Source organism: Algoriphagus sp. (assembly GCF_046296635.1).
GTDB lineage: Bacteria > Bacteroidota > Bacteroidia > Cytophagales > Cyclobacteriaceae > Algoriphagus.
Genome location: NZ_JBKBKZ010000013.1, coordinates 78,878 through 136,548 on the forward strand (window position 1 = coordinate 78,878; position 57,671 = coordinate 136,548).

46 protein-coding genes and 1 riboswitch (1 of these 47 cut by a window edge) are annotated in these 57,671 nt (G+C 40.4%); of the genes, 27 read left to right on the top strand and 19 right to left on the bottom strand.

The genetic code is table 11. The features are described from left to right. The first annotated feature begins 238 nt into the window (after positions 1 to 238). The 6 genes from ACK4HU_RS11455 to ACK4HU_RS11480 all read left to right on the top strand — a co-directional run bounded on the left by ACK4HU_RS11455 (position 239) and on the right by ACK4HU_RS11480 (position 6,323). A complete protein-coding gene (locus ACK4HU_RS11455; RefSeq protein ID WP_409806848.1) occupies positions 239 to 2,254 on the top strand; it encodes an alpha amylase C-terminal domain-containing protein in 2,016 nt (671 codons plus the stop codon). 20 nt (positions 2,255 to 2,274) lie between these two features. Continuing rightward, the gene (locus ACK4HU_RS11460; protein ID WP_409806850.1) at positions 2,275 to 3,228 is read left to right on the top strand and encodes a hypothetical protein; all 954 of its coding nucleotides are present in this window, start codon (positions 2,275 to 2,277) and stop codon (positions 3,226 to 3,228) included. Further along, entirely contained in the window at positions 3,225 to 4,007 is a 783-nt protein-coding gene (locus ACK4HU_RS11465) for a hypothetical protein (protein ID WP_409806852.1), read from the top strand. The genes ACK4HU_RS11460 and ACK4HU_RS11465 overlap by 4 nt, the downstream gene beginning before the upstream one ends. Positions 4,008 to 4,330: 323 nt before the next feature. Beyond that, entirely contained in the window at positions 4,331 to 4,504 is a 174-nt protein-coding gene (locus ACK4HU_RS11470) for a hypothetical protein (RefSeq protein ID WP_409806854.1), read from the top strand. 489 nt (positions 4,505 to 4,993) lie between these two features. Further along, on the top strand, positions 4,994 to 5,485 hold the full coding sequence (locus ACK4HU_RS11475) for a CIA30 family protein (protein ID WP_409806855.1): 492 nt from the start codon (positions 4,994 to 4,996) through the stop codon (positions 5,483 to 5,485). Between the two features lie 397 nt (positions 5,486 to 5,882). Continuing rightward, positions 5,883 to 6,323 carry a hypothetical protein gene (locus ACK4HU_RS11480; RefSeq protein WP_409806857.1) on the top strand — a complete coding sequence of 147 codons (441 nt, stop codon included), beginning with the start codon at positions 5,883 to 5,885 and terminating at the stop codon, positions 6,321 to 6,323. Between the two features lie 151 nt (positions 6,324 to 6,474). Here the strand turns inward: ACK4HU_RS11480 and ACK4HU_RS11485 are convergent, their stop codons facing one another. Then, positions 6,475 to 6,729: a hypothetical protein gene (locus tag ACK4HU_RS11485; RefSeq protein WP_409806858.1), complete on the bottom strand. Its 255-nt coding sequence runs from the start codon at positions 6,727 to 6,729 to the stop codon at positions 6,475 to 6,477. A 505-nt stretch (positions 6,730 to 7,234) separates the two neighbouring features. Here ACK4HU_RS11485 and ACK4HU_RS11490 point away from each other — a divergent pair. Beyond that, complete coding sequence (locus ACK4HU_RS11490) at positions 7,235 to 7,972, top strand: spheroidene monooxygenase (protein WP_409806859.1); 738 nt, start codon at positions 7,235 to 7,237, stop codon at positions 7,970 to 7,972. Between the two features lie 750 nt (positions 7,973 to 8,722). Further along, on the top strand, positions 8,723 to 11,998 hold the full coding sequence (locus tag ACK4HU_RS11495; protein WP_409806861.1) for a two-component regulator propeller domain-containing protein: 3,276 nt from the start codon (positions 8,723 to 8,725) through the stop codon (positions 11,996 to 11,998). 106 nt (positions 11,999 to 12,104) lie between these two features. Here ACK4HU_RS11495 and ACK4HU_RS11500 read toward each other — a convergent pair whose 3' ends face one another. Then, complete coding sequence (locus ACK4HU_RS11500) at positions 12,105 to 12,494, bottom strand: STAS/SEC14 domain-containing protein (RefSeq protein WP_409806862.1); 390 nt, start codon at positions 12,492 to 12,494, stop codon at positions 12,105 to 12,107. Positions 12,495 to 13,011: 517 nt separating this feature from the next. Between ACK4HU_RS11500 and ACK4HU_RS11505 the strand changes: the two genes are divergently transcribed. Both ACK4HU_RS11505 and ACK4HU_RS11510 read left to right on the top strand, forming a co-directional pair. After that, positions 13,012 to 14,484 carry an alpha-amylase gene (locus tag ACK4HU_RS11505; protein WP_409806864.1) on the top strand — a complete coding sequence of 491 codons (1,473 nt, stop codon included), beginning with the start codon at positions 13,012 to 13,014 and terminating at the stop codon, positions 14,482 to 14,484. A gap of 164 nt (positions 14,485 to 14,648) precedes the next feature. Continuing rightward, positions 14,649 to 15,533 carry a pirin family protein gene (locus tag ACK4HU_RS11510; RefSeq protein ID WP_409806865.1) on the top strand — a complete coding sequence of 295 codons (885 nt, stop codon included), beginning with the start codon at positions 14,649 to 14,651 and terminating at the stop codon, positions 15,531 to 15,533. A 152-nt stretch (positions 15,534 to 15,685) separates the two neighbouring features. Here ACK4HU_RS11510 and katG read toward each other — a convergent pair whose 3' ends face one another. The 3 genes from katG to ACK4HU_RS11525 form a co-directional block, all read right to left on the bottom strand. Further along, the gene (gene katG, locus ACK4HU_RS11515; protein ID WP_409806867.1) at positions 15,686 to 17,956 is read right to left on the bottom strand and encodes a catalase/peroxidase HPI; all 2,271 of its coding nucleotides are present in this window, start codon (positions 17,954 to 17,956) and stop codon (positions 15,686 to 15,688) included. Between the two features lie 152 nt (positions 17,957 to 18,108). After that, entirely contained in the window at positions 18,109 to 19,419 is a 1,311-nt protein-coding gene (locus ACK4HU_RS11520) for a prolyl oligopeptidase family serine peptidase (RefSeq protein WP_409806869.1), read from the bottom strand. A gap of 173 nt (positions 19,420 to 19,592) precedes the next feature. Continuing rightward, positions 19,593 to 20,666 carry an acyl-CoA dehydrogenase gene (locus ACK4HU_RS11525; RefSeq protein ID WP_409806870.1) on the bottom strand — a complete coding sequence of 358 codons (1,074 nt, stop codon included), beginning with the start codon at positions 20,664 to 20,666 and terminating at the stop codon, positions 19,593 to 19,595. A 5-nt stretch (positions 20,667 to 20,671) separates the two neighbouring features. Further along, positions 20,672 to 20,777: riboswitch (TPP riboswitch) on the bottom strand. Between the two features lie 276 nt (positions 20,778 to 21,053). On the opposite strand from ACK4HU_RS11525, the gene ACK4HU_RS11530 reads away from it, so the two are divergent. Further along, the gene (locus ACK4HU_RS11530) at positions 21,054 to 24,203 is read left to right on the top strand and encodes an AsmA-like C-terminal region-containing protein (RefSeq protein ID WP_409806872.1); all 3,150 of its coding nucleotides are present in this window, start codon (positions 21,054 to 21,056) and stop codon (positions 24,201 to 24,203) included. A gap of 53 nt (positions 24,204 to 24,256) precedes the next feature. Here the strand turns inward: ACK4HU_RS11530 and ACK4HU_RS11535 are convergent, their stop codons facing one another. The 5 genes from ACK4HU_RS11535 to lpxK form a co-directional block, all read right to left on the bottom strand. After that, the gene (locus ACK4HU_RS11535; protein WP_409806874.1) at positions 24,257 to 25,948 is read right to left on the bottom strand and encodes a GMC oxidoreductase; all 1,692 of its coding nucleotides are present in this window, start codon (positions 25,946 to 25,948) and stop codon (positions 24,257 to 24,259) included. Positions 25,949 to 26,302: 354 nt separating this feature from the next. Next, positions 26,303 to 27,547: an ABC transporter permease gene (locus tag ACK4HU_RS11540; RefSeq protein ID WP_409806876.1), complete on the bottom strand. Its 1,245-nt coding sequence runs from the start codon at positions 27,545 to 27,547 to the stop codon at positions 26,303 to 26,305. 163 nt (positions 27,548 to 27,710) lie between these two features. Then, a complete protein-coding gene (locus ACK4HU_RS11545) occupies positions 27,711 to 28,322 on the bottom strand; it encodes a tRNA-(ms[2]io[6]A)-hydroxylase (RefSeq protein ID WP_409806877.1) in 612 nt (203 codons plus the stop codon). Positions 28,323 to 28,464: 142 nt separating this feature from the next. Then, positions 28,465 to 30,423, bottom strand: a complete 1,959-nt coding sequence (locus ACK4HU_RS11550) for a putative porin (RefSeq protein ID WP_409806879.1) — start codon at positions 30,421 to 30,423, stop codon at positions 28,465 to 28,467. Continuing rightward, positions 30,420 to 31,466, bottom strand: a complete 1,047-nt coding sequence (gene lpxK, locus ACK4HU_RS11555) for a tetraacyldisaccharide 4'-kinase (RefSeq protein WP_409806881.1) — start codon at positions 31,464 to 31,466, stop codon at positions 30,420 to 30,422. Before lpxK ends, ACK4HU_RS11550 begins: the two co-directional genes overlap by 4 nt. 40 nt (positions 31,467 to 31,506) lie before the next feature. Here lpxK and ACK4HU_RS11560 point away from each other — a divergent pair, with 40 nt between their 5' ends. The 3 genes from ACK4HU_RS11560 (at position 31,507) to ACK4HU_RS11570 (ending at position 33,908) form a co-directional block, all read left to right on the top strand. After that, complete coding sequence (locus tag ACK4HU_RS11560) at positions 31,507 to 32,607, top strand: Nif3-like dinuclear metal center hexameric protein (protein WP_409806883.1); 1,101 nt, start codon at positions 31,507 to 31,509, stop codon at positions 32,605 to 32,607. A gap of 3 nt (positions 32,608 to 32,610) precedes the next feature. Then, positions 32,611 to 33,381: a zinc ribbon domain-containing protein gene (locus ACK4HU_RS11565; RefSeq protein ID WP_409806885.1), complete on the top strand. Its 771-nt coding sequence runs from the start codon at positions 32,611 to 32,613 to the stop codon at positions 33,379 to 33,381. A 104-nt stretch (positions 33,382 to 33,485) separates the two neighbouring features. Further along, entirely contained in the window at positions 33,486 to 33,908 is a 423-nt protein-coding gene (locus ACK4HU_RS11570) for a hypothetical protein (protein ID WP_409806886.1), read from the top strand. On the opposite strand, the gene ACK4HU_RS11575 is transcribed toward ACK4HU_RS11570, so the two are convergent. Beyond that, a complete protein-coding gene (locus ACK4HU_RS11575; RefSeq protein WP_409806888.1) occupies positions 33,886 to 34,515 on the bottom strand; it encodes a histidine phosphatase family protein in 630 nt (209 codons plus the stop codon). The two genes, ACK4HU_RS11570 and ACK4HU_RS11575, sit on opposite strands and share 23 nt — an antisense overlap. Before the next feature lie 53 nt (positions 34,516 to 34,568). Here ACK4HU_RS11575 and ACK4HU_RS11580 point away from each other — a divergent pair, with 53 nt between their 5' ends. Genes ACK4HU_RS11580 through menD form a run of 3 tightly spaced genes read left to right on the top strand, consistent with a single transcriptional unit; the run spans position 34,569 to position 37,890 of the window. Further along, positions 34,569 to 34,991 (top strand): hotdog fold thioesterase, encoded by a 423-nt coding sequence (locus ACK4HU_RS11580; protein ID WP_409806890.1) that lies wholly within the window; start codon positions 34,569 to 34,571, stop codon positions 34,989 to 34,991. Further along, complete coding sequence (locus tag ACK4HU_RS11585) at positions 34,988 to 36,205, top strand: chorismate-binding protein (protein WP_409806893.1); 1,218 nt, start codon at positions 34,988 to 34,990, stop codon at positions 36,203 to 36,205. Before ACK4HU_RS11580 ends, ACK4HU_RS11585 begins: the two co-directional genes overlap by 4 nt. Next, on the top strand, positions 36,202 to 37,890 hold the full coding sequence (gene menD, locus ACK4HU_RS11590; protein WP_409806895.1) for a 2-succinyl-5-enolpyruvyl-6-hydroxy-3-cyclohexene-1-carboxylic-acid synthase: 1,689 nt from the start codon (positions 36,202 to 36,204) through the stop codon (positions 37,888 to 37,890). Before ACK4HU_RS11585 ends, menD begins: the two co-directional genes overlap by 4 nt. A gap of 5 nt (positions 37,891 to 37,895) precedes the next feature. On the opposite strand, the gene ACK4HU_RS11595 is transcribed toward menD, so the two are convergent. From ACK4HU_RS11595 to ACK4HU_RS11605, 3 genes are all read right to left on the bottom strand, one after another. Next, positions 37,896 to 39,011 (bottom strand): family 16 glycosylhydrolase, encoded by a 1,116-nt coding sequence (locus tag ACK4HU_RS11595; RefSeq protein ID WP_409806897.1) that lies wholly within the window; start codon positions 39,009 to 39,011, stop codon positions 37,896 to 37,898. A gap of 185 nt (positions 39,012 to 39,196) precedes the next feature. Beyond that, positions 39,197 to 39,997, bottom strand: coding sequence for a helix-turn-helix domain-containing protein (locus ACK4HU_RS11600; RefSeq protein ID WP_409806899.1), 801 nt, complete (start codon positions 39,995 to 39,997; stop codon positions 39,197 to 39,199). Positions 39,998 to 40,234: 237 nt separating this feature from the next. Further along, on the bottom strand, positions 40,235 to 41,101 hold the full coding sequence (locus ACK4HU_RS11605) for a LysR family transcriptional regulator (protein WP_409806900.1): 867 nt from the start codon (positions 41,099 to 41,101) through the stop codon (positions 40,235 to 40,237). A 134-nt stretch (positions 41,102 to 41,235) separates the two neighbouring features. On the opposite strand from ACK4HU_RS11605, the gene hutH reads away from it, so the two are divergent. The 3 genes from hutH (at position 41,236) to ACK4HU_RS11620 (ending at position 46,191) form a co-directional block, all read left to right on the top strand. After that, positions 41,236 to 42,801, top strand: a complete 1,566-nt coding sequence (hutH, locus tag ACK4HU_RS11610; RefSeq protein ID WP_409806902.1) for a histidine ammonia-lyase — start codon at positions 41,236 to 41,238, stop codon at positions 42,799 to 42,801. A gap of 83 nt (positions 42,802 to 42,884) precedes the next feature. Next, positions 42,885 to 44,126, top strand: coding sequence for an imidazolonepropionase (hutI, locus tag ACK4HU_RS11615; protein ID WP_409806904.1), 1,242 nt, complete (start codon positions 42,885 to 42,887; stop codon positions 44,124 to 44,126). 64 nt (positions 44,127 to 44,190) lie between these two features. After that, complete coding sequence (locus ACK4HU_RS11620; RefSeq protein ID WP_409806905.1) at positions 44,191 to 46,191, top strand: urocanate hydratase; 2,001 nt, start codon at positions 44,191 to 44,193, stop codon at positions 46,189 to 46,191. A gap of 58 nt (positions 46,192 to 46,249) precedes the next feature. Here ACK4HU_RS11620 and ACK4HU_RS11625 read toward each other — a convergent pair whose 3' ends face one another. Further along, complete coding sequence (locus tag ACK4HU_RS11625) at positions 46,250 to 46,870, bottom strand: Uma2 family endonuclease (protein WP_409806907.1); 621 nt, start codon at positions 46,868 to 46,870, stop codon at positions 46,250 to 46,252. A gap of 114 nt (positions 46,871 to 46,984) precedes the next feature. On the opposite strand from ACK4HU_RS11625, the gene hutG reads away from it, so the two are divergent. Continuing rightward, on the top strand, positions 46,985 to 47,941 hold the full coding sequence (hutG, locus tag ACK4HU_RS11630; RefSeq protein ID WP_409806908.1) for a formimidoylglutamase: 957 nt from the start codon (positions 46,985 to 46,987) through the stop codon (positions 47,939 to 47,941). Positions 47,942 to 48,170: 229 nt separating this feature from the next. Here hutG and ACK4HU_RS11635 read toward each other — a convergent pair whose 3' ends face one another. Then, entirely contained in the window at positions 48,171 to 49,004 is an 834-nt protein-coding gene (locus ACK4HU_RS11635) for a 1,4-dihydroxy-2-naphthoyl-CoA synthase (RefSeq protein WP_409806910.1), read from the bottom strand. Between the two features lie 281 nt (positions 49,005 to 49,285). On the opposite strand from ACK4HU_RS11635, the gene ACK4HU_RS11640 reads away from it, so the two are divergent. Both ACK4HU_RS11640 and ACK4HU_RS11645 read left to right on the top strand, forming a co-directional pair. Further along, a complete protein-coding gene (locus ACK4HU_RS11640; protein ID WP_409806911.1) occupies positions 49,286 to 50,365 on the top strand; it encodes an AMP-binding protein in 1,080 nt (359 codons plus the stop codon). Between the two features lie 35 nt (positions 50,366 to 50,400). Then, positions 50,401 to 50,781 carry a DUF2141 domain-containing protein gene (locus ACK4HU_RS11645; RefSeq protein ID WP_409806913.1) on the top strand — a complete coding sequence of 127 codons (381 nt, stop codon included), beginning with the start codon at positions 50,401 to 50,403 and terminating at the stop codon, positions 50,779 to 50,781. Here ACK4HU_RS11645 and ACK4HU_RS11650 read toward each other — a convergent pair. Then, positions 50,778 to 51,389: a 2OG-Fe(II) oxygenase gene (locus ACK4HU_RS11650; RefSeq protein WP_409806914.1), complete on the bottom strand. Its 612-nt coding sequence runs from the start codon at positions 51,387 to 51,389 to the stop codon at positions 50,778 to 50,780. The two genes, ACK4HU_RS11645 and ACK4HU_RS11650, sit on opposite strands and share 4 nt — an antisense overlap. A gap of 72 nt (positions 51,390 to 51,461) precedes the next feature. On the opposite strand from ACK4HU_RS11650, the gene ACK4HU_RS11655 reads away from it, so the two are divergent. The 3 genes from ACK4HU_RS11655 to ACK4HU_RS11665 all read left to right on the top strand — a co-directional run bounded on the left by ACK4HU_RS11655 (position 51,462) and on the right by ACK4HU_RS11665 (position 54,177). After that, positions 51,462 to 52,223, top strand: coding sequence for a hypothetical protein (locus ACK4HU_RS11655; protein ID WP_409806916.1), 762 nt, complete (start codon positions 51,462 to 51,464; stop codon positions 52,221 to 52,223). A 66-nt stretch (positions 52,224 to 52,289) separates the two neighbouring features. Continuing rightward, positions 52,290 to 52,940: a TIR domain-containing protein gene (locus ACK4HU_RS11660; RefSeq protein WP_409806918.1), complete on the top strand. Its 651-nt coding sequence runs from the start codon at positions 52,290 to 52,292 to the stop codon at positions 52,938 to 52,940. A 166-nt stretch (positions 52,941 to 53,106) separates the two neighbouring features. Beyond that, positions 53,107 to 54,177 carry a toll/interleukin-1 receptor domain-containing protein gene (locus ACK4HU_RS11665; protein WP_409806920.1) on the top strand — a complete coding sequence of 357 codons (1,071 nt, stop codon included), beginning with the start codon at positions 53,107 to 53,109 and terminating at the stop codon, positions 54,175 to 54,177. Here the strand turns inward: ACK4HU_RS11665 and ACK4HU_RS11670 are convergent. Beyond that, the gene (locus ACK4HU_RS11670) at positions 54,174 to 54,947 is read right to left on the bottom strand and encodes an XRE family transcriptional regulator (RefSeq protein WP_409806922.1); all 774 of its coding nucleotides are present in this window, start codon (positions 54,945 to 54,947) and stop codon (positions 54,174 to 54,176) included. The two genes, ACK4HU_RS11665 and ACK4HU_RS11670, sit on opposite strands and share 4 nt — an antisense overlap. Continuing rightward, complete coding sequence (locus tag ACK4HU_RS11675) at positions 54,944 to 55,201, bottom strand: hypothetical protein (RefSeq protein ID WP_409806923.1); 258 nt, start codon at positions 55,199 to 55,201, stop codon at positions 54,944 to 54,946. The genes ACK4HU_RS11670 and ACK4HU_RS11675 overlap by 4 nt, the downstream gene beginning before the upstream one ends. A 309-nt stretch (positions 55,202 to 55,510) precedes the next feature. Between ACK4HU_RS11675 and ACK4HU_RS11680 the strand changes: the two genes are divergently transcribed. Then, positions 55,511 to 57,671: the 5' portion of an outer membrane beta-barrel protein gene (locus ACK4HU_RS11680; protein ID WP_409806924.1), read on the top strand. 581 nt of this gene lie beyond the right edge of the window; 2,161 of the gene's 2,742 nt are visible here — the first part of the coding sequence; the start codon lies at positions 55,511 to 55,513; its stop codon lies beyond the right edge, outside the window.

The following is a 57,671-nucleotide window of genomic DNA, read 5'->3' on the forward strand; positions in this document are numbered from 1 at the left end:
GGGTGTGTCTTGTTTTTATATACCCTGCGGGGGTGTCCTCCGCGCGCGCCCCCCCCCCCCTCTTCTCCCTCCCCGTCCAAAAACCAAAACCCACGGTGGCCGAGCGGAGTCGAGGCCATAATCTTCTTTGATGAACCAATTTCAATAATTTCCTCACAATAAATCTTTGAAAAGAAATCTAGCCCCTTCCTTTCCACCCATTTTTCCCTAATTTCATCCTAGGCATAAATAGTATTTTGTGAAAGAATTAAAAAAATTACCTCTGGTAGTAGATGAGCCCTGGTTGGAGTCTTACGAATCCAAAATAGAGAAGCGTTTTCAAAATTACCAATCCGCTATCCGCGCGATCAACGATTTCTCCGGTAGCATTTTGGAGTTTGCAAGAATGCATGAATTCTATGGAGTGCACTTCGACAAACTTCGAAATGGATGGGTTTATCGGGAATGGGCACCGGCTGCCAAAGCACTTTTTCTGATGGGCGATTTCAACTGGTGGGACAGAAATTCCCATCCTTTGCGAAGCAGTTCCAGAGGTAATTGGGAAATTTTTCTTCCCTATGAAGATTACAAAAACACCTTTACCCACGAAAGTAAAATCAAAGTTCGGGTCATCGGAGCAAATGACATTTCACTGGACCGAATTCCTGCTTACATCCGAAGGGTAGTTCAGGACGAGGCAAGCCATGACTTTGCAGGGCAACTTTGGTTTGAACCGCAGCCATATGAATGGACAGATCAGAATTTCTCCTTGGACGAAGCTGCCAAAATGCCGCTCATCTATGAAGCGCATGTCGGCATGGCTTTGGAAGATGCTAAAGTGGGAACCTATAAAGAATTCGAAGAGCAGATTCTCCCACGCATCAAGGCTGGAGGCTACAATTCCATCCAACTGATGGCTGTGATGGAGCATCCGTATTATGGCTCATTTGGCTATCACGTCTCCAATTTCTTTGCGCCATCGTCACGGTTCGGGACGCCGGAGGAACTCAAATCCCTGATCAACACCGCCCACAACATGGGCATCGCCGTGGTGATGGACATCGTGCATTCACATGCAGTCAAAAATGTGAACGAAGGCCTTAACGAGTTTGATGGCACAGACCATCAATACTTCCACCCCGGCCCAAAAGGCTATCACGAGGGATGGGATTCTAAGCTTTTCGATTATGGAAAATGGGAAGTCCAGCAGTTTCTGCTTTCCAACATCCGCTATTGGATGGAAGAATATCACTTTGACGGGTTCCGATTTGATGGAGCAACTTCTATTATTTATAGCCACCATGGATCGGTTTCATTCGATTCCGCAGAGAAGTACTTCGACGAAGGTGTGGATGAGGACGCTTTACTGTATCTACAACTTGCGAATACACTGATCCATAGCCTAAACCCAAAAGCCCTCTCAATCGCAGAAGAAGTGAGCGGAATGCCGGGACTTTGCCGCAAGGTTGAAGATGGAGGAATCGGCTTCGACTTCCGATTAGCCATGGGAATTCCTGACTATTGGATCAAGACGCTGAAACATAAAATTGATGAACAGTGGGATCTTTTTGAGTTGTGGCACGAATTGTCAAATCGACCCAAACTGGAGAAATCCATTGCCTATGCCGAAAGCCACGACCAAGCACTTGTCGGAGACAAAAGCATTGCATTCTGGCTTATGGACAAGGAAATGTACTTTTCTATGAGCGTGCTAGAGCAAAATCTAGTGGTCGATCGAGGTATCGCCCTGCACAAGATGATCCGCTTGATCACACTCTCTTTGGGAGGTGAAGGATATTTGAACTTTATCGGAAATGAATTCGGGCATCCCGAGTGGGTGGATTTCCCCCGACTGGGTAATGACTGGAGCTACCAATATGCCCGTAGGCAGTGGTCGTTGGTGGATGATCCCCTACTCCGCTATCAGCAGCTGGATAAGTGGGACAAGGTGATGATCCAACTCGCCAAAGACCATAATCTTCTCTCCTCTGCTCCTGGAGTCCAACTCCATCTCGATCCGGATAAGAAGATCTTGGCTTACGAAAGAGGGGGATTGATTTTCATCTTTTCCTTTCATCCTACTGAGTCCTATTTTGGTTTCCCTATCCGAGTACCGGAAGCCGGAACCTATGAACTGATCCTCCATTCCGATGAAAAAATCTATGGTGGCTTCGAGCGCTTGGACAAAACAATTACTTACCCCACAGATAAGGACCAACAGGTATTATTGTACGTACCAAATCGAGTGGTGATGGTGATGGGAAAATTATATTAATAAATAAAAAATTAAAAATTATGCAGATTCTAAATGATATTAAAAACTTTTTTAAGGAATATCCTCTTTATAAAGAATTTGAATATATTAATAATTATATAAGGACTGGAGAAGGAATAGTTGATCCCTTCGATTTTTACCAATTATCGTTTGAGTATTATTGCGAAAACGAACAATCATATAGAACATTTGAAATAAATTTACCGAAATATACCAAAGAGTTTTATGGCAATATGGCCGGAGACAGAATCCCAGAGGATTGCTTCGATGAAAAGAATTACCTAAACTATAATATTCATTTATTAGGTATTTGTAAATCATGCAAAAAAAAACAGGTTGACTTCTTAATAAGAATAAAAAGCAATCAAGAATTTCCAATAAATAAAGATAATATAATGAAATTATCAGAATCCGGAAGTACTCACATAGATATTATTGAAAACAAACAAATAAAAGTTTTTTTAACAAAAATTGGAGTTAATCCAGAATCCAAAGTCAACATTGATAAATCAATTCAAAAATATTTTGACAGGGAAACAAACAATTGGTATTTCAAAGGTGTCAAGCTATATCAACTAGGATTTGGAATAGGTTCATTAGCGTATTTTAGAAGAATTGTAGAAAAGGAATTATTACATATTTTAGAGAATATAAGTAATCTAAATTCATCTGACCCAAAACTTAAAAAATTAATTTCCGATTATGAAAAAACCTCAAAAATTAGTGTTTTATACAACAGCTCATTTCATCTTTTACCCAGATCACTTCAGATCTTAGGAGAAAATCCGTTTGAAATATTATATAGACTGACATCTGAGGGACTACACTCCATCTCCGAGCAGGAAAGCATGAGTAAAGTATTTAATATACATAAATTGTTAGATTTTGTTGTAAAAAAAATAAATGAAGAAAACTCAGAGCTCCAAGAAATAAGAAAAATATTAAATGAATTAAACAACAAAAAACCACAATGAACTTCGATAAAGACGGGAAAAAATTAATTATTTTTGGATTTAAGTATTATTCTTTTTTACTTAAAAGCTTATTCTTTTCGCAAATCATAATACTTGCAATTATTGCTGGGTTTTCAGAAGTGCCTGAAATAGTTAGATTTGGTTATGAGCTCGGAGTATTCTTTGCTCCAATTTCTTCTTCCATAATAATTGGTTTACTTGTTCACTTTTTCACAACTCATCTTGAAAAAACAATGTATTGGATTAATAGCTATAGGGTGTTAGAAACATATTTTGAAGGCCCAAGAAGAGCTATCAAGAATATTTTTTTAAGTTTTTCAGAAAACAAAGAGACTGCTCAGAATTTTGATTTTAATTGTACTAATTTAAATGAATCGTTATATATAGAATTTTCAAAAAAAATAATTAGTACCCGGGAAATTTTCGCATATAACGGTATTAATGATTGGCATCATTCGAATTTAGAAATGGTCATTTCTCAATTTTATAATGACTTGAACAATCGTTACAAATTTGAATCAATAGATCTTGATCCAAATATTAAAAGGAGGTATCTTGATATTGCAACAGTAATTGAAAATAATATCATTCCTCAATTTAATATCAATAATCAAAGCATGTATTCTACCATCAAGCAAATTAAACCGCTTATTAAAATTTTAGAAAAAGCAAATATACTGCTAAGTAAAGATCAATCGTTTAAGGAATCAATGTTATGGTATTCGAACCCACCAATATATGGAAGGAAATCTGAAATCACATTAAAAATACAAATTTAATCCCCACTCTAGGCCTAGTCTACTTTATTTAGGCTTGAATCCCCACTAAGCGTAGTCTACTTCTTTAAGAATTGAAGTTCTTTTGACGCTGGGTGTAATTTTCCCGCCCTACAAGCAGGCCCAAGGCTAATTCCGATCGCTATCGGAATTCTTTACGCCTTGTCCTACCCTCCTATCCTTCCAAATTTGTAATTCGGATAATCTCATAAATTCTGCGACCAAGGCCTTGAATTTTTCCGTAAATTCAAATCAAACATTAAAATCTATGACTACTTCTAGATCTTAAAAAGCATCTGATTCAGCGAATCTCAGAAATTGAGGATATGGCTTTTTTGGAAGTCATCAAGACGATCTTGGACAACAAGTCCCAAATCCTCCATCTAACTTCTGAACAGCGAGAAGAAATTAAGCAATTGCAAGAGCAGATTAATCAAGGAATTTTTATCACTCAGGATCAACTAGATGAAGAATTTGAGAAATGGGCAAACGAAAACTGATTTGGTCACATCTGGCCAAACTTTTTAAAATTACTTTCGACCCCGAAAGGGGTCAAACTTCTCAATAGCCGCGGGCCTGCCTTTGCCGGTAGGCAGGTAAAACCCGTGGAAAAATGATTCCAATTTCGTTTTTCCCACGACCCTGATATGGGTCGAACTTCAAATTGGAATTCTTTAAAGTTCAACCCCCTTTCGGGGTTGCCAAATCTTTCCTTAATATCTTTTCCTTGGGTTGCACCCAAGGCTATTGAAAAGTTCGACGGCTTCACCGTCGGATATTTAAAATATAAAATAAGGGATTGATAGAGTTTTCTTTTTCCCAGCCTTTCAAACTAACCTTTAAGAAAAGAAAACCGCATTAAATAACGTCTTCATTTTCAAAAAGCCGAAACTATTTCTAGCCCAAACGGTTCAAAATTATTACAAGTCTGATCGCACCCCCACAAAACAGACTCCTCTATGAACTTTCTATTTTTAATAACTTTCTTTATGAAGAGCCTAGTATTATTTGATTTTAGTTCTACCTCCGACTGGTCTGTGTGGGAAATAGAAAACGACGTGGTGATGGGTGGAATATCCACCAGCCAACTCACGCGAAGTGAAGAAGGGTATGGAGTTTTCATCGGTAAGGTGTCGCTTGAAAATGACGGCGGATTCGCTTCCATTCAATACCATTTTTCACAGAAAAATATAACTGGCTTTACAAAAGCTGTGATCCGACTCAAGGGAGATGGCAAAGGTTATCAATTCAGGATAAAAGCAGATCTGAAGGAGCGGGCCGACTATATCTATACATTCAAAACTACCGGAGAATGGGAAACCATTGAAATCCTGTTAAACAAAATGGAGCCTTCCTACCGTGGAAATAAACTTAACCAACCTAACTTCAACGCTGATCAAATTCAAGAAGCGAGGTTTATGATCGGAAACGGCAGATCTGAAAGTTTCAGATTGGAGATTGATAAAATCGAATTACAATAATCGAAAAGGATAGCTATTTCAAAAAACCCAATCATCATGTCCCAGCGGAACATCTGTTCGGTAACATCTCCTTGATGAGCTATACCCAGCGTTCCAGCGGAACGTTTCGTGTAAACAAACATTTCTTTCCTTTACCAATCATTCCTACGGAATGACCCCAATTTCAATCACCCCTTTGACTACCGATCCTCCGTTCCCACGGAACGATTTTACTGACTTCCGCTAAATAAGGATCGAATTACAATTTTATTTCACACTTAGTTCAAATATGCCTTTGGGTAGTACTTTGCCTGAGCACTCCTCAAAATCAGTGAATTATGTAACATTTAATAATAATTGTATAAACTTTTTCGCTTAAGAAATATTCATTTTGGCAACTCAAATCAAAGTCAAAAAAATGAACACAAATTTGAATAAGATCGGAAAAAGTGCCCTTTTATCATTAATCCTTGTATTTCTTTTAGCTGGGTGCGCCAAAAAAATAACTTTTTTAAATTCCTCTATCGTGCCAGCGGCTGAGGGAACAGTAGCCATTTCGCAAGACAAAAACCAGAATTACAAGATTGATCTAACTTTAAAAAGGTTGGCTGAGCCAAGTAGGCTTACACCTCCTAAAAAGGTCTATGTGGTCTGGATCGAAACAAATCAAAGTGGTACTCAGAACATTGGACAGCTATCGACCACTACTAAAGGATTGTCAAGCATGTTATCAAGCTCCCTCAGCACTGTTTCACCCCATAGACCATTACGCGTATTTATCACAGCCGAGGACGATGCAGAAGGAAATTATCCTGACATGCCTGTAGTACTTACCACAGGTCCAATCAATATAAAGTAGATCTAACCGTTTGAAAACTGTAGTTTTTCTGAAGGTTTCGGTGGCCAAAGTATTCACACTTTACATATTCTTATGACTGGAGATTTTGTTTAGTACTTTGTTTACTGTTAATTCAATTTACCACAAAATAACCATCTCCATTTAGAGGATTTCACTTACCAAGCATCGCTTGAAGTGAAGGGAAATCAATGGCTTTTAGTAATTCTTCCCGTGTAATCTTAAAGATTGGCTCCTCGAAAACATCGAAATAAATTACCTCATTACTGGGATGATTTTGGGAGTTTTGGATTATAGTAAGCCAGATTTGGTTTGATGGCCCAATTGGCATAAACAAGTTTCTCATCCACAAATCCCTGAAAATCATAGTCCCCTTATTGTGATCAATTATTTCAGACTCGTTGAGCATTTTGGAATTTTGAAGGATTTTATCGACTACAGCTATATTTTTGAGATATTGTTCTTCGCCTAAATCAAACTCCCACTTATACTGCTATGTACTTAGTTCTTTAAACTTGTTTGCCTCAGCAGCATTAGCACCCTTGATTTGTTGATATGACGCTTCGACTACTTTCATGTGTTTATAATTTGATTTATAACGGTCACATGGAATCTTCGCATGAATTATAAACATCCCTCTGTGTGTCGCTTTGGGTCATGCCTGTCTGCCTCAGGCAGGCTCGATTTCATGTGTTTATAATTTGATTTATAACGGTCACATGGAATCTCGCATTTCGCCCCGATAGCCATCGGGGCATCCCAGTGTGTGACGTACTCGTCATGGGCATTTCATATGATTATAAATATTATCCAAAATGAAAAATTGAATTGATAAAAGTGGATAACCTAATTCAAAATTTGGAGTTAATCTTTTATGAGAACAGGTACTATCATTTTCTAAGCTACTTTTTCAAATGGAGTCAACTAAAGAAAAAAAAATCCAGGTGATTACATTTACGCTTTTTCGGTTTGAAGGAAAGCAGGCTTTCTGGATTTTTGGACAAATGCAAAAGTCGATTAAAGACTATAAAAAAGTGGAAGGCTTGGAGTTCTTTAAGCTGATGGGAAGTGGTGGAAAAAATGGTTTTTCCAAAATGTTAAATGTGAATGTTTATGCTTTGCTGGCCGTATGGGAATCAGAAGAAGCTGCCAAAACCTATTTTGAGGATTCAGGCCATTTCGTGGAATTTCAAAGCAGAGCCAAAGAATTCCTGACCATCTACATGAATACCTGTAGATCTCATGGGAAATGGTCCGGGAATAATCCTTTTCAACCCTCCCAAACCTACCAATCAGGTCCCATTGCAGTCATTACTCGCGCTCGGATCAAATTACGCTTTCTTCGCAAATTCTGGAGCTATGTGCCATCTGTCAGCAAAAACATGGAAGACCGAGATGGCTCAATTTTTTCAATTGGAATCGGAGAATATCCTTGGCTGATGCAGGCCACATTTAGCCTTTGGGAGAATGAAGAATCCATGCGCAATTACGCTTATCGCTCAAAGGTCCACAGCGAAGTGATCCAAAAAACTCGAGCCCTTGGTTGGTACAGTGAGGAGCTTTTTGCAAATTTTATTCCTTACAAAACTGTGGGTTCTTGGGAAGATGAAAATCCACTTAAGGGTTTGATAAAAGAAAAGAAATTTTCTTAATCAATTAAAGACAATTACTCGCCAATTTTGAAACGCTCTCTGCTTTTATTCACTAATAGGTGTGGGCTTCAAGTTCTCTAAAACTCCGTGTCTTTTGCCACAAAAGATCAAGGCAGGCTTTGACCAAAAAGTACTAAAGGGTCAAGATTTGCCAAAGACTCCAACTGCAATACGAAATGCAAACACAAATAGTCAAACGCTGGCTCGCTCATTTATGCAGCAGACAGGGGCAAATCCCGCATCCCTGCCCTACTATTAAAGCTCGCATTTTTGAGTATGCATCTCATTTACAAAATCTAACGGTAAACTAGAATCATCTTTGGGAAATCCCTTTTAAATCCTTCACAAAATTCTAAAAAAAGATCAAATCATCTTATTTCCCTACTGGGGATAATAAAGTTATATTTAGTACTACATTGCTGATCATGCAATAAAAAATGTTTTCTGTTACATACTTTTAGCTGATTCTATTACAAAACTTTTTACAAACATTTATTTTATGAAAAAAAATATAATTTTTAACTGATTTTTTATAACTAATTCGGGTAATCATTTGAATTAGCTACCAAAACTCGAGAATAGCATAATCTGTTTTTATACCATATATTCGATTGAAAACGTGCTATAGATTAAAATATTAGCTTGTTTGTAGTAAAAAAATCAACCTTTTAAACATCGGTTGACTGCCCAAAAATCGACAAGAAAATAGAGATTTTCAAGATTATTCTATTTCTACTTAAAATGGCCAAATTGAGATCATTCATAATCATTTTATTGGCACTAACTACTTTGTTTATAACAAAGGTATATAGCCAAACTAAAGAAGAAAAACCTGATTTAAAATTTCAAAGAATCTTTGAAGGACTCCTCAACAATCGTACTTCGACTATTTTACAGGATAAACTTGGATACATCTGGGCAGGTACTTTTAGCGGCCTTCATAAGTATAATGGCTTGAGTTTTCAAGTGTACACATCCAGTATAAATACGAGCACCATCAATGACAATTACATCGGATCAATTTTCGAGGATAGTCGCAGCCAACTATGGATTGGAACTGGCAATGGTGTTTCGTTGTATAATAGGACTACCGATGATTTTACCCGATTCAAACTTCAATCTGAATTGCAGGTTCAAGGTGGAGAAAATAATATGGTCAATACCATACTTGAAGATAAGGCAGGAATAATCTGGGTCTCCAGTGTAGCTTCCGGATTATTCTATTTTGATCGCCAGCAACGAAAATTTTCACCTTATAAGTTGGACAAACCAATAGCCATCAGTGCTATGACGGCTGAGGGTAAGGACATTTTGTGGTTGGCAACGTGGAACCATGGCTTAGTAAAATTGAACACCTCAACAGGTCAAACAGAATATTTCATTCATGATCCCAATAACCCCTATTCAATCAGTTCCAACACACTGAAAGCGATTAGTCTGGATAATCAGGGAAACTTATGGATAGGAGCAAGAAGCGAGGGTCTCAACAGGATGCTGGTGAAAGAAGGTAAAATAAGCTTTGCCAGGTATTACCACGAGCCGGAAAACCCGCTTAGTTTGTACAACAACTCGATTTATAGTATATACATAGATAGAAAGGGAAATCTGTGGACATGCAACGAAAACGGTGGCCTACACCTCTACAATAAAGAAAAAGATGCCTTCTATCGGTATCTCCATGACCCAAAAAACCCCAAAAGCCTAAATCATAATTCAATCTGGAATATATTCCAAGACAATCAAGATCGATATTGGGTCGGAACGGCTCAGTCAGGCATCAACTTGTCTGATCCTTATTCCTCCAAATTCGCCCACTATTTCAAAAACCCACTCAATCCTGAAGGTCTTAACAATGATATTATTCGGGATTTCTGGGAAACAAAAAATGGAAATATCTGGGTTGGAACTGATGGTGGTGGGTTGAATTACTTTGATAGAACCACAGGAACTTTTAAAATCTATAAAAACAATCCCAAAAACCCAGCATCTCTAAGTTCTGACGCTGTGATCAGCCTAAATGAAGATAAGAATGGAAAGCTTTGGGTAGGAACTTGGTCGGGCGGCCTCAACATTTTATTGGATGAGAAAAGGGGGACATTTATCGGCTTTAAGGAATGGATCAATAATTTCGAATATCCCATAGAACACGTATTTGACACTCATTTCGATGAAAATTATTTATGGATAGCGGCTTTTGATGAAGGTCTGTATCGATATGACCTAAAAACAAAAGAACTTAAACTTTTTGAGAAAAATGGCGCTGAAGGGATATCCTCCAATCAGGTCATCCGGATTTTTGAGGATAGTAAAAAAAACCTTTGGATAGGTACCCAATCCGGTTTGAACTTAATTCACGCTATTGATAAAGTAAAGGGGAAATTCAAAGTTTACCAACCCTCTGAATCAAATCCTTTCAGCATACCAAGCAATGCTATCCGGCAAATCTTTGAAGATAAAAATCAGAACATCTGGATCGCAACAGATAAGGGGCTCTCACAATACCATCAGGAAAATGATAGTTTTATTACCTACACCCAATCAGATGGTTTGCCTGTAAATGAAATCAATTCAATTGTGGAAGATGATCGTGGTTTTCTATGGATAGGCACTATCATGGGGATTGCAAGATTTGATCCGGTCAGCGGAGTCTTCTCCAATTTCGACAAGCATGACGGCTTGCAAGGAAACGAGTTTTCAAGGTATTCGGTACTCAAAACCAAAAAAGGCGAACTTCTTTTTGGAGGTATTAATGGTTTTAATCTTTTCCATCCAGACCATCTAAACATCAATCCCCATGCCCCTGTCGTGTACCTGACAGACCTTAAAATATTCAATCAATCTGTAAATTTTAAAGCTTCGGAGTCCCCTTTACAAAAACATATTTCCACTACCGACACACTGATTGTTTCCCATAAGGAGAATGTACTCACGTTTGACTTTATAGCCCTTGATTACACCAATCCAGCGCAAAATAAATATGCATATTATTTGGAGGGTTTTGAAAAAGAATGGAATTATGTAGGAAATCAACGAAATGCCACCTACACAAATCTCAACCCCGGTACATACGTATTTCGGGTCAAAGCAGCCAACAGTGACGGGGTTTGGAATGAGACAGGCAAGGCACTGGTCCTGATTATTACACCGCCATTTTGGAAGACACCGTGGTTTATCATCACGGTCACTTTCCTTGTTATTGCACTCCTAGTCCTCGGCTTTAAACTTCGAATCCGTGCTATCAAAGCACAAAACAGACAACTTGAAAACACTGTAGAAGAGCGTACAACCATGCTCAAATATTCCAACAGTGAATTAAAAAAACACATCAGCGATAAAGATAAGCTCCTGTGCATTATCGGACATGACCTGAGAAACCCCTTTTTTTCGATCATTGGCTATATGGAGCTTTTGGAGGAAGAATTTGAAAAAAACCATAGTACAGAGCATTTAGAAAATATCCGACATCTTCTAAATGTCTCAAGAAACACACATAATCTGCTTGAAAATCTCTTGCAATGGGCAATCAAGGAAACCAAAGTATTTGAAATAAAAGCTGAGGTAATTAATATGTGTCAGCTTGTCGACACAGCAATAAGCACGGTTTCATCCCAAGCAGATTATAAAAAAATCACCCTGGAAAAATCCTGTTTAGATGATCTATTTATTCACGCTGACCAGAATATGATTCTGACGGTGCTAAGAAATCTAATTTCCAATGCCATTAAGTTTTCAAACCAAAATTCCAAAATAGAAATCTTCGTTCGGGAAGATTCTGGAAATATTATAACGTCCGTTCGAGATTACGGTACGGGTATGGAAGAATCCGTGCTTAATCGACTATTTTCTAAATCGAAAAACCAACAACGTGGTACCATGGGAGAAGTGGGAACTGGCTTGGGATTGGTACTCTGTCAGGAAATTATCCAAATACATGCAGGCGCAATCTGGGCAGAAAGCACATTTGGAATGGGGAGCACATTTAACTTCTCTATCTGCAGCTACAATCATGCTGAAATAGCGGTCTAACACGAAATATTCAATAGAAAATCTATTGCGGAATCATCCGCCGCAGCGGACAAAATCAGTTATAACGCTTCACTTTTTGAAGGAGAGTTATACATAAACAGAAAAATTAATTTAGCTCAAGGCTATTGACCCATTCCTCGGCATCAATCTCTTTTTCAAAAACCTTAAATGGAACAGGTTGCTTTTGTAGTGAAAAAATCACTCTCAGAATTGCTCGAATAGCTGCATTGGGAATGATATAGGCTGTACCAGCACAAAAATCCTTCATCAAGCTATCGTTTTCCCTAAGCCAATTTGCCTGGATTTTTTGATGGGGAAATGCCGGAATACTGGCTCTGGAAGCATCAAAAATGATCGCTAACCTGTTTTCTGTTCGATAGCAGGATTTCATTTGATCTAAGTATGCTTGAAAGTTTTGGTCTGTACTTTTGTTTCCTGTAAAATCAATCCTGATGATTGGAAATTCTGATTCGTCAATGATTGCATAGCTGTCCATAACTGAGGAACAGGATTTTCATCAAAGAGTTTTGTAAAAACTTACAGGAAACAATTATTGAAATTCATCTAAATTAGGTTTTCCCCACAAAAGGCAAAAAGACCCAACTTTGAGGTAAACTATTCAAAAGGTTACCACTGATCCAAAAGCAATCTTTAAAAGTTGAATAAAAAATTTAAACTTTTCATAAATCAAAATATCTGCTTCTTCTATAAGGATAGGGCTTTCATCAAGTTTATATGTTTATTACTAAAGAATTTTAGGATACAGGGCATGATTCCTGTTTTATAGTGGATTTGATTGGTCCAAAAAAGAGTCGGACTACTATTGTTTATAGTTTGCTGAAAATTATGGGAATTAATCCCAACCCACCGAGGTAATAAGTAACTGAATAATGAGTTTTTATCTATTGAAAAAACCACTACTTATAATCATACTTTACTCCATTGTGTATTTCCTTACTGGATAAGCATCAATTAATTAACAATGGAAGCGAATTTTTAAAAAAGAAAAATACATGACCGAGCAAAACGGAGTGATGATGCAGTTTTTCCACTGGTACACACCAAATGATGGAAATCTTTGGAACCAACTTGCGGAAAGTGCCCAATCTCTTGGAGAAAAAGGGATTACTAGTATTTGGCTACCTCCTGCTTACAAAGGATCAAGTGGTGGATACGATACAGGATATGGTGTTTACGATCTCTTTGATTTGGGTGAATTTGATCAAAAAGGAACTGTCCGAACTAAATATGGAACTAAAGATGAATATCTCAATGCAATAAAAACCGCTCAATCCAACGGAATACAAGTGTATGCGGACATAGTTTTCAATCACAAAATGGGTGCAGATCAAGAAGAAAAATTTCTAGCGACACCCTACAGCTCCGAAGACCACGATGAATCCATAGGGGAAAAGCAGGAGATCATGGCATGGACTCATTTTACATTCCCAGGTAGAAACGGGAAATATTCAAAGTTGCAATGGCATTGGTGGCACTTCTCTGCCACAGATCTTAACACTTACAATCATGATATGCAAGCTGTATTTCTTTTTGATGGAAAGACATTTGGAGAGGAAGATCCCGCCGAAGGCAATGTGGATTACTTGATGGGCTGTAATGTGGACACCAATAATCCGGATGTCCGCACTGAACTTTTATACTGGGGAGAATGGTATCTTGAAACCACCGGTATCGATGGATTCAGAATCGACGCGATGAAACACCTCGATTTTGATTTTATAATAGACTGGATCAATCACCTTCGAGCTAAAACTGACAAGAACCTATTTGCGGTTGGTGAATATTGGACTGGTCATACCGAGGCGATCGATCAATTCATCCAAAAGACAGCCGGAAATACGATGCTTTTTGATGTCAATCTCCATTTTAATTTTTCACGAGCGAGCAAAGAGGGATCTTCTTTTAACCTTGGGAAAATTTTTGAAAATACGCTGGTTCAAAGTAATCAAGACCTTGCCGTTACTTTTGTCAGTAATCATGATACTCAACCACTTCAGGAACTGGAATCTGTGGTGGAAAAATGGTTTAAGCCCTTAGCTTATGCGCTTATTTTACTGAGGAAATCAGGCTATCCCTGCATTTTTACGGCTGATTATTATGGGGCTCATTACACGGATAAAGGTAAAGATGGGCTTGATCACGAAATCTGGATGGATAGTCATCAAGATCTTTTGGATGGATTTCTCTACGCCAGAAAGACCTACTGCTTTGGTCCTCAATACGATTACCTGGACGACCCTTCCTGCATCGGATGGACAAGAGCAAGTAATGAACGAAATCCTTCGGGGATGGCGGTGATCCTCAGCACAGGTGATTTTGCCAGTAAAAACATGGAAACTGGATCACCAAACACGAAATATTATGACTTAACAGGCCATGTACAGGATGAAATTTTCACCAATGAATCTGGCTGGGGAGAATTTAGATGCAATGCTGGTTCCGTTTCGGTTTGGATTCCTAAATAAGGCATTCCGATGTCTGGATACATGGCAAACCGACTAGTTTGATAAATTTATCGGAATCACAGAAAAGGAACTGATGCTCAAAATTGCATCAAAAAACCTTCGATATAGTAAGCCTTTTTGGCCAAAAAAAGCCATTTTTGAGATTAGCCAATATTCTTTTAATCATGTCTAATATCCAACTCATCATCGAGGAACGCGCTGCATCTATCGGTAAGTTTCTTGTTGGCCGCCTACTTCCTTTCAGACAAAAACGAATGATCGGCCCATTCATTTATATTGATCACATGGGGCCAGTGAAGCTCAATGAGCGGGAACAAATGGATATTCTCCCTCATCCGCACATCGGATTATCCACACTGACTTTCCTTTTCGAAGGCAGCATTATGCATCGAGACACTTTGGGTAATGCTGTTGAAATCAAGCCCGGCGCAGTCAATTGGATGACAGCAGGTAAAGGAATCGTCCACTCCGAGCGCACACCGGAATACTTACGCAGTGAAGATAAAACCATGCACGGGCTTCAGATTTGGGTGGCTTTGCCTAAAGAATTGGAGCAAATGGAGCCTGAGTTTTTCCATATTGAGTCCCATCAACTGCCGACATGGAAAGTCGGAAATGCCAACCTAAAACTGGTAGCAGGAGAAGTCATGGGACATCGATCAGCAGTGCCCGTTAACAGCAAGCTGTATATGCTGGAAATCAAAAGTCAGGAAAAGCAGATCCTTAACTTGGGAGAACATCTTTTCGGAGAAAGTGGACTTTATATCCTCAAAGGGGGGATCGAAAGTGAAAGCAATCGATTTGGACCAAAACAAATCCTGGTGGCTAAGGATGCATCTTTATGTGAGTTTACAATTGAAGCAGACAGCACGATCTACATATTTGGGGGGGAAGCCTTCCCTGAGGAACGTTTTATCGACTGGAATTTTGTGGCAACCAGCAAGGAACTTATACAGAAAGCTAAAGAAAAATGGATTCTCCAGGAATTTGATAAAATCCCCGGTGATGAGAAAGAATTTGTCCCTTATCCCACTTTTTCCAAAAAATAAACCAAGGCCAAGATAATTTCAGTTACATGCTTGTCCAATACACAAGATCCTGACTAGTTCAATGAATAAAGAGACTGAAATTATGGGTCTGGACTAATCAAAAAAAGCGGTCCCTTTCGGAACCGCTTCTATTGTGATAACAACTATTACAGTTAAGCTAAGTCGAATCGGTCTAGGTTCATTACCTTATTCCAAGCTGCAACAAAGTCAGTCACAAACTTTTCTCTACCGTCCTCACAAGCATAGACTTCGGCTAAAGCTCTCAACTCCGAGTTTGATCCAAAGATCAAATCAACTCTCGTACCGGTCCACTTTGGTTCACCGGTTTTACGATCGCTTCCTACGAAGATATTTTGAGCATCTGAAGTCGGTCTCCAAGTCGTACCCATATCCAACAAATTCAAGAAGTAGTCATTGGTCAAAGTTTCAGGACGAGTAGTGAATACGCCATGCTTTGATTTGTCAAAATTGGCATTCAATACGCGCATTCCACCAACCAAGGCCGTCATTTCCGGTGAAGTAAGATTCAGAAGCTGTGCTTTGTCAACAAGCATTTCTTCTGCGGTCGCTTTATTTTTTGAGTTAAAATAATTGCGGAAACCATCTGCTTTTGGCTCCATGAATTCGAAAGATTCAATCTCAGTATCCTCCTGAGAGGCATCCATACGACCTGGAGTGAATGGAACACTGATATTAAATCCAGCTGCCTTGGCAGCCTTCTCCACAGCTGCACAACCTGCAAGGACGATCAAGTCTGCTAAAGAAACTTTTTTGTTGCCAGACTGATTGCTGTTGAATTCTCCTTGGATACTTTCCAATGTTCCCAATACTTGGGATAGCTGAGCAGGGTTGTTAGCTTCCCAGTTTTTCATCGGAGTGAGGCGGATACGAGCCCCATTGGCACCACCACGCTTGTCCGATCCACGGAAACTTGAAGCTGAGGCCCAAGCAGTAGAAACCAATTCAGAAACAGAGAGGCCTGATGCCAAAATGTTGGCTTTCAAACCTGCAATATCTGAGGAATCTACCAATTCATGATTTACAGCAGGAATTGGATCTTGCCAGATCAAATCTTCAGCTGGCACTTCTGGACCTAAGTATCGAGATTTTGGTCCCATATCTCTATGGGTTAATTTAAACCAAGCTTTCGCAAAAGCGTCTGCAAACTCTTCTGGGTTTTCGAGGAAATGTCTGGAAACTTTCTCATATGCTGGATCCATTCTCAACGCAACGTCCGTCGTGAGCATGAATGGCTTGTGGAATTTGCCGGGAATGTGGGCATCAGGAATAATTGCTTCTGAGTTTTTTGCTTCCCACTGATGTGCTCCCGCTGGGCTTTTTACTAATTCCCACTCGTATTGGAATAGAAACTTGAAGTAATCATGACCCCACTTGGCTGGAGTTGAAGTCCATGCTCCTTCCAGTCCGGAAGTGATGGTATCAGCACCATGTCCAGTTCCGTAGGAGTTTTTCCAACCCATTCCCATTTCTTCGATACTTGCACCTTCTGGCTCAGCACCTACATATTTTATTGGATCAGCAGCACCGTGTGTTTTACCGAATGTGTGACCACCTGCAATCAAGGCAACCGTTTCGTAATCATTCATTGCCATACGGCCAAAAGTCACTCGAATGTCGTGCGCTGCTCCAAGTGGATCAGGTTGACCCTTTGGTCCTTCTGGATTGACATAGATCAGACCCATGTGCGAGGCTCCAAGTGGGTACTCTAGTTCACGTGCTCCGGTAAATCGCTTGTCGTCACCCATCCATTCACCTTCTGAACCCCAATAGATATCTTCGGCCGGTTCCCAAACATCCGCACGACCACCTGCGAAACCATAGGTCTCAAAGCCCATTGTTTCCAAGGCGACATTACCTGTTAGAATCATTAAATCTGCCCAAGAAAGTTTCTTTCCATACTTTTTCTTGATTGGCCAAAGTAAAAAATGTGCCTTGTCAAGGTTGGCATTATCAGGCCAGCTGTTGAGCGGTGCAAAACGTTGTGTTCCGAATCCCGCTCCGCCGCGGCCATCCTGTACCCGGTAAGTACCGGCACTATGCCAAGCCATTCGGATCATAAATGGACCATAATGACCGTAGTCAGCCGGCCACCAATCCTGAGAGGTTTGTAATACGTCAGCGATATCTCGTTTTACTGCTGCGAGATCCAGGGATTTGAATTCCTCAGCATAGTTGAAATCCTTCTCCATTGGATTGGAGAGTGAAGAATGCTGACGCAAAATATTTAATTTTAACTGATTTGGCCACCAGTCGCGGTTTCTTGGTCCTGCTCCTGCAGCTTGTGAAAGCTGACCATTGTGAAATGGGCATTTCGAAATGTCGCCACTTCTACTGACATGAGAACTGTTGCTGTCATCATTGATTTCATCAAGGATTGAGTCATTTCCGTTGTCGTTGTTCATAGTATATTTAGTTTTATTTTAATTTTCTATTTCAAATTTAACAATTACTCGCTGTATATAAATATTTTTTCGATTGATAAAAACTATGACTCTTGTCAGGGAAATAGTCCCTTATGTTTGGACATTGTTAGTAATACCTAAAAATCAATTCGTTACTTTTTTTGAGCCGAAAGCCATTCCATAATACTTACAGGCCTTCCATTTACCAAGACTGGAGAACCATCAAAATCTGTCCGAGCTAAATTAGCATGGGAATAAATCCAAGACCAATGACCATTATACTGATAGTCCTTTCCACCATAAAATCCGGTGATATCAGTTACGTTGTCATAATAGGTAAAAACCACGTTTTTAGCACCTGCCTTTTTGAGTCGATGATAAAGTGGTACAACGGTCTCATCCGGTTTGGTTGTCATATCATCTTTGGAATGTATAAACCACATCGGCACATTCTTGATTTTCTGAACTTGAGCATCCGTAATGAATTCGTTGCCGTAGGCTAAAGCCGAAATATATCCGGCTGCAAAATAATCCGGATGCTCCATGATCAATTTCAAAGACATATATCCTCCGTTGGAGCAACCACCGACATAAATTCTTTTTGCATCAATTTTAGAATTGGATTTCACATAGTCCTGAATCAAAGCCATCAGAGCCACATTGTACATATCATTAGTCTGCCCACGAGTCATTCCATCAGCACCTTGCATCCAGAAAGTAGGTGCCTGAGGAACTAAAACATAGGCTCCGTCACCAAAAAACTGCTGTATTTCCGGCGAAGCATAATTGGCAGCACGGTTACCCAAAAGCGCAATAGTAGGATCAAATCCACCTTCACCTCCACCGTGAAGCCAAATGATAAGTGGCGCTTTTTCTTTGACCATTTTTGGAGCAAAAGCGGCATAAGACATCGTTAGGGACTCACTATGCTTGAATTTCCCATTAAGATCAAACTGATCAACCAAAGGCATAATTCGGTCTTTTTCGGTATTCCAAACCTTTCCCGATGAAGTTTGTACCACAGTGAGTTTGTAATCTATCCAGACATTTCCCTTGGCTCTGAAATATTGTATCGGTGATCCAATTGGGTGAATTGGACTTACACCAAGAATAAGTGTCACAAATTCGCCACTTTCGGTGCGGTTTCCTTTTGCGTCTGAAACATAAGAATAGACGACAGATCTGGTTCCGGAAGCCGTAGCAGGTGAAATTTCCCCGTCATTAGAATTTCGTGAAGCATAAACTGCAAATTCTGAAGAATTAGTTTCTTTGACAGTTTCTCCCATACTTAGGACAACCTTATTGACAGCAGGTCCCCAGTCAAAACCTTCGATCACGAGTGTATATTCTCCAGCAAATGGCGGAGTCACTTCCTCGTGCAGAGGTTCTGAGAGGATTTTTGCGTTCACTACAATTGCTGAGAAAAGCAGTAGAAACAGGCAAAGCGAACTGAGCTTTAGCATAGGTTTGAATTTGGGGTTTTTGGTGAGTTAAGAGGAATCAAAAGTTAATCAATCACTAGAATTTAAGAGAACTTATTATGTGAATGGGGAAAAAATCAGGTGAAAAAGCATCTCCATTTGGGATACTTTTTCACCTGATTTTTTTGGATAAATATTACAGGAGGATTCCATCTTCAAAATGGAAAAATCAGCAGGGAATGCTGGCTTACTGTGTTAAAATCTCGCCACACTCGATTGAGCTCTGTGTGTGTTTTTGCTGCTTCCAATCCTGCAAAAGGATATAGTCTACCTGAAATCTCCCGGCAGCTTTGAGTTAATTTCCGGCTGGATTTGCTCACTTTTTTAAGATTGAATTTTGAAATTTTCCCTTCCTTTTGAAGTTCCTTCCAAGACAACTCCACTTCTTCATAAAACTCTTTTTTCAGACTTTTCAATTTCTTGTTTTGTTTTTCGGATACTTTCTTGAAGTAGTTTAAATGTCTTTTATCATACTGTCTATAGTCATTTCGCTTCCAAAAAGTCTCCTCAATCAGGTCAACCAAATGACGCGTAATTCCAAGGATATTTACAGTCAAAGTCGCCTCAGCAAACTGCAAAAAGGGGTACCGATAAATCGGATCCGGCAAGGTTACTTTTTCAGGTAAAATCTCAAATGCTCTATTGACTGGAATTCTCAAATTCTCAGTCTTGAAAGCATGACTTCCTGTAGCGATCATTCCCATATAACTCCATCCATCGAGGATCTCCACTTCATCTCTTTTTAGGATTAAAGCCTTGACAATGGGATTCCCTTTTTTGTCTAAAACCGGAAACCCATTTTCCAATAGCTCACAATTTGCGGTAAAATGAGTCGCATGTAAAGCTCCTGATGCATAGGTCCAAGATCCTGAAATCGTGTATGAATCCCCCTGCAAATCAGCTTTTCCTCCGACATACCCACTTCCTGCAAGACAAACTTTAGGATCGGAAAAAATCTCAGAGCCAAGGTTTGGATCCAAAAAACCCACAAACCATCCCGCACCTGCACAGAGCGTCACAGTCCAACCTAAACTCCCATCGAGTTTGGCTAACTTTTCCTCCAGCCTCAATGCCTCTGGAAATGCTAATTCCAAGCCTCCCAGCTCTTTTGGAACGAAGAGTTTGAACAAGTTTTGATCATAGATTTCCTGGAGCCACTCCCCAGTTATGTGGCCCAATTTCTCCGACTTTGCCGCAAGCTCAGCATCAAACAGTTTGGAATTCTTCATAGTGTTTTTAGAGTTCGTTCCCTACGCCGGCATTACCCGGATCAGGTGCTCAGCAATCACTTACTTATAGGGTATGTTCTCAGCCCGTCATATTAGGGCACCCCTTTTTTTGAACCTTTAAATATACAGTCTGTGTCAGATAAAGGCCTACTTTTTAAAAAATGCAATTTATGATCAGCGCAAAAAAATGGCTGGCACTTGAAAAATTAACCAAACTTAAAAACCATTTTGCACTTGAATCGGTACAAAGAAACTAATCAATTTGCATTGCATTTGTTTGAATTTGCCTGAATGCAACACTGCTTTCAACTTGATTTTGAATAATTCACATATCCGTAATTTGTCATTTTCTACAAGTCATCTGGCTAGAAAAGCGAACGCCAAAGAATGAAAAAACCAGTAAAAATCCTTCTGATTGTCACTCTAATACCTGTTTTTTTTGTCCTGACTGTAGTTGGACTAGTGTACAAAAATCAGGATCTGATCGTTCAACAAGCGATTGAGAAAATAAATGAAGAATTTGTTGGCCATCTGGAGTTAGAAGATTCTCATGTCGCCCCTTTTGCAAATTTCCCCTACGTATCCATCGATCTTGAAAATGTGAAATTCTATGAGTCCAAGGCCAAGGATACGCCTCCTCTGTACGAAGCCTCAGATATTTACCTTGGATTCAATTTAATTGATCTCCTTCGAGGAATTTATCATATAGAAAAGATTAGGGTCCAATCTGGCCATTTAGATGTGATTCGATATTCTAATGGCGACATCAACCTGCTCCTCGCTAAAGGAGTTAGAACAGATCCTGCTGACACTACGGAGTCGAGCTTTTACTTCGATCTTAAAAATTTCATCATTGAAGATTTTACCATTCTTTATAAAGAGCAAAGTGCTGGGCAAGAAATTGTAGCCAAAATCGAGAAACTAGACTCTAAAATAAGGGTTTCAGAAGATCATCTTTTCCTAAATATAGTAGGAGATCTTATACTTGATATTGATGAAAATAAGGAGCATACATTCTTTTATGACAAAGAAATTAGTCTTGATTTGGAAATTGATTTCGATCAAACCACACAATTACTTGAAATCACACCGAGTTTTTTCGAATTGCAAAAGTCACGTTTTGGAATTTCTGGGACAGTAGACATTGACGATGAACTTAATACCAACTTGAAGTTGGAAGGGCAAAAGCCCGATTTTAATCTTTTTGCAGCCTTTGCGCCAAAAGAAGTGGGCGATGCCCTAAAAATCTACCAAAACGAGGGAGATATTTATTTCACCGGCACGGTGGTTGGAAAGGCTGGAAACGGAAACACTCCCGCGGTAAATGTGGAATTTGGATGTGAAAACGCATGGTTTCTCAAAACTGATGTAGGCAAGCGAGTTGAGGACCTTCGATTTACGGGATTCTTCACCAATGGGAGCGAGCGAACGCTGGAAACTAGTGAAATTCAACTAAATAACTTCTTCGTCCGACCTGAGGAAGGTGCTTTTGAGGGCACATTTGTTATCAGGAACTTCAAAGATCCTTACATCAAAGTCGATCTGCATGCGGATCTGGATTTGGAGTTTCTCAGTGCTTTTTTTGACGTGGTAGTATTGGATGGACTGAAAGGGAAAGTGGTCGTTGATATGCATTTCAATGAAATTGTAGATTTGACACTACCTGCCGAAAATCTCGCCCATCTCAAGGAAGGAATTGACAGCGAAATCACGGTCAGCAATCTCAGTTTCAAACTGCCAAACCATCCAATTCCGATAACCAATGCAAATATGCGTGCGGAAATGCGCTCAGGAAGCATTATTCTGGACACTTTACACTTTAGACTCGGCGATTCCGACATCAAAATAAAAGGTGATCTAAATGACTTCCCTGCGGTATTTCATGGTTTTAATTCTCCGGTAAAGGCTTCTTTTGTTGCTTCAAGCAAGCAGCTTAACCTCAAGGAACTATTGGCTTTTAACAAAACTTTGGCAGATTCAACTTCCGAGGAAATTTCTGATTTTTCGATCAAACTAGCCTTTACCACTACTGGTGCTCAGCTTTCCAACTTTGAGTATTTGCCTTTGGGTGAGTTTTTCATCGAAGACTTTTTCGCCAAACTAAATCACTATGACCATACTTTTCATGATTTTCATGCGGACTTAATGATCAGGGAAAATAACCTGGAGCTCAAAGATTTTTCAGGATACATAGACAAGACAGATTTTCACTTTTCTGGACTAGTTGAAAATTACACCAAATGGTTTCAACCGATCAAAAAAGGTGACAGCAGTTTTGAGTTTGATCTGACCTCTGATTTGCTTCATCCTGCAGATCTGCTTACTTACCAAGGGACTAATTACCTACCGGAAGAATACAGAACGGAGGAATTTCAAAACCTCAAGCTCCATGGAAAGCTTGACCTTCACTATGACAGCACCTTTAAATCGGCAGACTTATACCTGACAGAATTAAGTACTCGGATGAAACTTCACCCTTTGAAATTGGAAAAGTTTGCGGGTCGGATTCACTTTGAAGATGAGCATCTTCAAGTTCAAAATTTTTCAGGGATGATGGGCAAAAGTGACTTTAAGGTTAATCTGACGTGGTATTTAGGAGAGGATTCTACTCTTCAAAAAAGAGACAATGTATTTGAATTGACTTCATCCAAGCTGGACTTGGACGCACTCATGAATTACAGCACAGAAAATACGAATGAAAAAGGGCACGAAGAGGCATTCAATATTTTTAAAATTCCTTTTTCCGATTTGAGATTTAAAGCTGCTGTCAAGGAATTGAATTACCATACTTATTGGCTAAAGGATTTTTCATTTTCAGGAAGGATGACTCCGGATCATTTCATTTACCTCGATGATTTGGAAGTACATGTCGCAGACGGAAAATTGAATATCAATGGCTATTTCAATGGTTCTGACCCTGATGAGATCTACTTTTTCAGCAAAATGAAAGCCGAGAAACTGGACTTGGACAAGTTGATGGTGAAGTTTGAAAATTTCGGTCAGGATCATTTTATAAATGAAAACCTGCATGGAAAAGTCAGTGGAACCATAGAAAGTAAATTTTTGGTTTACCCTGATTTTACTCCAATCATAGAAAAAAGCTCCGCTACTATGGAGTTAATCGTTTTTGATGGAAGCCTTGTAAATTTTGCCCCATTGCAAGCTATGTCGGGATATTTTAAGGATAAAAACCTCAAACAAGTCAGGTTCGATACACTCCAAAACACCTTTGAATTGAACAATGGGGTGCTGAATATTCCGAAAATGAATATCAATTCCAGTTTGGGATTTATAGAAATCGCAGGAAAACAAAGTTTAGATCTCAGCATGGATTACTTTCTCAGGATTCCATTGAATCTTGTCACTCAGGTTGGATTTCAATCCTTGTTCGGAGGGAAAAAGCGAGAAGAAATTGATCCCGACCAGGAAGACGCTATCGTATATCGCAACACAGACAAGCGAGTCAGGTTTGTCAACATTAATCTGACCGGCACTCCGGAGGAGTACAAAATCTCTCTCAAAAAAGATAAAAATTAAAGATCTTCTTTGAGCAAAACGACTCAGCTTAATGCAAAGGAGGTTTAGCTTGATTACTTGATTGTTCCCTTTTTTAACTCCTTCACTGCGTGATCAACAGCCCTTGCAGTTAGTGCCATATAGGTGATCGATGGGTTTTGTGTTCCGGTAGAAGTCATGCAGGCTCCATCAGTTACAAATACATTTGGTGCCAAGTGCATTTGATTGAAGCCATTCAATAGGGATGTTTTAGGATCCCTACCCATTCGAACACCTCCCATTTCGTGGATATCCAGTCCGGGAGCTTGGCCGCTGTCCGATTTTCGAATGTTTTTACATCCTGCTTTCGTCAGCATTTCCTCGCCTTGCTCCAAGAAATCTTTCAAAAGCTTCTCATCATTTTCATCGTATCCTACATCAATTCGGAGTTGAGGAATCCCCCACTCGTCAGTTTTATCAGAACTCAGGCTTACTAAATTGCTTTCTTTTGGGATCGTCTCCCCTTGCATCATCATATAGACAGACCAAGGTCCTGGAACTGAGTTGGCTTCCTTGAACTCGGCTCCAAAAGGTGAATTTCTGGCTCCACCCCAACCTGATCGTCCAGCCGTGTAGAAACTCATATACCCACGCAGGAAGTCCATTTCTTGCTTTTTGACATTTCGGAAATTAGGCAGCATCACCGCTGTGGGTCTTCTACCATAGTAATAACTATCCTCAAACCCTTCAAAGCTTCCATTCATGGAACCTCGATAATTATGGAAAGCGATGTACTTTCCTAAAACTCCAGAGTCATTTCCAAGTCCATTTGGGAATCTACCGGAAGTGGAATTCAGCAAAATCAAGTTAGTATTAAGAGCAGCCGCATTCAGAAAGACGACTTTAGCAAAATATTCAGTCACGGCTTTTGTCACTCGATCGATTACACGGACGCCAGTCACTTTTACTTTCTGATCATCCCAAATCAAAGAATGAACCACAGAATCCGGGCGAAGAGTCAAGTTGCCAGTTTTGGCTGCATGAGGCAAGGTCGATGAATTTGAACTGAAATATCCACCAAAAGGGCAGCCTCGGTAGCATTGATTCCGGGCTAGACATTGTCCACGACCTTGGGCTAAATGAATATCCTTTGGTTGAGTCAAATGTGCACAACGACCGATCACAAACTTCCTATCTCCATAGGCTTCCAAAATACGTTTTTGGATTTCCTTCTCCATACAGTTCATTTCCCATGCTGGCAGAAATTCACCATCAGGCAAAGTCTCCAAGCCATCATAATTCCCGCTGATTCCGACAAATCGCTCCACATGGCTGTACCAAGGCGCAATATCCTCATATCGAATTGGCCAATCCACAGCAAAGCCATCACGACCCGGCCCTTCAAAATCGTATTTACTCCACCGCTGAGTTTGTCTCGCCCAAATCAGCGACTTACCTCCTACCTGATACCCTCTCACCCAATCAAATGGTTTCTCCTGCACATAAGGATGTTCGGAATCTTTGACAAAAAAATGGGCCGTGTCTTCCTTGAATGCGTAACATCTGTTCACAACAGGGTTTTCTAGCTTATCTTTTCTGGGAATCTGATTGCGGTGTGGCATATCCCAAGGATTGGAAGTCATCGTTGGGTAATCTTTCAAATGCTCCACCTGCCTTCCTCTCTCGAGCACCAATGTCTTTAGGCCTTTTTCACAAAGTTCTTTTGCAGCCCATCCTCCTGATATTCCAGAGCCAACTACAATAGCGTCGAATTGATGCGTATTCATGGATGGAAAAATAGAGATTCTCACCGGACTTTTAAAAAAATTGACTCAAAACACTTTTTTTGATTAAGGGGAAAAAGAAATATGGATGTACGCTATTCTGCCAATAGGCGAGTTTTCCATAGTTAGGGGCTGGATACTTCGACTGCGCCCAGTACGAGTGACCGGAGACCACGCCACGCCTGTGCGCCTGTGGCGTAGTGCGCAGGAGAAGAGGGCCTGAAAATTAGAATTTGGGCCAATTTCCAATAATCAATTTGATCTTCTGGCGAAGAAACTGATAATCACAAAAAGGAAATCCCATTCTCTGAAGTCAGTTCAGATGATGGGATTTCCTTTTTAATACCTACCAAACCTCTATTCGTATCTCAGTGATTCGATAGGGTCAAGTTTACTGGCTTTGTATGCAGGAATATATCCAGCAAGTAAGCCTACGATGATACATATTATAAAAGAAATAATCATCCATAGCCAAGGGACTAAAAATCCACCGGGTCCAATAAAGTTTGCAATTACATTTCCAATGGCTATTCCAAGCATCATCCCAAAAACACCCCCAATCATACAAATCACGATAGCTTCGATCAAGAATTGCTGCCGAATCCGGAGTGGAGTAGCACCTAGTGCTTTACGAATTCCAATCTCTCGAGTACGTTCTGTAACAGATACTAACATGATATTCATCAGTCCAATTGATGCACCTAATAGTGTGATAAAACCAATTCCGAAGCCTCCAATTCGTAGGTATCCCGCTACTTCTTCCAAACTATCAGCCACAGATTGACTTTTTGTCAATTCAAAGGAATCCTCCTGACCCAAACGGTCCTGACGAACCTTCCGCATGATACCAATGGCTTGACCCATTTCGTAATCGATCTTGCCAGGGTCTGAAGCGACACCAGTGATACGATAGTTGAATGTTCCTCTCTTATCCAATTTTGAGGCATTTTCGATAGGAATCAAAATCTGTCGGTCCGCACCTTGATCTTGGCCTACGCCACCCTGCTTGTCAAGCACACCCACAACGGTGTAAGGTCGGCCCAGAAAAGTAATTTTTTGATTGATCGGATCTTCTCCTGCTGTGAAAAGCAGCTCCTCAAGCTCTTTTCCTATTATCGCCACTGAACTACCATACCGGACTTCCATGCTACTAAAGTTCCTTCCTTTGATAAGCTTCATGGCTTTGATTGCTAGATAATTTTCATCTCCTCCTCGTATCCGTGTATTAGGATTGGTTTTTTTTGAACCTCTTTTTACTTCAGCGGTCCCAGTCACACTATTGAATACTGTGGAGATTCCAATGGAAGCATATTCTTCTTTGAATTTTTGAGCTTCTCGAAAAGAAATATTAGGATAAGTTTTTTCTGTTTTACCATCCTGAACCACTCGGCCACCTGTAAAACCCTTATTTCTAACATCGAAGGAGTTGGCACCCAAACCAGCAAAACTGTCAGCAATTTGCGCTTTGATACCATCAATCGCAGTTAGCATCCCAACCAAAGAGGAAATACCTATCGCTATGATTGCACCTGTAAGGACAGTTCGTAACAGGTGGACTTTTACAGAGTTGAGCGCCTCGCGTATATTTTCGATCAAATTCATGAATTGTTCGTTTTGGAACAGCTTTAATAAAAATTCTTGCTTGAAAGCATTAATAATAAGCAAATACGGAAGATTTGGCCATTTCTAAGAGAAAATTTAACAAACGGTATAAAGAATAAAAGTTAAAATATATTTCAAAAGGGTAAAATAGCTATCCAACAGGCTAGTGCATCCTATCGCCTCTTAATTCAAGGTTTCTCAAAATTTCAGCCTCATATTCAAGCCACTCTTTCCATCTAAGGTTAACTATGTCAGGGTCTTGATACTTTTTAGCAAGCTCGATGAAGGTCACAAAATGTCCTGCTTCTGATATCATCAGTTCGTAATAAAACTTCTGTAGTTCCTCGTCATTGATATTTTTTGAAAGGAGCTTAAACCGCTCGCAACTCCTCGCTTCGATCAAGGCATTCATAAGGAGATGTTCCGTCAAGTGCTGTTTTCTATTCCCTCCTTTCTTCACAAACTCATTGAGTTTGATCACATATTCGTCCTTTCTGGGAAATCCAAATTTCATTCCTCGCTTCCTTAATTGTTCCAAAACCCGCTCAAAATGCCCCCATTCCTCCGCAACTATTGGTGTCAAAGTATCCACCAATTCATCCAAATCATTAAACCGGAGAATTAAACTTATGCAAGAAGAAGCGGCCTTCTGCTCACAATACGCATGATCAACAAGGATATCCTCGATCTGCATCTCTGCAATACCAACCCATCTGGGATCTGTAGGAAGCTTCAAGTGAAGCATTTTTTGTTTGGTGCTTTCTTCCCAAGTCATCTTAATTTACGAATTACGATTTTTGATTTACGGCCTTGAAATCAACACTTACCGTATCTGCTAATCTTACCGTATCTGCTAATAAGGAGTTAGATCCTTAAGTCTTACTTCTTATATCTTATATCTAAAATCTCCCTTTTTCTCAATCAAACAAATACCAGGAAATTCCAATGTCCAAGAACGACTTATACCCGGTATAATCAGGCGTGACGAAATATCCCTCCTGAGCCATAAATCCAGAATTTAAATGGTTGTATTTGAATAATACTCTGGTTCTATTAATTCTAAAATCGAGGAAAAGGTCAGCGACAGGATAGGCATATACATTGAATGTATTTTGCAGATGAAACTGCTGAAAAGATGGATTGTACGCCTCGGCGAAATAAGAGGATCTGTAACGAACATCTATTCCTAACTGGACATAGACATTTTCATCAAACATCGGGCTGTCAAAATAAAAACGGGTATTTCCGAAAAGCTTTGGAATCCTGAAATTATCTGCACCAGCTCCAGTGATTTCCGTGAAAACTACTTCAGCATCAAATCGGAATTTTTTTCCTACCTGCAGACTGGCTTTCAATCCCGGCATGAGCATAAAAGCTTCGCCTGAAGATTGGGTTGCCTGTCGTTCCTCATTGAAGAAGACATAATTATTCACCCGGTTCAGGGTCAGATTAGGTCTAAGGCTAAACTTATCAAAATCGACTATGACCCTTCCTTTGATTTGGTCCACTCCAGTGTTGTCAAAATTATTATCCCACTGATAATGGTTTCCGTAGTAAATCTGCTGAACTGAAGTTGGCTTGTAAAGGGCTTTTGTGTATTCCAGTTCGAGCCAGGGTGACTTAAATATTCCATGGAGTCGAAATGCCCCCGGAATCAGGTATTCTCCGTCTGCACTGATTGACCATTTCTCGGACAATTGACCGATCAGTTCCCCGCCGATATAGAGTTCATTGAATGTCTCTTTTCTATCAGGGAAAAAAGGACTCTCCATTCGCCCATTCCGGAATCGTGAAAACGCGTTGTAATAAAATCCCTTGTAGGAACCTTTCACTCCAAGTTCATTTCTCCATTCCGCAAAGTCGTTCTTATTTCGAGTGGTATCCTGCTGATTATTTAGCCTGGCTTTATTAAAAAACAAGGAATCGGATGAGTTCAAAGCTGATTCAAAAACTACATTTTGGTTTTTCCGATCCAGTGTATGATAGACCTGAAGACCATTCCCCAGTTTGTATTCATGATAAATATGATAATCCTGCCTCAGGTCCCTGGCACGTGAATTTAGCAGCCACACCTTGGCGTCTTCGTAAGTAAAGTATAGTGAGGTAGAATCGACTTCTGGTGGAATTATACCTCCTATCTCAGCCACTTCATGCCTCATCCTGGAGAAAGATCCCAGAAGCCAATAGTTGCCATTTTCAGATCTGTAATTCGTATGAAAAGAATAGGCATTTTGCTCGGCCATATTATCATCACGCTGTACTGGATTGAGTGTTTTTCGAACTCGTTGCGTGTTAAAATCAAATCCAAGATTCCAGCGTGGTGTTACATTTCGTGCAAAAGCAACATCAAGCATATTCCTATTGCCTCCTCCAAAAAAAGCCGCCATTTCGGTGAATGGTGATTTGGTATCATAATACCTCCTTTTGGCTGGATCACGGAAATAAATATCGTAGGCATGAAAACCTGAACTTAATCCAAGCAATTCAGGAATTTCATAAAAAACCGGTTTTGCTGCAGTTCCAATATTACCGAGATCCTGGTATCTCCATCCTTGTTTTGCTACAGGATCATAATTATGAAAATTGCGAAGGAGGGTGTCCTGCTCATAAAGTTGAAGTCGATTGCGCTTCAGATCTTTTTCGTAAAAATAAAGAGTTGTTTTCGGACCATAGACTTGTCGGGTGCTGTCATCGAGAAGCGGTCTTCTGCCTTCATCCTCTTGATCTTCTTGCTCTACCAACTCTCGACCCTGCCGTGGTGCAGGCTGACCAAATCCGCCCGTGGGAGGACGCTGAGGAATCGGACGCTGCGCCAGGAGCGACTGAAGTGACAGCAACGTAAGTATAGCTGCAAAGATTAACCCCTTTCTGATCACTGCTTATTGAATTTTCCCCGGATGTAACTGAGCAGCATTTCTTTATCTTCTTGATCAAATTTAGCCTCAATGGGCAGCACAAAAATCGGAATTTCCCCCAAAAATCCGTGATTTGCCAAGGATTTAAGTTTGTCCGCGTCTTTTTCTGTAGTGAGTAAAACGGGACTTTGCACTTTGTGTTTTTCTGCCAAAGCTAATAGCCGCTTCACATCAGCTTCTTTATATGCATGGTGATCCGGAAAAGAAACATTTTCCAAAACCCGATACTTATCAGAGCAATATTCCACAAAACCTTGGTCATTTGCCAAACCGGAAACTAAAATCACAGAATTAGAAAATGGGATTTGGTGTTCAAGTGGATATGGAGTACCATAGCCCACTTGTGAGAAAAATACGGGAGTGCAACCTGTGAGGTAGGTCTGAAAGCTTTTCTTAATTTCAATTTTCCGGTTATCCGTAAGTCCTTCCGGGCATTTTGTGACCACAACTACATCGGCTCGTTTTGCCCCACTTCGACTTTCTCTCAATCTCCCTAGCGGCATAAGTTGATCTTTTGAAAAATTCAATTCGTACGGTGTCAATAAGCAATATAAATCCCCCCTGAGTCTCCTGTGTTGAAACGCATCATCAAGAATCACTAGTTGGGTAATCGGAGAAAATCCAGCTATTTTTTCCAAAGCCGCAACACGATCTTCTCCAACAAAGACAGGGATTTCTCCTTTGAATTTTCGGAAAATTTGGAGAGGTTCATCACCGATTTCAGTTGGATTACTTTGATCATTGGCTTGAATAAAGCCTTTTGACTTTCTTCCATAACCTCTACTGAGACTTGCGAGCGCCAATTCATCTTTCAGGTTTCGAATCAGAAATTCAACCATAGGAGTTTTACCTGTACCGCCTACACTTAGATTGCCTACAATTAAGGTGGCAATGGGAGATTGGAAGCTTTTCAGAATATTCCGATCAAATAAATAATTTCTTACACTGGTAATCAGCCGAAAAATCAGCGCAAAGGGAACAAAAAGAAAGGCATACCAAGGCATCGGCAGGAATTGCTATTTTTGACCAAATAAAAGAAAAATTATGGGATACAGAATTCAGGATGTCATTTCTTACCTAGATCAACTTGCTCCCCCAGCCTACCAAGAAAGCTACGACAATGCCACGCTCATCTGTGGAGATAGAAATGCTGAATTGAAGGGAGTCATTTGTGCTCTTGATTGCACTGAAGCTGTAATAGATGAAGCGATTAGTTTAGGGGCAAATCTTGTGGTTGCTCATCATCCGATCATATTCAAGGGACTCAAAAGTTTAACCGGGCGCAATTACATTGAACGAACCATCATCAAAGCGATCAAACACGACATTGCAATTTTTTCAATACATACCAACCTAGATCATATAGCCACTGGAGTGAATAAGCGAATCTGCGATCGTTTAGGTTTAAATGACACTAAAATTCTTCAGCCAAAAAAACAAATCCTCAGCAAATTGACCTTCTTTGTTCCAATTGAGGACAAAGGAAAAGTTTTGGACGCGGTATTTACTGCCGGTGCCGGGCAAATCGGGGAGTACAAGGACTGTTCTTTTCAGGTGGAAGGAATGGGAACGTTTACTCCTTCTGAAAAAGCAAATCCACACATTGGAAAATCTGGTATTCCGCAGTTCGAAAAAGAAGCTAGAATTGAAGTAATCCTACCTTCCTATCTGAGTAATAAAGTAATCCTCGCACTGAAGATTGCTCATCCCTACGAAGAAGTTGCTTTTTACCTCTCAACGCTCGAAAATGAAAATCAGGAGGTTGGAGCTGGAATGATCGGTGTTTTGGAAAATCCACTCGGAGGTAATGAGTTTTTGGATTTACTTAAAGTAAAAATGAACCTAAGCGTCATCAAACACACCAAATTAATTAATAGAAAAATCAATAAAGTTGCAGTATGTGGTGGCGCAGGTATTTTTCTACTTGAGGACGCCAAGCGCTCAGGTGCAGATGTATTTATAACTTCCGATGTAAAATACCATGAGTTTTTTGATACTGAGGGTCAATTGGTCCTATGCGATATAGGTCATTATGAGAGTGAAATTTTTACAAAAGAATTACTAGGCGAGCATTTGTCACAAAATTTCCCTAATATTGCACTCTATTTGACAAAAGTAGTTACTAATCCCACATCCTACCGATAGTACATGGAAAGTACAGTAGCACAAAAACTAGAAGCTATCTATAATCTTCAACTCATAGATTCAAGACTAGATGCCATCGTAAAAGTAAGAGGCGCCCTTCCCGAGGAAGTACAAGACCTCGAAGATGAGATAGCAGGCTACGAAACACGACTTGATAAATTTAAAACAGATATCGATTCCTATGAGGATGAAATTAAGCGTTTTAAAGAAAACATCAAGGAATCAGAAAAGCTGATTAAGAAGTATCAAGAGCAGCAAATGAACGTTCGTAACAACCGTGAATACGACGCCATCACTAAAGAGCTAGAGCTTCAAGATCTTGAAATTCAGGTCTCCAAGAAGAAAATCACTGAAGCTGGTATGAAAATAGACCAGAAAAAAGCTGATTTAGAAGAGCTGAATGAATTAATGAAGGATCGACAGAAGGATCTTGATTTGAAGAAAAATGAGCTTGATACCATCGTCTCTGAAAGTGAATCTGATGAATCTAAACTTCAGGGTGACCGAGACAAGCAGATGAAGAAAGTAGAAGATAGACTTGTGAAATCTTATACTAAAATCAGAGGCAATGCCAAAAACGGACTCGCTGTGGTTATGGTTAAGAGAGGTGCATGCGGCGGTTGCTTCAACACTGTTCCACCACAAAGACAAGCAGACATTCGAGAAAAGAAAAAGCTTATTGTTTGTGAACATTGCGGAAGAATTCTCGCTGGAGTAGAAGACGAAGTCGAAGAAGAGACTACTAAAACCAAAAGAAGAACAACAAAGGTGTAATAATTAGAGACATATAAAAATCCTCGAAAATTAATCATTTCGGGGATTTTTTTTGCGTTGAACTTTTTTGATTTGTCGTAATTTTAAATGATATATTGGCATCCATGAAAAAGTTACCTACACTTTTGATACTAATGATTTGGTGCACTTCGGTTTTTGCAAAAGATCCCGAAACCAAAACTTATTTGGTGATTTTTAAAAGTAAAGAATTAAAGGAAAATAAAATAAGTCTTAAGGAGATAGGTTCTCAATTCTCCTCGTTTTTCAACACGAAGTTTTATACTGGGAATTCGGAATTGGCATTAGTAATTGAAACCTCAATCTGTGATATGGATGATTGCTTTTTAGGAAAATTTCTTATCAATCTTGACGGAGGGAAACAAGTCCAACTTCAACAAATCGCTTACCGACTTTTTGACTTGACAGAAAACAAGGCTTTGCATCAACGCTACCTTGCTATGTACGAGGAGAGACTAACCGCCAGAAAAAAGGCTTCTAAGTCACCTAAGCCAGACTCAAAGCCTTAAGATGCTCTTGGTCATTGAATTTCCTGACCACAAACGTTTCATCAGGCAGTTGCTCAAGTAGGTAAAGGCATAAATTATTATGCTCAAATTGGTCCATGTACCGCAGATCATAATTTAGGATCAGACTAAGAAAAATCCGCATCGCCCGCCCGTGCATGCATACAAGAATAATTTCTCCCGGTCCATTGAGAATTTGTTGAATTCCCCTATTCATCCGCTCAGCTACTTTATTAGGACTCTCACCCCCCGCAATCGCATAGTCCAGATTGCCCTGCTGCCATTGATGAAGCATGTGTCGATAATACTCGTTTTCGTCTGCTGTCATGGGAGTCCCTTCATAATCACCCCAGGAAATTTCATTTAACTCCGGCAAGGCCTTCGTGGGAATTCCCTTGTCGATAAACAATTGAATGGATTGCTTAGTCCGAATCAAAGCCGTATGATAAATTTGGTCAAAAGGGACTGAATGGTATGTCTCAAAAAGTGCCAAAGCTTGAGCCCGACCTGTTCCATTAATGGGGGCATCTATACCACTGCCCTGCACAACACCTTGAAGATTGAAGTCAGTTTGTCCATGACGGACGAGGTAAATTTTTTTTAGATTCAAGTTTCTCTATTTTTGTTCAGTGACCAAATAAACTCGATTTAGCCCAGATTTTAATGATTTTTCTTTCTCTACCTTCCCTAGACCAATTGAATTTGACGAGTCAAAACACAATGGTCAGTTTCTTGGGAATTGAATTTACAAGCATTGGCCAAAATTATCTTGAAGCAACAATGCCTGTAGATACTCGAACCAAGCAGCCTATTGGATTGTTACATGGTGGAGCAAATGTAGTGTTGGCTGAGACTTTGGGAAGTGTAGCTTCATCACTCACAATAGACACAAAAAAATATTCTTGTGTAGGTCTGGAAATCAATGCCAATCACCTCAAGGCCGTCAGAGAGGGAAAGGTAACAGGGATTGCCAAACCAATACATTTAGGGAAATCAACCCAAGTTTGGGAAATAAAAATCTTCAACTTAGAAGATCAGTTGTGCTGCATTAGCCGGATTACCATGGCTATTTTAGAGAAAAAATGAACGTAACGGAAAGCTTAACTCGCACCACCCAATCCGAGATATTGGATCACCTTTTTCTGAAAGGTTTTTCATCTGAAGGTTCTTTTGCAATCTGGAGAAAACCCAAGTCAGATAAATTGGAGTTTCTTTTAGATGAGTCAAAATATCCCCAAAAGGTTGATCTGACTTTTGAAGAGCTTCCCGCTGGATTTATTGTACATCCTTTTGCTGATCAAGATGATAAGAAAGCCTTTTTCATTAAAAGCAACAAGTATTTCAGCTTTGAACTTGATCAAGAGCTAGGAAAGGAAGAGCTCCCTTTGTGGATAATCTCTCAAGTCGAATTTCCAAAGGAATCCATAAAACCTTCAATTAAACGTCTTTTAAAAGAAAAATCAGAAGCTTCAAGTTTCGAGAATGCAAAATCTGATGAAAAATCTCATTTTACCAACCTTGTCCAACAAGGAATACAGGCAATTGAAACAGGCATTCTTGAAAAAGTCGTGCCGGCAAGAACCAAATTAATTTCAGTTTCTGAGGATTTTGACTTGGGAAAAACTTTTATGGAAATGCTCAAAGCATATCCCAATTCTTTTGTGAATTTCTTTCATATTCCCTCAATCGGCACTTGGATTGGAGCAAGTCCGGAAACGTTGATCCGAACGAAAGATGACCAATTCTATACGATGGCCCTTGCCGGGACTCAACCTGCATCGGGTGAAAATCCACTTAAATCAGCTGCTTGGACTCAAAAGGAAATTGAAGAGCAAGCCTTAGTCTGCCGCTATATTGTAGATTGCTTTAAGAAAATCCGGCTCAGAGAATATGAGGAGCATGGTCCTAAAACTGTGTTGGCTGGAAACCTACTTCATCTCAGATCTGATTTCAAAGTGGATATGAAAGCTACCAGCTTTCCCCAACTTGGATCCGTAATGCTGAATTTATTACATCCAACTTCAGCAGTTTGTGGAATGCCAAGAAAAGAAGCACATGAGTTTTTACAAGAAAATGAACATTTTGATCGATCATTCTTCGCCGGATTTCTTGGCCCGGTTAATATCGAAGGGGAGACTTCCATTTTTGTAAATCTTAGAACTGCTTCATTTAAAGGGGAAAAAGCAATTCTATATGCAGGAGCTGGAGTAACTGAAGATTCAGACCCAGACAAAGAATGGGAAGAAACCGAGCTTAAGTGTCAAATCATCGGTAAATTCATCCAAACTCCATCCCTTTGATCATCCAACCTATACTTGATCTAGTAGCCATCTGCGCCAAAAAGGGAATCGAGCATGCGATCCTTTCGCCTGGCTCAAGATGTGCACCACTGACCTTGGCATTTGCACGTCATCCGGAAATTCATGCCCGTACCATATCTGATGAACGCTCAGCAGCATTCATAGCCTTGGGCGTCGCACAGCAACTGAGTCAACCCGTAGTGTTGGTATGCACTTCCGGGTCTGCGGCATTAAATTATTACCCTGCGGTGGCGGAGGCTTTTTTCCAACAAGTTCCTTTGTTGATTTTGACAGCAGACCGACCTCCTGAATGGATTGATCAGTGGGATGGACAGACTATTTTTCAGCCTGATGTCTATGGAAAACACATTAAAAAAAGCTTTCAATTTCCTGATTCATTCTCCAACCCTGAACAAGCTTGGCATTCAGGTCGAATGGTAAATGAGGCAATTAATCTCGCAAAGCAATTCCCTGCTGGTCCGGTCCACATGAATATTCCTCTTCGGGAACCCTTCTATCCTATGGATGGGGAAAAATTCGAATTCCCGGAACATCCGAGAGAATTTACACTCGTAAGCAGCCAAACACAACTCAGCGAGGAAAGCCTGAAGCACATCAAGAATCGATTGAATGATTTTACTAGGATTTTGATTGTACCGGGTCAGCAAAAGCCAAATCCTCATATTCAATCCCTGCTTGACGACCTTTCAAAAAATCAAAAAGCTGTCATCGTCACAGATTCTATCTCGAATCTGCAAAGTGATGCTACTATAAATCTTCATGATCACTGGCTGGGAAATGAAAGCATAAACCAAAGTCTTGTTCCTGATTTAGTGATAAGCTTTGGCAAATCAGTAATTTCAAAATCGCTCAAGCAGTTCTTGAGAAAGTCGGAAACCTCACATTGGCATATTCAGCCTGATGGGCAAGCGAAGGATACTTACCAACATTTGACCCGAATTTTAGCCTGCTCACCAACCCAATTTTTGGGTTGGCTTTCTCAAAACCTTCCAGATCAAAACGAAGAGTTTTATCTGAAATGGACTGGATTGGAAAAAGCGGTGGACAGTGCACTTCCTGATGTTTTCAGTAAAATTGAATTTGGAGAATATTCGGCTTTGCATTTTCTACTGAAAAAAATCCCAGCTACTTCTAAGCTGCATTTGGCAAATAGCATGGCTGTGCGGTACGTGAATTTTCTTGGAAAGCGAACTCAGGAAATAATCTGCAACAGAGGCACAAGCGGAATCGACGGTTCTAACAGCACTGCCGTCGGGTGCACATTCACTACCAAAGAACTTGTCTCTTTGATTACAGGAGACATGGCTTTCTTTTATGATAGAAATGCCTTTTGGCATAATTACTCCACACCAAACCTTCGGGTTATCATCCTAAACAATCATGCAGGCGGAATTTTCCGATTGATTGATGGACCTGCAAAACAACCTGAATTGGAGGAATTTTTTGAAACGAAACAGCAGCTTTCTGCAAATCATCTGGCCGAAGAGTTTGGTTTTTTTTACCTCAAAGTGAAAAATCAACAAGAACTGGAAAGTGCACTGACAGATTTCTATTCCCCTTCCACTCGTCCAAAAATTCTAGAGATCGAGTCATCGAGTCCTAAAAATGCCGAAATACTAAAGGAAGTCAAAAGTAAAATCTCGGAGGTCATAATGGGATTTTAAATGCGTTACTTTTTCTGAAAAACTCGTACATAATCCACCTGCATCTCCTGAGGAAACTCTGTACTTGCATCTGGATTTCCAGGCCATAGACCCCCTACCGCTACATTTAAAATAAAAAAGAAGGGCTTGTGAAATTCATCCAATCCCGCAGGTGTAATGTCAATTACATGATATTGAACTCCATCCAGCTTCCAAACGATTTTTTGGGAATCCCAATCAATGGAGAATACATGAAACTCATCATTAAAGATGCCAAAGGGTAGCTTGGTGCTCCCTCCATAGTTTGCATAGCTTCCGTTATTGTCCCAATGGACCGTTCCGTGGACCGTTCCATCTTGGTTGTCCTTGCTCCCACCGATCATCTCCATAATGTCAATCTCTCCACATTTTGGCCAGCTTACTTCTGAAATATTATCTCCCAACATCCAAAGTGCTGGCCATAACCCTTGTCCTTTCGGCATTTTTGCTCGAATATCTATTCTCCCGTAGGTAAAAGACCTTTTGCCTTTGGTGATCAATCTTGAAGAAGTGTAAGCTCTACTTCCTGCATTTTCCCGCTTGGCTGTGATCACCAAATTTCCGTTTTGGAGCTTGGTATTTTCCTTTTTGTAAAACTCAAGTTCCTGATTTCCCCATCCGCAAAGATCAGGACATCCATCTCCAATCTCAAAAGTCCAATCCTGAGAAAGCTCCGAACCGGAAAACTCATCTGCCCAAACCAAATTGTACCCCTCATAGGAAGAAGGGCTTGTAAAACCTGTATTGGGATCAAGTCCTAAAGCAGCTGCATTTAAGCTCACAATTTGCGATGACACCACAAAATCGGTCTCTGTAGCATGTGCCTGAACTACCAAAATGAATTCACCCCGTTCAGTATAGGTTTTAGTGGCCGAATTTCCATCTACTCGCTGCAAGGCTTCACCCGGAGTTCCAAAGTTTACTTTAAAAAATTTTGTGTCATCAGCTGTAAAATTGGCTTTAACCACCCCATTTCCCAACAGTTCAACTGTGACAAGTAAGTTATCCGGCAATTTGAGAGGCTGCTCGGAAGTGCTTTCTGAGCATGAAAATGTAAGAATAGAAAATAGAAAAAGGCAGAGAACGGAGAATGATTTATTCATATGATTATAATTTATTCTTTAAGGCCATATGAAATTTCGCAATACGGCCCCGATAGCCCCGATAGCTATCGGGGGGGCATTCCAGTGTGTGACGTTCTCGTCATGTCTGTCTGCCTCAGGCAGGCTCGATTTCATGTGACCATTTATTTGACATGAATATACCCCCTATAACACAATCAAAAAAATTAAGCACTTACACTTTCAGCATTAAAATCGGGAGAAATAGTTCTCCCGATATTATTTATTGCCCAAACCATCAATCCTAATTGTCCAATCTCAAAAATCATCAGGGGAATTAATCCGAAAATCACTCCGATACCGGAGAAAATGAGAATCCCGGACACCAATCCTACTGCTCCAATGATTTGAGGAATATGAGACCAAAGATTTTTATAAGCCAAATAACCCACTCCCAAAAAAGCATAACAGAGCCCAAATGCACTCAATTTTATGAGATAATAATCCTGAATGGAAAAATAGCCGGCAATTAGACTTACAAAGTCCACTCCATATAAGATGAAGTTTGCTCCCAGCATCGTCCAAAGCGCAATTTTTAATACCGAGTTGTGCATATAGGATTCCAGCTTAATCCAGCCGTAGATAAAAGAAACGTAAGTTAGAAAAGTGCCGATTTTCACACCGATGAATGCCTTGGAGTCAGTTGGGCCATTTTTGATCCATTCATATTCCATCCCGATTTCAAAAAATGCCAGAAAAAAATAAACCAATCCCGCCGCAAATGCTAAATAGAGATAAGCCGGTACTTTCCTTTCCTCATCCACAAATCCATTTTTCACCCCTTCCCATTGGTAATCCAAGGCTTCAAACAAGGCCTTCACAGTGTAGCTTCTCGGAGTCACCTCACCTGCTTCGATGCGCTGTATAGTTCGCACATTCAAGTTGCACTTCTCGACTAGCTCCTCCTGAGTCAGTCCTTTGGCTTTTCTCAATTCAGAGATCTTTTTGCCTAATTGTGGTTGCTTCATACTTAGTAGATTTTGATTTACCATGGCAATTTCTGGGATTGATTTTAACTTAAGGACGAATGCTACTCGGCTTTGACCCGACTTTCTCCCGACATTTGGATTGGGCCTTGAAAATAGAGATTTCTCTCCTTTAAATTGAAAGAACTTGTCCGCCGTGGCGGATTGTAAAATTATAATAATCTAAGATTGAAAGAAATTGTCTGCTTTGGTGGATAAGAAGATTGATTGGAAATAATGCTATACTAAGGGTAAAACCCTTTTCAATGCTGGATTCCGATTTTCTGGTTTCCAGATAACCGAAAGCTCAGTAAACTGCGGGATCCCCGGAATTTCCATAAAGCGAACATTCAGATCATATCCATCCTTAAGCGAAGTAGGCACGATGGCCACGCCTAGTCCATTTTCTACCAGCCGAAAAATTGTCAGTGCATGCACGGACTTATGTCTGATTTTGGGTGAAAAACCTGAATCCCGGCAAATGCTCATGATTTGCTCATAGTAATAATTAGAATAATCACTTGAAAAAAGGATAAATAGTTCATCCTCGAACTGGGAAACTGACTCAAAATTCCTTTGATCGATGGGATGATCTTTTGGAATCACGAGTGAAAAGCTATCTCTCAACACAGGCTTCATCTCCAAATCCACGGGAACAGACGCCAGACGAACAAATCCCAAGTCTAATTTGTCCTTTTGAATCATTTCTACTTGAACCGAATTACTCAATTCCTCCAGACTAGTGGTGATCATAGGTTGCTGATAATTGATTCGGTTGAGTAAATCGGGTAAGACCCGATTGGAGGCAGAACCCAGAAAACCGATTCGCAACTCCCCCACTTTGCCAGACTCAATCAGCTTCAGCTGACTTTTGGTTGATTCCAGATGGTTGATGATAAAATCAACCTCCCCTTTCAGAAAAGTTCCCACAGTCGTCAGTTCCACATGCTTTTTGTCTCTCTCAAAAAGCTGAACTCCAAGCATTTCCTCCAACAACTTGATCTGCCTACTGAGTCCGGGTTGGGAAATAAAAAGTCGCTCAGCAGCCTTCCGGTAGTTCAATTCCTCAGCTACTGCCTGAAAATAAATCAAATGTCTAAGCTCCATTGATACCTTTAAGTTATTGAATACTCGCAAAAATAGTATCAATAAGCATCAAAAGGAAAAGGTAATTTTGTTTGATAAACTAAAACAATATAGACCTGCCAGGTTTTGAAAACCTGGCAGGTCTGGCGTCCAATATGAAAACATTCCACTATGGCCAAGATCACCTGACTGCTTCAATCGCATTGAAGCTTGCTTCAAAAGAAATTAAAGGAATTTTCAGCCTGGAAACCATCCAAAAAGTAAATGCTTCCGCAGCTGCAGTCGCTCAAATCGCAAAAGGCGAAAAGGCTGTCTATGGGATCAATACTGGATTTGGACCGCTTTGCACAACAAGGATTTCTTCGGATGACACCACAACTTTGCAGGAAAACCTACTGAAAAGTCATGCCGTCGGAGTTGGAGATTTCATCCCGGATGAAATTTCCCGTTTGATGCTTGTTCTGAAAGTCCACGCATTGGCTCAAGGATTTTCTGGAATTCGGCTCGAAACACTTGAGCGAATTCAATGGATGCTGGAAAATGATGTGATTCCTGTTGTCCCCGAACAAGGCTCAGTTGGAGCGTCAGGAGATTTAGCACCACTTTCCCATCTGTTTTTGCCCTTGATTGGCTTGGGGAAAGTTCATTTTGGAGGCGAGATCATCACAGCTAAAAAAGTACTTGCAACCCTTTCAAAAGAACCCTTAACACTTGGTCCAAAAGAAGGTCTCGCTCTGATCAACGGAACTCAGTTTATGGCAGCTTTTGGTGTGAAAATCGTGGATAGACTTCATAATCTCCTCATGCATGCCAGCATTACTGGAGCGATGATGATCGAGGGATTAATGGGTTCGATTAAACCATTCACCGCACAACTTCACCAATTACGACCCTTTGCCGGAAATCAGCATGCGGCACAAAGCATCCTAAACCTCCTTCACGAATCCGAAATCGTCAATTCCCATCTCAATTGCGCTCGGGTTCAGGACCCCTACTCGCTTCGCTGCATGCCGCAGGTACACGGCGCTAGTTGGAATGCTTGGTTGCATCTGAAAGATTGCATCGAGATAGAGATCAATTCAGTTACGGATAATCCGGTGGTATTTAATTCGGAAAACACGATTTCAGGTGGGAATTTCCATGGACAGCCCATTGCTTTGCCCCTCGATTATGCCTGCCTTGCCGCATCCGAAATCGGGAATATCTCAGATCGCAGGATCTATTTGTCTATCGAAGGCGACACTCCTGGAGTACCCAAACTTTTGCTGAAAGAAACTGGACTTAATTCCGGTTTGATGATTCCTCAATACACCACTGCGGCATTGGCTTCAGAAAATAAAGGGCTTTGTTTTCCAGCTTCGGCTGATTCCATTCCTACTTCTCTTGGCCAGGAAGATCACGTGAGCATGGGAAGTATTGGGGCTAGAAAGGCACTTCGAGTCATCGGAAACGTGGAAAAAATTCTGGGAATCGAGCTTTTCTATGCAGCTCAAGCTATGGACTTTCATGCCTCCTTGAAGTCAGGAAAAATCTTGTCCGCAATCTATGAGCGAGTAAGAAAAGACATTGATCCGGTGGTTTCAGATCGGATTTTGTACGAGGATATGGAAACGGCCATTGATTTGGTAAAAAGTGGTGAATTGATCACTTTGGCAAAAAAGGTTGCTGAATCTGAAGGTTTGGCTTTTGAGACAGAGTGGAGTGAAATGTTTACATATTAAAATGGCTCACAGATTACTCAGATGAACACAGATTTGGAATAAAGCCATCTATGATTATCTGCGACATCTGTGAGAAAAACATTATGAAAAATCCTTTACTAATCGGCCCCATAAGCCATGTACTTACCCTTGACAAGCTTCTTTCAAAAGGAGCTTTGAAAGACGAGCAGTTGGAAATCATTCCCAATGCCGGAATCCTAATTGAAGGGGAAAAAATCCTTCAGGTTGGACCATGGGAAAAATTGAAAAAAGACTTTCCCGAAGCAGAACTTTTCATTTTTGAAGGTGAATATGTGGCATTGCCTGGAATGGTGGATTGTCATACGCACATTTGTTTTGGAGGATCCAGAGCAAAAGATTTTGCGATGCGAAATGCCGGAAAAACTTATCTGGAAATTGCAGAATCAGGTGGTGGAATTTGGGATACTGTGACACAAACCCGAAAACTGAGTTTGGACGAATTGGCCGAAATAACCAATAAAAATGCCAATCGACATCTTTCCGAAGGAGTGACTACAATCGAAGTGAAAAGCGGATACGGTCTCTCGGTCGAACAAGAGCTGAAAATGCTTCGAGCCATTCAACTAGCCAATCAAACTAGCAAAGCCGACTTGATTCCAACTTGTCTTGCGGCCCACATGAAACCTAGAGACTTTTCGGGTTCTAATTCTGAGTATCTGGAATTGATTGTTGCAGAACTTTTCCCTATTCTCAGAAAGGAAAATCTCACAAACCGAATAGATGCCTTCGTGGAGAAAAGTGCTTTTTCTCCTGAAGAGATCCGTCCATATTTTCAAAAGGCAAAGGAAATGGGTTTTAAATTGACTGCTCATGCTGATCAATTTACGACTGGAGGTTCAGCTGTTGCCGTCAAGTTTGGAGCTGTTTCAGCTGATCATTTAGAAGCTTCCGGTGAAAAAGAAATCGAGCTTTTAGCCCAATACAATACCATTGCTGTGGCTTTGCCCGGAGCAAGTATCGGTTTGGGATGTGCATTCACACCTGCACGGAAAATCCTGAATAAAGGAGGGGCCTTGGCCATTGCTTCGGATTGGAATCCAGGATCGGCACCTATGGGAGATTTACTGGTGCAAGCCTCAATTCTGGCAACCTTCGAAAAACTCAGCACAGCAGAGGTCTTTGCAGGAATCACTTTCCGAGCAGCTGCAGCTTTGGGCTTGAATGATCGAGGGAAATTAGCTTCTGGCCAATTGGCTGACTTTATCCTCTTTCCAACTTCAGATTATCGCGAGATTCTGTATCAACAAGGAAAATTGAAACCGGAGATGGTGTGGAAAAGAGGCAAATTGTCCGATGTCGGGTGACCGATGTCCGATGAGTTGAGCACCTTTTGAGGTCGTAAATCAAAAACCGTAAATCGTAAATCCAATGTCATTTCAGGATCAAATCAAGCAAGGAATCCCTTCCATTCTACCATCAAAAAAGCAGCGAAATCCAGCAATTTCCCATGCTCCAAAGCGAAAAGATATCCTTTCTCCGGAAGATAAGAAATTGGCTTTACGCAATGCCTTACGCTATTTTCCAAAAGAATGGCATGCTGAACTTGCCCCTGATTTCTTGCACGAACTGAAAGAATATGGTCGTGTTTATATGTATCGATTTATGCCGGATTATCCACTTTTTGCGCGAGCAATAGAAGAATATCCAGCCAAATCCAAGAAGGCTGCTGCCATCATGCTGATGATTCAAAACAACCTGGATCCGGCAGTCGCACAGCATCCTGAAGAACTGATTACCTATGGTGGAAATGGGGCAGTTTTCCAAAACTGGGCGCAGTATCTCATCACGATGAAATATCTATCTGAAATGACCGATGAGCAGACATTACATCTCTACTCGGGCCATCCGATGGGATTATTCCCATCGTCAGAGGACGCTCCAAGAGTGGTCGTAACCAATGGAATGATGATCCCCAACTACTCCAAACCGGATGATTGGGAAAAATTCAATGCACTGGGCGTGACCCAATACGGACAAATGACAGCCGGTTCATTTATGTATATCGGGCCTCAGGGGATCGTCCATGGTACTACAATCACGGTGATGAATGCCTTTCGGAAAAAACTAAAGTCTGGAGAAAGCCCAAAAGGTAAAATTTTCCTAACCGCAGGTTTAGGCGGAATGTCCGGTGCTCAGCCAAAAGCCGGAAATATTGCAGGTTGCGTTACAGTTTGCGCTGAAGTCAACCCATCAGCTGCCAGAAAAAGACATGAACAAGGTTGGGTAGACGAACTCATCGAAGATCAAAGTGAATTGATAATTCGAGTAAAAAAAGCCAAAACAAACGAAGAAGTCGTCTCAATAGCTTTCATAGGAAATATCGTGGATGTCTGGGAGCGATTTGATTCCGAAAACATCTTTGTGGAACTCGGTTCAGATCAGACTTCGCTTCATAATCCTTGGGCAGGTGGCTATTACCCAGTGGGGCTTTCTTTCGAAGAATCCAATCAGTTAATGGCCGAAAACCCGGAAGCATTCAAAGCCAAAGTTCAGGATTCGTTGCGCCGACAAGCTGATGCAATCAATCGACATTCGGCGAAGGGAACGTACTTTTTCGACTATGGAAATGCTTTTTTACTTGAGGCTTCAAGAGCCGGAGCAGATGTAATGGCTGAAAATGGTATTGATTTCCGGTATCCCAGCTATGTGCAGGATATCCTTGGGCCTATGTGCTTTGATTTTGGATTCGGGCCCTTCCGCTGGGTTTGTACCTCGGGAAAAGTTGAAGATCTACGGAAAACAGATCAAATCGCCGCTTCAGTTTTGAGAGAAATCATGAAAACGGCTCCAAATTCAATAGCTCAACAAATGCAGGATAACGTCACTTGGATCGAGGAGGCGGAGAAAAACAGGTTAGTCGTGGGATCTCAAGCTAGGATACTTTATGCAGATGCTGAAGGAAGGTCAAAAATTGCGGAAGCATTTAATCATGGTATTCAAAGTGGAGAAATCTCGGCACCGATCGTATTGGGAAGAGATCATCATGATGTCAGTGGGACGGATTCACCGTACCGTGAAACCAGTAACATCTATGACGGTAGCCGATTCACCGCCGACATGGCGATTCATAATGTAATAGGTGACAGTTTCCGAGGAGCCACTTGGGTCTCGATCCACAACGGCGGTGGAGTCGGTTGGGGAGAAGTGATCAATGGAGGTTTTGGACTGGTATTGGATGGAACACAGGAAGCGGCCAACCGACTAAAATCCATGCTTTTCTATGATGTAAACAACGGGATTGCAAGAAGAGCCTGGGCGAGAAATTCAGGTTCGATCGAAGCTATCCAGCGAGAAATGGACAGAAGTCCGGGTCTGAAAGTGACGATTCCGAATTTGGTGGATGAGGAGGTTTTGAAGATCTTCTTTTAATTATAGGTTCGAGCAACTTTACCAAAGTTTAAAACTTTGGTAAAGTTTTTTTTCGTTGTCATTCCATAAAAACCTCCTCCAAATCAAGTTCAAATCCAGAAATTACACTTGATTTAATTTTATCCCCCGAAGTGAAAAGTTTAGATGGCTGGTATTTGCCATCAACCAGTGTGTTAACTTGCAAATAATTACCTAAGGGACTTACAATCCAATATTCCCTAACTCCAAATTCTTGGTATAAGTCATATTTATCTTTAAGATCCATTTGAATACTACCCTCCGAAAATATTTCAACAATCAAATCCGGAGATCCAAAACAGCCCCAGTCATCCAATTTTTCAGGGTCAAAAATCACAGATATATCTGGTTGTACAACTGAGAAAACTTGATAGTCTTCAGATTTTTCGGAAAATCTGACGTCAAACGGAGCAGCATACACTTGGTAGGGTTTTTTCGTGAGAAAATTAAAGATTGCAAACATGAGATTCCCTCGAATTTCTTGGTGTCTCCTTCCAGGAGAAGGTGGTTTTACAAAAATCTTCCCTTTTATCAACTCGACGATTTCCTCAAAGTCCCATTTCAGATAATCTGCATAGGAATACCCTGCAAACGAGTCATTTGGCTCACAGAAATCTGCTAAATTAATTTTTGGCTTTTGAGGAATTCTATACTCTCTCATGGCAGTGCTAGCTTTTTCAATTCGTCTTCCCAAAAAATCAAACGGCTGTCAACAAAATCAACAAATTGTTTTCCTTAAGTTAGTACTAATAATTATTCCTAGAAAATAAAGCACATGAATCTCCATCAAAACCCCTCTCCCTTCAATTGGTCAGGTAGAAAATCCGATCAGATCGAATATTGGCATCAGGCTATTCAACCCGTTGCCAACCTCAAGATCAAAGATGATTCAAAGAAAAAGGTTGGCATTTTGGGTTACTCAAGCGAGGAAGGTGTGATCCGAAATCAAGGCCGAACTGGTACAATCGAAGGTCCTGCTGGAATTAGAAAAATGCTTGGATCTGTTGCACTTCACTTACCGGAAAACCTACCCATTTACGATTATGGTGATGTTTTCACCTTGGATCAGGACATGGAATCAGCTCATGAATTAATTGCAAAAACCACCTATGAACTCTTAAAAACAAATCACTTTCCGGTCATTCTTGGAGGTGGTCATGATGTTGCTTATGCCCATGGAAATGGCGTTTTGAAACATGTAAAAGAAAAAGGTGAAAAGCTCGGGATCATCAACCTCGATGCTCATTTCGATCTTCGCCCACCGATTAAAGGAAAAGGCCATTCAGGTTCGCCATTCTATCAGTTGGCTGAAGAAAACCCCGCTGATTTCAATTATTTGGCACTTGGAATTCAGCGTGCAGCCAATCCAAAATCTCTTTTTGAAACAGCAGAAAAACTCAAGGCAAAATTTATTGTCATGGAGGATTTTCGTTTGCATAACTGGGAATATATAGAGGAGCAAATCATCTGGTTTATCGACTCGGTCAACAAAATCTACCTCAGCATTGATATGGACGGCTTTTCGTCAGCTTTTGCTCCGGGAGTTTCGGCTCCGTCCCCAATGGGATTTAATCCTCAGATTGCCTTCAAGGTTTTTGAATTAATCGTGAAAAGTAAAAAACTGGTCAGCTTGGACGTGGTAGAGCTCAATCCCCAGTTTGATCAGGACAATGCAACAGCTAGACTTGCAGCCCGATCGATCGAGTACATTGTTAGGAAAGCTTTTTCTTAAGCTTAGAAACAAGAGGCTGTTGCAGGTTTTGCTGCTTCTCCTGAAGCAGCATTTGGGTATTATCAACAGGGTAAAAACTCGAATTTTGGAGAATTTCTAGTGCTTCTGGCTTTCGAAAAGAGAATGACACTGCCTCTTCACTCTTTTTCTTTGCGAAATCTTTGCGGTTAAAAAAAGCTTGTATCAAAATGTTAGGTCTGAGAATAACATCTTGCCCATTTCCATTCTATCAAGGTATCCACTTAATATTTTTAAAATTCGGCTTTCGCTTCTCAAGGAATGCATTTCTCCCTTCGATCGCTTCTTCAGTTCCATAAGCCAAGCGTGTAGCCTCCCCTGCAAAAACCTGCTGCCCCACCATTCCGTCATCGGTCAGGTTCATGGCGAATTTCAGCATTTTGATCGAGGTAGGTGACTTGGCTAAGATCTCTTGAGCCCATTCGTAAGCTGTAGATTCAAGCTCGGCATGAGGAATCACGGCATTGACCATTCCCATATCATAAGCTTCCTGAGCGGAGTAATTTCTGCCTAAAAAGAAGATTTCTCTCGCTTTCTTTTGCCCTACCATTTTGGCTAAGTAAGCCGAACCATAACCACCATCAAAGCTGGTGACGTCCGCATCTGTTTGTTTGAAAATCGCATGTTCTTTGCTCGCCAAAGTCAAATCACACACCACATGCAGACTGTGCCCTCCTCCTACTGCCCAACCAGGGACGACAGCGATCACCACTTTTGGCATAAAACGAATCAGTCGCTGCACTTCCAAAATGTTCAATCGATGGTAGCCATCCTCTCCTACATAGCCTTGATTACCACGAGCTCGCTGATCACCGCCTGAGCAAAATGCCCATCCCCCGTCTTTTGGAGATGGGCCTTCTCCACTCAAAAGTACCACGCCAATGGAAGTGTCTTCCTGAGCATCATAGAAAGCATCGTAAAGTTCAGCCGTGGTTTTTGGTCTAAAGGCATTACGAACTTCAGGCCGATTAAAAGCAATTCTAGCGACCCCATTACATTTTTTGTAAGTGATATCTTGATATTCCTTGGCGGTAATCCACTCCATGGTATTCATTTTAGTTTTAACCCGAATTATGCATTAGAATTTCTATTACGGACAGTAATTTCTTCAAAATCAGTCACTACGTTGCTGCTTTCGACTTCACCATAGCGGCGCTATGCCTCAGTCTCCAAACAGCCTGATTTTATTGCAATTACTGCCCTCATGACGAAAACTAATGCAAAATCCGGGTTTAATTCCGATTTTTGTGCAAGATAACAGCCTTCCCTGAAAATTGTTAATTCCAAACGTCTAGTCTCGCAAAACCAAAATTAGAATTCAATACAATGTTTCAACTCCATTACAACGATCAAATTTTCCAAACGAAAGAAGATTTTGAAGGTATGGATTTGGAACTTCCAGCTTTCGCGAAAGCTGCTTTTTCCTTTTGCGAAGCATGGCTTTCTGATAAAACTTACTTTAGCCAACAAACCTCCGGCTCGACAGGAACTCCAAAAACGATTGAAATCAGTCGGGAGCAAATGATGGAAAGTGCAAAAGCGACAGGCTCTTTTTTTAAAACTAACTCTAACACCAAACTTCTCTGCTGTCTCAATCCGGAATACATCGCAGGAAAAATGATGCTTGTTCGTGCTATGGTTTGGGATTGTCCAATTTGGCTGGTGGAACCGCACTCAAATCCATTTTTAGACCTCCCTGAAGTCTTCCTTCCTGATTTCGTAGCGCTGGTTCCGCTTCAAGTCGAAGAAATTTTGAACAATCCAAAAACTTCACCAGCACTCAAAAAAGTTTCCAACCTGATTATCGGAGGTGCTCCAATTTCTGAAGGACTCAAAAGTCGACTTATCGCAAACGGTATTCCAGCCTGGCAAACTTATGGGATGACCGAAACAGTTTCTCATGTAGCGTTGGCAAGAATTGAAGAAGGTGAAACAACTTACCAAACACTTGCAGGTGTCGAAATTGGTCAGGACGAAAGAGGGGCTGTCTGGACCAAATCACTTATGAGTGGACAGGAAAGGATTCAAACCAATGACTTGGTAGAATTGAAGTCCTCAACCAGTTTTATATGGTTGGGAAGAGCTGATTTTGTAATCAACTCTGGAGGACTAAAACTCCATTCGGAGCTTTTGGAAAAAAAGTCAGAAGCATTGATAGCTGAGTTTTTCCCCGGCTGTCGCTATTTCTTTTTAGGTGAAAAAGACGAAAAGTTGGGAGAAAGATTGGTGTTGCTTATTGAGAAAACTGAGCCGAATGAAGAACTGGCGAAGCTTTTGCAAGAGAAAATGAGAAATGTCTTTGGGAAATTTGAAACTCCAAAGAAAATTTATTTCATCCCTTCCTTTGTACATACAGAAAGCGGAAAAATAAACCGGGATTTGACCTTTAAACAATTACAAATTTGATCCTGCTAAACTTCATTTTCTTATTTTTCCTTTTCATGACTAGTCAAAATTCAGGTGAAATTGATCTGCATATTCATGAAGCTAAATCTAATAAAGGAGTGGTCAGAATCTTGGTCTTTGATTCTGAAAAAGGCTATCCCGATAAACCTGACTTAGCACTCAAATCCTTCTCTGCACCGGTTGTTGATCGGAAATGCTTTTTTAAAATCACGGATTTGAAGCCAGGAAAATATTCCATTGCGGTATTTCATGATGAGGATGAGAATGGAAAAATCAACACCAATCCATTCGGCTATCCCCTCGAAAAATATGGCTTCTCAAATAACGCCAAAGGCTATTTTGGTCCACCTGAATATGCCAAAACTATTTTTGAACTAAAGGATGAACGAAAAGAGATTCTAATCAACCTTCGCTAGTCGATATTTCGCAACCAGCCTGTGATGCTTATTCGTTCTTTTTTGGTGGGCAAAACTTCATGAGGAATCTCCCCACTTAGAAAAACTACCAACCTTCCACCCAAAGGCAATACGTCCTCGATTAATTCAGTTCCATCTTCCTTAGGGATATACATTCGCAGCATCCCTTCATCATTCTCTGACCAAGATTCATTTAGGTATAAAATTACGGATACCACACGATGCGGAACAGTATGAAACTGATCCAAGTGCCGCTTGTAATTTGAGCCAACGGGATATCGCGCAAAGTGCCCTTCAAAGGATCTCAATCCCAAGAAACAGCGCTGATTCAACACCTTTCGGATTTCCTCAATTTTATTCCAATAAACAGACTGAAGTGGGGTTAATTCAGCAGAGTCCATCCAAAATACTTCATCACTTCTGATTTCGGTTCGGACTTGCTTTTGCCCACCTTTTCCTACTGCAGCAGGTCGAAATTTACCAAGCTGAACCAAAGCAATCTGCTCGGCTAGAAGCGCCTTGCGAAAGTCCTCATCAATGAAATTATCAATAATGACATAGGATTTTTGGTAAATCTCTGATGAAATAAGGTCTAATTGGTCTTCCATGGAATTTTGATTGGGCTGCAAAATAACCACTAAATTGCCCGAAAAACCATACTTTTGCGCAAAGCTTACACAATGACATCAATAGAAAAAAGCATCACTGGCCTGGTTTTAGAATATGACTCGGGGATTGTACCACCACCGTATAGCCATGTTTTTTGCTTGGCTTTGGATTGGGCTAATGGAGATCTCACAGTCCAACTCGATCTTCACTACACCGAACGGGAAGAACTCAGCGAAGAGGAAATTTTTGATGAAGGCTTTACACTTAATGATGACTATAGCTACAAAGGCGAACTGAACTCAGTTTGGATCAAGCCTTTGCAACAGCTTTTTAACAAAACTCGCTGGTCAAGCAAGGACATCGAGGATGGAGGAATCACGATTACAGCCCTCGAAAAAGGAAAAGATGAAGGCGTGAAAATCCCATCTAATCAGGAGGAATGGCAGCTGATGGCCCAAGATCTGATTCAGGCTATCTATGAAACAGTTAAAAAAGAAGCTCCCTTAAAAATAGATTATCGTCAGGTAAATGATCAGATTTCTGATTGTAGTCTAACCGTTCACTTTTCGGTTCGAGAGGTCATATTTGAAATAAATGGAACCTCACGAGTGGTTAATTGGGAGTATGCAATTCAGTTGATGAAAATCGTCTTTACTCCGGATTATCACTATGAAATGGCGAAAGAAACAGCAGGAAACAAACGTGGTGCCTACATCAATTGTGGAGATGGCTACTGGCATGAGTTGGGCAAAGGAGTAATGAATATTGACCCAACTTTTGATGCAGTGAGCAAAATTAAGGTTGGTTTTGCAGATTTAATTGCGGGAGAATAATCTTAGAGATTTGCAATTAATTACCTGATTTATTTATCTTTAGAAAGGTATAAATCAGGTTTTTTTATGGCAAACGGAAAAATTTTTATCAGTTACCGACGCGAAGACACCTCCGGAGAATCCGGTAGACTAAAAGACAAACTTGAACTCGAGTTCGGTAAAAACAAGATCTTTTACGATGTTGAAACTCTTGAAGCAGGTCTGAATTTCGAGCAAACCATCTCCTTGGCTCTAAATGAGAGTAAGGTTTTACTTGCAATGATCGGTCCCCATTGGCTTAAAGTTGCAGATCACAATGGAGATCCAAGAATCTTTTTGGAGGAAGATTGGGTAAGGAAGGAAATTTCCAAAGCGCTGAGCAAAGGTATTCGGGTTATTCCGGTTTTAGTTAATGGAGCTAAAGTACCTTCAAAAGCTGAGTTGCCAGATGATCTGAAAGAGTTATCAATGAATCATGCCCAAGAACTAAGCAGTAGTCGATGGAACTATGACGTTGGGAAATTAATAGAGGTTCTCAAAAAAGAAATTTCCAGAACACCAGATCTTAAGGAAAACTTCTTGGGAGACCTTCCAGAATATACAAGACAGTACCAAGATTGGACAACAAAATACCGAGCTTGGTTTAAAAGAAATTACGTTTGGGTTTTGGGTATCATTTTCATTCTAATCCTGATGGATACCTGTTCAGCTTCTGAGGAATATTATCCATCGTATTAAATTCCACGCCACTTTTCAGTTGAGCAGAACTAAAGTACTTTATCAGGATTAACTAACCGTGATTTATAGATTTTAATTTGCTTTTCGAAATCATTAACAGAATTTAATTCTATCTATGATTAAATGACTGATTTATTTATCTTTATAGAGATGTAATCCATGCAATATGCCAAGTGATAAGATTTTTATAAGCTACAGAAGGGAAGACACATCCGGAGAATCAGGGCGAGTCAAGGATAGGTTGGAGCAAGTTTTTGGAAAGGAAAACATCTTTTACGATGTAGAAACGCTTGAGGCAGGTTTGAATTTTGACGAATCTATTTCCAAAGCACTAAATGAAAGCAAAGTTCTGTTGGCCATGATCGGTCCGCATTGGATGAAAGTCACTGATTCAAATGGGGTCAAACGAATTCAAAAGGATGAAGATTGGGTGAGAAAAGAGATTGCTCAAGCGTTGGAAAGAAAAATTCGAGTTATTCCAGTTTTAGTCAACGGTGCAGAAATGCCTGACTCCCAAGAGTTGCCAGACGATTTGAAAGAGCTTTCTCTCAGGCATGCTCAAGAATTAACCAGTTCGAGGTGGAATTATGATGTGGGAGAATTGACCAAAGTCCTTGAGAAAATCATTGACAAAAAACCTGCTCCTTATGATCCTCGACCAATACCACGGTCCTTTGTATCACCGATACCAAAACCAAAAAGTTGGTGGGCAAGAAATTACTTATGGGTTTTGGGTGGATTTATAGGTTTTTTGATTTTGATCGGAATGTGTGTTCCTGAGGAAGAGCATTATGCAGAACCAGAACAAATTGTAATTTATGATAATCCTCAGACAGATTACATTGATCCAGTTCAACCAATTACCTCTGGAGGGAATGTTGATTCCAAAAAGAGCAATCCGGAGAAAACTGAGAATAAAGTGCCCTTACGTTTTGAAGAAAAAATACCTGAATTTCCGGGGAAATGGTGGGTAAGGGAGGATGGAATTAGAGCAGGTTATTTTGACATAATTCAGAATGGTACCGAGTTTTCATTCACCTATTACATTTTCAATGTAGAAGTAGGAAGAGGGCTGGGAAAATTTGAAAACAACAGTATTTATTCAACCTATTTCGAAATGGATAACAATCCAGATCAATTTTCATTTTCTTTCCAAACCTCAGACGGTGGAAAATCTTGGAATGGGAAAACTCAATCAAGCGCAGGAATTTCTAACTCGACTTTGTCCAGAAATTAACCCCTGATCTTCCTAAGATCCGCATGAATATCACGGATCATTTCGCCCAGATCATCTAGTGTCAGGGGCTTCTTTTTATCCCCTGGATTTGGAAAATCAGTACTGATAAACGCTTTAGCTTCCCATATTTCGAGCACATCCTCGCCTTTGACTTCATAAGGCTTGTAATGTTCATTATCCGAGACCAAAAACAGTTTGCCATTTTCCTCCAAATAATTAAACACTCGCTTATAAACCACTCCTTCGGTTTGAGTAACCAAGACATAGGTTTTCCCACTTTTGATTTGGTTCAATTGGTCCACATAGCCACCAATCACTATCGTTCCCGGAATCAATGGCAGCATAGAATCCCCTGACAACTCAAAGGCCCGATAGGTGGCCTGCCGAGAAAGATTAGGTAAATGAAATTGCGGTAGCGTTTCCATATATACCGGATCAGCAAACCCATTGAGGTAACCCGCAGAAGCTTTTTGACCTACAAGCGTAATATTCTCCCTATCATTCGCATCAGTTGCGATGGTCAGGATATTGATTCCCCTTTTTTGGAGTGCCTTTCTCCCAAGATTTTCAATGTCGTGTTCTAATAGCTCCTCCACTCCTACCTCTAAAATATCAGCTAGCTTCTGTAGCGTGGTTAGCTTGGGTTCAGACCTTCCATCTTCATAAGCAGAGATCATGGTACGCTGCACATCCAATTGATCTGCCAGATCATTTTGGGTTATATTTTTTTGCTTGCGCAAAAAACGAAGGTTTGAGGCTAAATAACTCATGCCGAAAAAAGGTAGAAATTAGTGTCCTCTGTGTTTGGAGCCAAAGGGAAAAATGGATTCAAATTCATAGAATCCATTCTCCTCTTTTCAAGACGATTTTTAATCTCCTCAATGATATCTCCCACAGGTTTGGGTTCGGTCACAAGCAAATATCCATATTGTGGCCTCTGCTCGTCTTCCACAAAAAACTTTACCTGACAATTTCCCGAGGCCAAAGTCTTAGATGTGATTCTGATTTTCTCTGTTGTTTCCATAGCTTTTTCTCTTTACGCCAGCTAAGTTATAAATGTTGTTATTATAAACATTAAGATGATGGAAAAAATAACATTTATGACCGACAATTTTTGTCAGAGTTTGAAACTTACTGATATTCAATATTTTTTATTTAAAATACCCATTCTCTTCTAGTAGCTATGACGTTAAAGAATACTGTTCATTTGGCTAATCTACCGCTCAGCTAATTCTTATGCGGAATATAAACTTGGGAGCTTTTCCTTTGTAAATTGATTCAAATACCTACTTAACTTCAAACTCAGCCCATTATCCCAGAATTACCAAAATCAATGAAATATCTATTCTTTTTTCTTTTTGTATTTAGCTCAGTTACCTTGGTGTACTCCCAATCCTACACCGTGAAAGGTAAAGTTTTTGAATACGGAAAGCGAAATCCTATCCCTTATGCCAACATCCTATTACTTTCCGTTTCGGATTCATCTCAAGTTTATGGGACTATCTCTGAAATGGATGGGGAATTCGAGATGACCAATGTCAGAGAAGGCACCTACCTTTTCAAAATCCAATACTTAGGATATCGAGACTTTTTCAGAACACTTAATGTAAATGGCAATCAAGATCTCGGCACTCTTAGTGTTCAAGAAATGGCTACTGAATTGGGAGAAGTGGTAATCTCAACCAGAAGATCCACAGGCACCCAAAAAAGTGATACCACCATGTACAATGCAGATGCTTTCAAAACCATGAAAGATGCAAGTGCACAGGTTCTGATCGAGAAACTTCCCGGCGTCGTGTCAGAAGGTGGGGCCTTGCAAGCCCAGGGAGAAAACATCGGGCAGATTTTGGTAGATGGAAAGCCGTTTTTTGGAACGGATGTACGGGCAGCATTGCAAAACCTCCCCGCAGAGGTGATCCAAAGCATTGAGATTTTTGACCAGCTAAGCGAGAAATCTCAATTGAGTGGCTTTGATGATGGTGAGCGAATCAAAACCATCAACATCATCACCAAGGCAAACAGGAGAAAAGGGCAGTTTGGAAAAACTACAGCAGGATTGGGCACAGATGACAGATACCTTGTTGGAGCAAGTATCAATGCTTTTGACGAAGACCAACGGATTACTTTCACTGGCCTTTCCAATAATGTAAACATGCTGAATTATACCAGTGATGCCAATACCCAATCTGATGGTAGACCGCAGGAAGGTATCATCACCACCAATATCTTAGGGTTAAACTATTCTGATCTTTGGGGGGATAAGATTAAAGTAACTGGTAGCTACACCTATTCCAATAGAGAAAATGTAGGAATAGTGGATATGGCGCGGGATTTTGTGACTACTGGTGATTCCAATCAAGAATACCGGGAAACGGCCAGAGATGTTCGGGTAAACAATGAACATCGAGCTAATCTTAGATTTGAATATAATCCTACTCCAAAAACAAGAATCCTTTACATCCCTCGATTTTCTGCTGAATCCTCTACCGAAAATTCCTCTTTTCTGGGTGAAACTACCGATGGGACTAACCTGATCAATCAAGTGGATAATTTGAAAACTGGTCTGTATAAAGAATATGACTTTTTTAATCGACTGATCATAGGGCACCAATTCAACAAAGCAGGCAGAAGTTTAACTTTTAGAAGTTTTCTTCACAATGGTTGGGATAATGATGAATCGGATCGTACTGCCAGAAATATCTATTTCGAAAATGGTAGTCAACGAGCAGAAAACATTGATCAAAAAACTACTCGGGAGCGTCAGGGAAACCGTTGGGAGGCTGGACTGGCATTTACAGAAGCCGTGGGGAAAAACGGTATGTTTGAAGCCGAATACGAAATTGGCAATCGAGCTAATAATTCGAATCAATTGGTATTCAATGTAGAAGGGGGGGATTTTGAAGGTGGAAGGATGCTCTTGGATACTGCGCTAAGCAATACTTTTCAGAGCGATTATTTAACTCAAGAATTTGAACTGGGGTATCAATACAAAAATGAAAAACTAAGATTACAAACTGAAATCTCATACCAAGATGCCAGTTTGGACAATAATCAGGAATTTCCACAGGCATTTAATTTGAGAAGAAAATTCAGTGCAGTGCTTCCTACTGTTAGGTTCGAGTATAAATTCAGTCAGAATACCAATATTCAACTCGATTTTGACACTCGGACTGCTGAACCTCAGGTGCGTCAACTTCAACCCGTAATTGACAATACTAATCCACTGCAATTAAGAACAGGTAATCCTGACTTGGATCAGTCGTACAGTAAAGAGTTCCGTGTTAGATTTAGAAGTCAAAACCCGGATTCAGACAAAAGCTGGTTCTTTTTTACCAGATCACAATTTGTCAATAATTACATCTCAAATAGTACTTTCATCGCTGATGAAGCCACAGAAATTCAAGATGGAATAATTCTGGAAAGAGGTTCACAAATCAATAGACCGATCAATTTGGACGGATACTTTGATATCAGAACTTGGCTTAGCTATGGAA

What these genes read in the sequence shown, in the direction of transcription:
- ACK4HU_RS11460 (WP_409806850.1), top strand. Translation starts at nt 2,275, where the DNA reads ATGCAGATTCTAAATGATATTAAAAACTTTTTTAAGGAATATCCTCTT.
- ACK4HU_RS11465 (WP_409806852.1), top strand. Translation starts at nt 3,225, where the DNA reads ATGAACTTCGATAAAGACGGGAAAAAATTAATTATTTTTGGATTTAAG.
- ACK4HU_RS11470 (WP_409806854.1), top strand. Translation starts at nt 4,331, where the DNA reads ATGGCTTTTTTGGAAGTCATCAAGACGATCTTGGACAACAAGTCCCAA.
- ACK4HU_RS11475 (WP_409806855.1), top strand. Translation starts at nt 4,994, where the DNA reads ATGAAGAGCCTAGTATTATTTGATTTTAGTTCTACCTCCGACTGGTCT.
- ACK4HU_RS11480 (WP_409806857.1), top strand. Translation starts at nt 5,883, where the DNA reads ATGAACACAAATTTGAATAAGATCGGAAAAAGTGCCCTTTTATCATTA.
- ACK4HU_RS11485 (WP_409806858.1), bottom strand. Translation starts at nt 6,729, where the DNA reads ATGCTCAACGAGTCTGAAATAATTGATCACAATAAGGGGACTATGATT.
- ACK4HU_RS11490 (WP_409806859.1), top strand. Translation starts at nt 7,235, where the DNA reads ATGGAGTCAACTAAAGAAAAAAAAATCCAGGTGATTACATTTACGCTT.
- ACK4HU_RS11500 (WP_409806862.1), bottom strand. Translation starts at nt 12,494, where the DNA reads ATGGACAGCTATGCAATCATTGACGAATCAGAATTTCCAATCATCAGG.
- ACK4HU_RS11505 (WP_409806864.1), top strand. Translation starts at nt 13,012, where the DNA reads ATGACCGAGCAAAACGGAGTGATGATGCAGTTTTTCCACTGGTACACA.
- ACK4HU_RS11510 (WP_409806865.1), top strand. Translation starts at nt 14,649, where the DNA reads ATGTCTAATATCCAACTCATCATCGAGGAACGCGCTGCATCTATCGGT.
- katG (WP_409806867.1), bottom strand. Translation starts at nt 17,956, where the DNA reads ATGAACAACGACAACGGAAATGACTCAATCCTTGATGAAATCAATGAT.
- ACK4HU_RS11520 (WP_409806869.1), bottom strand. Translation starts at nt 19,419, where the DNA reads ATGCTAAAGCTCAGTTCGCTTTGCCTGTTTCTACTGCTTTTCTCAGCA.
- ACK4HU_RS11525 (WP_409806870.1), bottom strand. Translation starts at nt 20,666, where the DNA reads ATGAAGAATTCCAAACTGTTTGATGCTGAGCTTGCGGCAAAGTCGGAG.
- ACK4HU_RS11530 (WP_409806872.1), top strand. Translation starts at nt 21,054, where the DNA reads ATGAAAAAACCAGTAAAAATCCTTCTGATTGTCACTCTAATACCTGTT.
- ACK4HU_RS11535 (WP_409806874.1), bottom strand. Translation starts at nt 25,948, where the DNA reads ATGAATACGCATCAATTCGACGCTATTGTAGTTGGCTCTGGAATATCA.
- ACK4HU_RS11540 (WP_409806876.1), bottom strand. Translation starts at nt 27,547, where the DNA reads ATGAATTTGATCGAAAATATACGCGAGGCGCTCAACTCTGTAAAAGTC.
- ACK4HU_RS11545 (WP_409806877.1), bottom strand. Translation starts at nt 28,322, where the DNA reads ATGACTTGGGAAGAAAGCACCAAACAAAAAATGCTTCACTTGAAGCTT.
- lpxK (WP_409806881.1), bottom strand. Translation starts at nt 31,466, where the DNA reads ATGCCTTGGTATGCCTTTCTTTTTGTTCCCTTTGCGCTGATTTTTCGG.
- ACK4HU_RS11560 (WP_409806883.1), top strand. Translation starts at nt 31,507, where the DNA reads ATGGGATACAGAATTCAGGATGTCATTTCTTACCTAGATCAACTTGCT.
- ACK4HU_RS11565 (WP_409806885.1), top strand. Translation starts at nt 32,611, where the DNA reads ATGGAAAGTACAGTAGCACAAAAACTAGAAGCTATCTATAATCTTCAA.
- ACK4HU_RS11570 (WP_409806886.1), top strand. Translation starts at nt 33,486, where the DNA reads ATGAAAAAGTTACCTACACTTTTGATACTAATGATTTGGTGCACTTCG.
- ACK4HU_RS11580 (WP_409806890.1), top strand. Translation starts at nt 34,569, where the DNA reads ATGATTTTTCTTTCTCTACCTTCCCTAGACCAATTGAATTTGACGAGT.
- ACK4HU_RS11585 (WP_409806893.1), top strand. Translation starts at nt 34,988, where the DNA reads ATGAACGTAACGGAAAGCTTAACTCGCACCACCCAATCCGAGATATTG.
- ACK4HU_RS11595 (WP_409806897.1), bottom strand. Translation starts at nt 39,011, where the DNA reads ATGAATAAATCATTCTCCGTTCTCTGCCTTTTTCTATTTTCTATTCTT.
- ACK4HU_RS11600 (WP_409806899.1), bottom strand. Translation starts at nt 39,997, where the DNA reads ATGAAGCAACCACAATTAGGCAAAAAGATCTCTGAATTGAGAAAAGCC.
- ACK4HU_RS11605 (WP_409806900.1), bottom strand. Translation starts at nt 41,101, where the DNA reads ATGGAGCTTAGACATTTGATTTATTTTCAGGCAGTAGCTGAGGAATTG.
- hutH (WP_409806902.1), top strand. Translation starts at nt 41,236, where the DNA reads ATGAAAACATTCCACTATGGCCAAGATCACCTGACTGCTTCAATCGCA.
- hutI (WP_409806904.1), top strand. Translation starts at nt 42,885, where the DNA reads ATGAAAAATCCTTTACTAATCGGCCCCATAAGCCATGTACTTACCCTT.
- ACK4HU_RS11620 (WP_409806905.1), top strand. Translation starts at nt 44,191, where the DNA reads ATGTCATTTCAGGATCAAATCAAGCAAGGAATCCCTTCCATTCTACCA.
- ACK4HU_RS11625 (WP_409806907.1), bottom strand. Translation starts at nt 46,870, where the DNA reads ATGAGAGAGTATAGAATTCCTCAAAAGCCAAAAATTAATTTAGCAGAT.
- hutG (WP_409806908.1), top strand. Translation starts at nt 46,985, where the DNA reads ATGAATCTCCATCAAAACCCCTCTCCCTTCAATTGGTCAGGTAGAAAA.
- ACK4HU_RS11635 (WP_409806910.1), bottom strand. Translation starts at nt 49,004, where the DNA reads ATGGAGTGGATTACCGCCAAGGAATATCAAGATATCACTTACAAAAAA.
- ACK4HU_RS11640 (WP_409806911.1), top strand. Translation starts at nt 49,286, where the DNA reads ATGTTTCAACTCCATTACAACGATCAAATTTTCCAAACGAAAGAAGAT.
- ACK4HU_RS11645 (WP_409806913.1), top strand. Translation starts at nt 50,401, where the DNA reads ATGACTAGTCAAAATTCAGGTGAAATTGATCTGCATATTCATGAAGCT.
- ACK4HU_RS11650 (WP_409806914.1), bottom strand. Translation starts at nt 51,389, where the DNA reads ATGGAAGACCAATTAGACCTTATTTCATCAGAGATTTACCAAAAATCC.
- ACK4HU_RS11655 (WP_409806916.1), top strand. Translation starts at nt 51,462, where the DNA reads ATGACATCAATAGAAAAAAGCATCACTGGCCTGGTTTTAGAATATGAC.
- ACK4HU_RS11660 (WP_409806918.1), top strand. Translation starts at nt 52,290, where the DNA reads ATGGCAAACGGAAAAATTTTTATCAGTTACCGACGCGAAGACACCTCC.
- ACK4HU_RS11665 (WP_409806920.1), top strand. Translation starts at nt 53,107, where the DNA reads ATGCCAAGTGATAAGATTTTTATAAGCTACAGAAGGGAAGACACATCC.
- ACK4HU_RS11670 (WP_409806922.1), bottom strand. Translation starts at nt 54,947, where the DNA reads ATGAGTTATTTAGCCTCAAACCTTCGTTTTTTGCGCAAGCAAAAAAAT.
- ACK4HU_RS11675 (WP_409806923.1), bottom strand. Translation starts at nt 55,201, where the DNA reads ATGGAAACAACAGAGAAAATCAGAATCACATCTAAGACTTTGGCCTCG.